Here is a 57,671-nt window from a genome sequence, read left to right as displayed (position 1 = left end):
TCGAGGCCTACATGGCCGCCAAGATGCGGCTTTTCGATACGCTGCTGCCGAAGGGATCGCCGGCGGTGATTTTTGCCGACGATCCGTGGTCGGCGCAGGCGATCAAGGCCGCGACCGATGCCGGTCACGACATTCGTACCGTCGGGCGAAAGGGTGATTACCTCTCGTTGAAGCGCGTCGAGCACTTCCGCCACAAGCAGATGGCCGAGATCCATATCGGCGGCGAGATCTTCGAGGTGGACATTCCGCTGGCCGGCGATTTTCAGGTGGCCAACGCGCTGGTCGCGGCAGGACTTGCCATGTCGACCGGCGTTGAGGCGAAGGTTGCGATGGCCGCGCTCGAGAAGCTCGTTGGCGCGTCCGGCCGTCTCGAACTCGTCGGCCATACGAAAGACGGCGCGCTTGCCTATGTCGACTACGCCCACAAACCGGATGCGCTGGAAAACGTTCTGGGCTCGGTCAGACCCTTCACCACCGGCCGCGTCATCGTCGTCTTCGGTTGCGGCGGCGACCGTGACCGCGGCAAACGGCCGATCATGGGCGAAATCGCCTGCCGACTTGCCGACGTCGTTATCGTCACCGACGATAATCCGCGTTCGGAGGAGCCGGCCTCGATCCGCGCGGAGATCATGGCGGCAGCAAGCTGCGCCGCGGAAATCGCCGATCGCGCCATGGCGATCCGCGAGGCCGTCGGCATGCTGAGATCCGGCGATACGCTGATCGTCGCCGGCAAGGGGCATGAGGAAGGGCAGACGATCGGCGGCGTCACCCTGCCGTTCTCCGATCATGCGGAGGTGCGCAAGGCCTTGGAGGAGTTGAAATCTTGAGCTGGCTCTGGACGACGGAAGACATGATCGCAGCGATGGCGGGGCGCCCTTTCGGCACGCTGCCCGAAGGCATCACCGGCATTTCCATCGACAGCCGCTCGATTGCTCCGGGCGAAGCTTTCTTCGCGATCAAGGGCGACCGCGTCGACGGTCACGACTACGCCTCGATGGCGATGGCGAACGGCGCTTCCCTTCTCGTCGTCAGCGAGGCGAGGCTTCCCGCCATGGGCCGGCTGACGGTGCCGATGATCGTCGTGGAAGATGTGCTCGCGGCACTTGGCCGGCTCGGCCTTGCCTCGCGCGAGCGCTCGCGGGCCCAGATCATCGCGGTGACGGGATCTGTGGGAAAGACGACCACCAAGGAAATGCTGCGGCATGTGCTGTCGCCCTCCGGCAAGGTGCACGCCTCCGTCGCCTCCTTCAACAATCATTGGGGTGTGCCGCTGACGCTGGCGCGCATGCCTGAGGATACGGATTACGGCGTCTTCGAAGTCGGAATGAACCATCCCGGTGAGATCCGGCCGCTGGTGACGATGATCCGTCCCGATGTCGCCGTCATCACGACGATCGCGCCGGCGCATCTCGGCAATTTCAAGAACATCAAGGAAATCGCCGCCGCCAAGGCCGAGATCTTCGAGGGGCTCGAACCCGGCGGCCATGTCGTGCTCAACCGCGACAACGACCAGTTCAATTTCCTCGACCGCACGGCGCAGTCGCTCGGCATCGAGCATATCCATTCCTTCGGCCAGCATGCCAAGGCCGAATTCCGGCTCGCAGAATTCAACGGTTCCGACGAGAATTCGACGCTGTGGCTGACGGTCGGCGGCGAGACGCTGGAGGTTGCGCTCGGCGCACCGGGCCGCCATATCGCCGAGAATGCGCTCGCAGCGCTCGGCGTCGTCAGGATCGTCGGCGCCGATATGCAGAAGGCGATCGAAACGCTTGCGACGCTGAGGCCGGAAAAGGGCAGAGGCAAGCGCCACCGGCTTGTCATCGGCGGTGGCAGCTTCACGCTGATCGACGAGAGCTACAATGCCAATCCGGCTTCGATGCGCGCGGCGATCGCGCTGCTGGCGGCCTCCGAGCCGACCGGCCGCGGACGCCGTATCGCCGTGCTCGGCGACATGCTTGAGATGGGCGACTATGCGCAAAAGGTCCATACCGACCTTGCCGTGCCGCTGCTTGCTGCCGGCATCGAACATGTGTGGCTCGCAGGAGCCGAGATGGCTGCGCTCAAGGAATCGCTGCCGGAAAGCGTCCATGTCGAATATCGCGAGAACACGGACGAATTGACGGATTATGTATTGAACTCGGTCGCGCCAGGCGACGTGTTGATGGTGAAATCGTCTCTGGGCATCGGTTTCGGCAAGATCGTCGCCGCACTCCTTGACAAGTTCCCGCCATTTGCCGACACGCAACGCGAATTTTGATCGGGTAAACAAGGGGCCCTGAATGCTGATCTGGCTTGTCGAACTGTCGGAATATTTCAAATTTCTGAACCTGTTCAGATATATTACCTTCCGCACGGGGGCCGCTCTCTTCACCTCAGCGCTGATCGTCTTCCTGTTCGGGCCGACGATCATCAATTCGTTGCGCATTCGGCAGGGCAAGGGCCAGCCGATCCGCGCCGACGGGCCGCAGACGCATTTCAAGAAGGCCGGCACGCCGACCATGGGCGGGCTGATGATCCTTGCCGGCATCGTCGGCGCGTCGCTGCTCTGGGCCGATCTTTCCAATGTCTATGTCGTCGCTACATTGCTGGTGACGCTGGGCTTCGGCGCGATCGGCTTCTACGACGATTATCTCAAGGTCACGAAGCAGAGCCACATGGGCTTTTCCGGCAAGGCGAGGCTCGGTATCGAATTCGTCATCGCCGGCATCGCCGTCTATTTCATGATGCGCACCGCCCTTGCTTCGGGGATTGCCGGCTCGACCTTCGGCTCCTCGATCGCCTTTCCCTTCTTCAAGGACTTCATGATCAATATCGGCATCATGTTCGTCGTCTTCGGCGGCTTCGTCATCGTCGGCGCCGGCAATGCCGTCAACCTGACCGACGGCCTTGACGGGCTTGCCATCGTGCCTGTGATGATCGCCGCTGCCTCCTTCGGCGTCATCGCCTATCTCGCCGGCAACGTGGTGTTTGCGAATTACCTGCAGATCAATTTCGTGCCAGGCACCGGCGAGCTCGCGGTCGTGCTCGGCGCCGTCATCGGCGCCGGCCTCGGCTTTCTCTGGTTCAACGCACCGCCGGCCGCCATCTTCATGGGCGACACGGGGTCGCTGGCACTCGGCGGCACGATCGGCACCGTCGCCGTCGCCACCAAGCACGAGATCGTCATGGCGATCATCGGAGGCCTCTTCGTCATCGAGACGCTGTCGGTCATCATCCAGGTCGGTTTCTTCAAGATGACCGGCCGGCGTGTCTTCCTGATGGCGCCGATCCATCATCACTTCGAGAAGAAGGGCTGGACGGAGAGCCAGGTGGTGATCCGCTTCTGGATCGTCGCCGTCGGCCTTGCCATGCTCGGCCTTTCGACGCTGAAGCTCCGGTGAGGCAGCGATGATCCCGGTCACGACGCTCAAGGACAGGAAGGTCGCACTCTTCGGGCTCGGCGGCTCCGGTTTCGCCACCGCCCGGGCGCTGATATCCGGCGGTGCCGAGATGACCGCCTGGGACGACAATCCCGACAGTGTCGCCAAGGCCGCTGCCGAAGGCATCAGGACGGAAGACCTGCACAACATTGACTGGAGTCAGCAGGCGCTGTTCGTGATGTCGCCCGGCGTGCCGCTCACCCATCCGAAGCCGCATTGGACTGTCGATCTTGCCCGGGCGGCCGGCGTCGATATCGTCGGTGACGTCGAACTCTTCGTGCGCGAGCGCCGTGCCCATGCGCCGGATTGCCCCTTCATCGCCATAACCGGTACCAACGGCAAGTCGACCACGACGGCGCTGATCGCCCATATCCTGAAATCCGCCGGCTACGACACGCAGCTCGGCGGCAATATCGGCACGGCGGTGCTGACGCTCGAGCCGCCGAAGGCCGAGCGTTATTACGTCGTCGAATGCTCCTCCTACCAGATCGATCTGGCGCCGACACTGGACCCGTCTGCCGGCATCCTGCTCAACCTGACGCCCGATCATCTCGACCGTCACGGCACGATGCAGCATTATGCCGATATCAAGGAAAGGCTGGTCGCCGGTAGCGATGTCGCGATCGTCGGCGTCGACGACAGCCATTCGGCGCTGATTGCCGACCGTGTCGAGCGGGCAGGCGTCAAGGTGGTGCGTATTTCGCGCCGCAACGTGCTGGCCGATGGCATCTATGCCGAAGGCACCAAACTCATCCAGGCCGCCGGCGGCGCCATGCTGCCTTTCGCCGATCTCGACGGCATCCAGACGCTGCGCGGCAGCCATAATGCGCAGAATGCTGCAGCCGCCGTCGCCGCCTGCCTTGCCGTCGGGGTTTCCGCCGACGATATTCGCACCGGTCTCGCCTCGTTTCGCGGATTGAAGCACCGCATGCAGCCGGTCGGGCAGCGTGGCCGCGTCGTTTTCGTCAACGATTCCAAGGCGACCAATGCCGATGCCGCAGCGCCGGCTCTTTCGAGCTATGATCGCATCTATTGGATCGCCGGCGGCTTGCCGAAGGCTGGCGGGATCACGACGCTTGCTCCCTATTTTCCGCGCATCGCCAAGGCCTATCTGATCGGTGAGGCGGCGGCGGAATTTGCCGCGACGCTCGGCGAGGCCGTGCCTTACGAGATCTCGGGCACGCTGGAGCGCGCCGTCGCGCATGCGGCCGCCGATGCCGAACGCGACGAAAGCGCTGCTTCGGCCGTGATGTTATCCCCGGCTTGCGCAAGCTTCGACCAGTATAAGAACTTCGAAGTCAGGGGCGAAGCCTTCGTCGGCCACGTGGCGGCGCTTGACGGTATTGCGATGCTGATCGGTCCGGCAACAGGAGAGAAATGACATGGTAAGCCGCGCGGAACGTGGGCCTCTGGCCGATTGGTTCTGGACCATCGACCGCTTCTTCCTGGCAATGTTCATCTTCCTGATGGGCATCGGCTTCATGCTGTCGTTTGCGGCATCTCCTGCGGTCGCCGAGCGCATTGGGCTCGAGCCCTTCCATTTCGTCAAACGCCATGCGGCCTTCATGATCCCTTCGATCGGCGTCATGCTCGGGCTGTCGTTCCTGACGCCGCGCCAGGTGCGGCGAACCGCAATTCTGATCCTGATCATCTCGGTCGCCATGATGATGCTGGTGCTGTTCGTCGGGCAGGAGGTCAAGGGTGGCAGGCGCTGGATCTGGATCGCCGGCCTTTCCATCCAGCCGTCGGAATTCATGAAGCCTGCCTTCGTCGTGGTCTGCGCCTGGCTGTTTGCCGAACATGCGCGCCAGCCGGAGATCCCCGGCAATCTCTTTGCCATCATTCTGTTCGGCATCGTCGCGGCCCTTCTCGTCGCGCAGCCGGACCTCGGCCAGACCATCCTGACCACGGCCGTCTGGGGCGGGATGTTCTTCATGGCCGGCATGCCATGGATCTGGATCATGCTGCTCGGCATCGGCGGCGCCGGCGGCCTGCTCAGTGCCTATTACGTCTTCCCGCACGTCGCCGGCCGAATAGACAAGTTCATGACCGGCGAGGGTGATACTTTCCAGATCGACACCGCGCGCGAGGCGATCATCCGCGGCAGCTGGTTCGGGCAGGGACCGGGCGAAGGCATCGTCAAGCGCATCATCCCGGATGCGCATACCGACTTCATCTTCTCGGTCGCGGCCGAGGAGTTCGGCATCGTCTTCTGCATGGCGCTCGTCGCGCTGTTTACCGTGCTGGTGCTGCGCGGCCTCTCGCATGCCTATCGCGAGCGGAACGACTTCAACCGCTTCGCCGTCGCCGGCCTGGTGCTGCAGATGGGCATTCAGTCTATCATCAATATTGGCGTCAATCTCGAACTGCTGCCGGCAAAGGGTATGACGCTGCCGCTGATTTCCTACGGCGGCTCGTCTATGGTGGCGATCTGCGTCACCGCCGGCTTCATTCTGGCGCTGACGCGCCATCGACCGGAAAAACGGGCGCAGGACCGGAGCCTCTTCCGCGTCCCGCACGGCATGCCGGCGGAGTAGGAGACCATGAGCAAAGGCATCGTGCTGCTTGCCGCCGGGGGAACCGGCGGCCATGTGTTCCCGGCGGAGGCGCTGGCCTTCAAGCTGAAGGAGCGCGGCTATTCGGTGCATCTCGTCACGGACAGCCGGGCCGAGCGTTATGCCGGCAAGTTCCCGGCCGAGGAAATCCATGTCGTGCCGTCGGCGACGATCGGCTCGAAGAACCCGATCGCCGTCGCCCGCTCGCTATGGACGCTTTGGAGCGGCATGCGGGCGGCGAAGAAGCTGATCCAGCGGCTGCGGCCGGTCATCGTCGTCGGTTTCGGGGGGTATCCCACCGTGCCGCCGCTGCTTGCTGCTACCCGGCTCGGCGTGGCCTCGATGATCCACGAGCAGAATGCGGTGATGGGGCGGGCCAACAAAGCCTTGGCAACCCGCGTGCAGGCCATTGCCGGCGGTTTCCTGCCGGAGGGGGGTGCTGCCTTTGCAGACAAGACGGTGACGACAGGCAATCCGGTTCGTCCGGCGATCATCGCCGCCGCCGAGGTGCCTTACACGCCGTCGCGTCCGGGTGAGGCCTTCAACCTCGTCGTCTTCGGCGGCAGCCAGGGCGCGCAATATTTCTCAAAGGCGCTGCCGACGGCGATCAGCCTGCTCGACGACGCGCTTCGCGTGCGCCTGCGCATCACCCAGCAGGTGCGTCCCGAGGATATGGAGATGGTCAGCGGCTGCGTCGCCAAGCTGGAGATGGGAGCCGATATTGCACCCTTCTTCACCGACATGGCCGAGAGGCTGGCGAGGGCGCATCTCGTCATCTGCCGTTCGGGTGCCTCGACGGTTTCGGAAATCTCCGTGATCGGCCGGCCTGCCGTGCTCGTGCCTTACCCGCACGCTCTCGATCACGACCAGGCGGCGAATGCGGCGGCACTTGCTGCGACCGGCGGAGCGAAGGTGATCGCCCAGTCCGAGCTTTCGCCGGAGAAGATCGCGGCGATCCTGACGGCTGTGATGAACGATCCGGAAAAGCTTGCGCACATGGCGGCGGCGGCGAAACTCGCCGGAAAACCCGATGCAGCGAACTTGCTTGCCGACATGGTTGAGGCTATTGCCGCCAGACGGACAATTGCGGAATTCAAGAGGACACGCGCATGAAACTGCCGAAGGCGATCGGTCTCGTCCATTTCATCGGCATCGGCGGCATCGGCATGAGCGGTATTGCCGAGGTGCTGCACAATCTCGGCCACAAGGTGCAGGGATCGGACCAGGCTGACAGCGCCAATGTCCAGCGCCTGCGCGACAAGGGCATTGAGGTGTTCGTCGGTCACCGACCTGAAAACCTGGGTGAGGCCGAAGTCGTCGTCGTCTCAACGGCGATCAAGAAGAGCAATCCGGAACTCATCGCCGCGCGCGAAAAGCTGCTGCCGGTGGTGCGCCGCGCCGAAATGCTGGCCGAGCTGATGCGCTTCCGCAATGCGATCGCCATCGGCGGCACGCATGGCAAGACGACGACCACCTCGCTGGTCGCCACGCTGCTCGAAGCCGGCGGGCTCGACCCGACCGTCATCAATGGCGGCATCATCAATGCCTATGGCACCAATGCCCGCATGGGCGAGGGCGAGTGGATGGTGGTCGAGGCCGACGAATCGGATGGCACCTTCCTGAAGCTTCCGGCCGATGTCGCTGTTATCACCAATATCGACCCGGAACATCTCGACCATTACGGCAATTTCGACGCCGTGCGCGCCGCCTTCCGGCAGTTCGTCGAGAACGTGCCGTTCTACGGCTTCGGCGTCATGTGTCTCGACCATCCCGAGGTGCAGTCGCTGGTCGGCCGCATCGAGGACCGCAAGATCATCACCTATGGCGAGAACCCGCAGGCCGACGTGCGCTTCAAGAATGTGCGCGTCGACGGCACGCGCTCGATCTTCGACGTCGAAATCCGCCGCCGCCGCACCGGCCAGGTAATCGAGCTCAAGGGGCTGGTCATGCCGATGCCCGGGCGGCATAATATCTCCAACGCGACGGCGGCGATTGCCGTCGCCAACCGGCTCGGCATATCGAGCGCCGATATCGCCAAGGGGCTTGCCTCCTTCGGCGGCGTCAAGCGCCGCTTCACGCTGACCGGCGAATGGAACGGGGTGCAGATCTTCGACGATTACGGCCATCATCCGGTCGAGATCAAGGCGGTGCTGCGCGCCGCCCGAGAGTCCTGCAAGGGGCGTGTCATCGCGGTCCACCAGCCGCACCGCTATAGCCGTCTTGCGAGCCTGTTCGAGGAATTCGCCGCCTGCTTCAACGATGCCGACAGCATCTTCCTGGCACCCGTCTATGCGGCGGGGGAGGATCCGATCGAGGGTATCGATTCCGTGTCGCTGGTCTCGCGCATAAAATCCGGCGGCCATCGCGACGCCCGCTTTCTAACTTCGGCGGAGCTTCTGCCGCAGATGGTCGCGGAGGTTGCAAAGCCGGGCGATTTCGTGGTTCTGTTGGGGGCTGGGAGCATCACGTCCTGGGCAGCGGCACTGCCCAAGCAACTGGAAGGCCTATCGGGAAAGTCCGTATGAAACAGGTGAATGGGGAAAAGCTTCTCGCGTCTCTCGGAGACGGTGTAAAGGATATCCGCGGCCGTATCACGCCGGATGCCCCGATGGACCGCGTCACCTGGTTCAGGGCTGGCGGCTTGGCTGAGCTGATGTTCCAGCCGCATGACGTCGACGATCTCATCGCTTTCCTGAAGATATTGCCGGAGGAGGTGCCGCTGACGGTGGTCGGCGTCGGCTCCAACATCCTGGTGCGCGACGGCGGCATTCCCGGCGTCGTGCTGCGCCTGTCGGCCAAGGGGTTCGGCTTCGTCGAGCTTGCCGGCGAAAACCGGATTCTCGCCGGCGCCATCTGCCCTGATAAACATGTGGCGGCGATGGCGATGGACAACGGTATCGGCGGCTTCCATTTCTTCTATGGTATTCCCGGCGGCATCGGTGGCGCGGCGCGCATGAATGCCGGCGCCAACGGTGTGGAGACGCGGGAGCGGCTGATCGAGGTCCATGCGGTCGACCGCAAGGGCGACAAGCATGTTCTTTCCAATGCCGAGATGGGCTACTCCTACCGGCATTCGACCGCATCCACAGATCTGATCTTTACCTCTGTGCTGTTCGAGGGCTATCCGGAAGAGCGCGCACAGATCCGCGCCGAGATGGACGCCGTGCGCAACCATCGCGAGACGGTGCAGCCGGTGCGCGAAAAGACCGGCGGCTCGACCTTCAAGAACCCGGCCGGTCATTCTGCCTGGAAACTGGTCGACGAGGCAGGCTGCCGCGGTCTCGTCATCGGCGGAGCACAGATGTCGTCGCTTCACTGCAACTTCATGATCAACATGGGGCAGGCAACCGGCTATGATCTCGAATATCTCGGCGAACAGGTGCGTCGCGAGGTCTTCGAGAAAGACGGCATCAAGCTCGAATGGGAAATCAAACGCCTCGGCGTCTTCATGCCCGGCCGTGAGGTGCGTCCGTTTCACGGTGTGACGAGCGAATAACGGTTTACGTCACCGCAAGCTTCAGGCCTTCGCGCGGCGTGACGAGAGGCGACCAGCCGAGCACGTCGCGGGCATGGGATATATCGACCTGCAGGGAACCACAAAGACGCTGGTAGACGGCGCTCTTTCCCGCGACTCTCGCGCCCATCTGCAACAGCGTTGGAGGGAAGGGGAGCAGCATCGGTTTGACACCCAGCCCTGCGGCAATCCCTTCGATAAGTCCGGGAGTCGAAAGATCTTCTCCATCGCCTGCGAGAAAGGTCTCGCCGGCTGCGTCGGGATGCGCCATGCAGGTGATGATCAGATCGACGAGATTTGGAAGGGCGACCAGTGTCCGGCGGTTCTTCAGCGACGCGAAGGGGAGCGGTATCTTTTTCCGGACAAGTCCGACGAGCAGGGCGAAGTTGCCCCTCGCACCGGGTCCATAAACGAGCGGCGGGCGAATGACGACGACTTCCATGCCTGTTCGAGCGGCGATTTCATGCAGCCCGATTTCAGTTTCCAGCTTTGAGATGCCATAGGGATCGATTGGCATCGGCGTATCGTCATGCCGGAAGGGCCGATCGTTCTCCTCGCCATTGACCTTGATGCTGCTGATGAAGACGAACCTTTTTACGCCCGCGCGGGCGGCCTGCTCGGCGAGGTTCAACGTGGCGGCGGTGTTGATACGGCGAAATTCCGCAAGCGGATCGGCTGCGCGGTCATTCATGATGTGAACACGAGCGGCGAGATGGACGATGACATGGATACCCTCCAGAACTGCCGCCCAATCGGTTTCGCTTGTTACCTCGATGGGGAAATGCCGCACGGATGTCGGGAAGCTGGCGGCCGCAGATCGCGTCGTTACCGCAAGCTCGCATAGCCTCTCTCCATGCAGTCTTTCGACGAGAGGCCCACCGACAAAGCCGGCCGCGCCGGTAATGAGGCATCGCATGATCTGTTCCCCGTTTTGCCGTGAGTGTTCCGGTTACCCGGAAGTGCCCACGGCATCAATAAAAAGCCGCGACGTTAGAGCGCCGTGCGTCCTTTCGGACGCACAAAGGACGCTCTAACACTTTGAATCTACGCATCGTGCTTTCCGAAAATCGATTCCGATTTTCGGAAAGCACGATGCGCTAGCAGTCGCGGCTTGTTGTTCATTCGCTGCTCGAAGCTCAGACTTCCTCGCGGCCCGACAGCCGGATGCAGACCAGCGAGATCACTGCCGAGGCGGCAAGGTAGTAGCCGACATAGTCCAGACTATAATGGGTGGCGAGCCAGGTGGCGATATAAGGGGCGAGCGAAGCGCCGAAGATGCCGCCGAGGTTGAAGGTCATCGAGGCGCCGGTATAGCGCACCGTGGTCGGAAAGGGGGCGGCCAGGGCAGCGCCGATCGGACCATAGGTGAAGCCCATCAAGGCGAGGCCGATGATCGAGCACAGGAAGGCGCCTGCGAGACCGCTGGTCAACAGCGTCGCGTAGAAGAAGCCGAAGATCGCGATGGCAATTGTCGTCAACGTCAGGATGATGCGGCGCGAGTAGAGATCGGAGAGCCAGCCGGAGAGCGGGATCGTCAGGCCGAAGAACACGACGCCGACAAGCTGGACGACCAGGAACTGCTCGCGGGAGTAACCGAGCCCACCCTTTTCCAGAGGTGTCGTACCCCAGGAGAGCGTGAAGACCGTCATCAGGTAGAACAGCACGAAGGTCGCGACGGCGATGAAGGTGCCGAGGATCAGGCTGCGCAGATGGTTACGGAAGACGACCTCGATCGGCACAGCGACGCGTTCGTGCTTTTCGACGGCTTTGCGGAATTCCGGCGTCTCGGCAATCTTCAGGCGGACATAGAGGCCGACGGCGACGAGGGCGAGGCTGGCGATGAAGGGAATGCGCCATCCGTAGTCGAGGAAATCCTCGTTGCTCATCGTTTCCGTCAGGATGAGAAAGAAGCCGGAGGAGAGGATGAAGCCGATCGGCGCGCCGAGCTGCGGGAACATGGCGTACCAGCTGCGCTTGCCGGGAGGAGCGTTTTCGGTGGCAAGCAGAACGGCGCCACCCCATTCGCCGCCGAGGCCGAGGCCCTGGCCGAAACGGCAAAGCGCCAGCAACAAGGGTGCTGCGATGCCGATCGCATCATAGCCGGGCAGCATGCCGATCAGCACGGTCGAAAGGCCCATCGTCATCAGCGCGGCGACGAGCGTCGCCTTGCGGCCGATGCGGTCGCCGAAATGACCGAAAATCACGGCGCCGATGGGGCGGGCGAAAAAGGCGATCGAGAAGGTGACCAGCGATTGCAGCGTTGCGGCGTTCGAATCGCTTGCCGGGAAGAAGAGGTGTGGGAAGACGAGGACGGCTGCCGTAGCGTAGACGTAGAAGTCGAAGAATTCGATGGTGGTGCCGACAAGGCTGGCGATAAGGACGCGAGCCGGAGAATTGACTTGCGTGCTGTTCGAGGCAGGAGTCGGCGATGCGGAGATCGCGTCAGTCATTTTCATTCCAATCAGTATTTTTATGGAGCGCCTTGGGAGGCTCGCGGGTCTTAACGCAATTTCAGATCCGAGAAAACGTCAAAACATGCAGTCGGTACAGGGGACGTGGCCCGCATGCATTACCGGCTCGCATCCCCCGGCGTCATCTCAAATCCTTGGGTTTTCCTTCCTTGCGCGAGTCTTGCCGTGGCGTTGCTCGCATGCTTGACCGGAATCGAATTGTAACAGATTCATTGCTAACCCTCTGGTTGAGGGCAGAGGAGATATCCATGCAAAAGAGTCTTGTTGCCGAATTTCTCGGCACGTTCTGGCTGGTCTTCGGCGGATGCGGCAGTGCCGTGCTGGCCGCGGCCTATCCCGAGCTTGGAATTGGTTTTGTTGGCGTGGCCTTTGCGTTCGGTCTGACCGTGCTCACCATGGCCTATGCCGTGGGCGGCATTTCGGGCGGTCATTTCAACCCCGCCGTCTCGCTTGGCCTTACGGTTGCCGGACGGTTTCCGGCGGCGCGTCTCGTTCCCTATATCGTCGTGCAGGTTGTCGGCGCCATCGCCGCGGCGGCGCTGCTTTATCTCATCGCCAGCGGCAAGGCGGGTTTCGAACTCGGCGGATTTGCCGCCAACGGATATGGCGATCATTCTCCGGGCGGTTATTCACTGCTTTCGGCGCTGCTGATCGAAGTGCTGCTGACCATGTTCTTCCTGATCATCATCTTGGGGTCGACCAGCAGTCGGGTGCCTGCGGGCTTCGCGCCGCTTGCGATCGGCCTCGGGCTGACGCTGATCCATCTCGTTTCTATCCCCGTGACGAATACCTCGGTCAATCCGGCGCGTTCCACCGGCCAGGCGCTTTTCGTCGGCGGCTGGGCGCTGCAGCATCTCTGGCTGTTCTGGATTGCGCCGCTTGCGGGTGGGGCGCTCGGCGGGCTCGTGTGGAAGTTCCTCGACGACGCCGACTGACTGCAAGAAACTAATCTATCCCATTGAGCCCGCGCGGTTTTTCCGTGCGGGTTTTTCTATTTTCGCGGATCGGCGACATCTTCGATCTGGCAATCGCGAAGAAGAGAAGGTTAAAAAATCAGGGGCGCGGCAAGACGAAGTTAACGAAAGTAAACACTTCATTAACCATAATGATGCTCTAATGCACCCAGGTCGGACAAAGGCCCGAAACGGCGCAGACAGCTTCGCGCAAGCGTCGATTTCGAAAATGGAAGTTATTTTTTGGGGGTGTTGATGAGTCGCAAGCATGTCGCTGTCCTGATGGGCGGATTTTCCTCGGAAAGGCCTGTCAGCCTTTCCTCGGGAAAGGCTTGCGCAGAAGCTCTCGAAGCGGAGGGCTTCGACGTGACGCGCATCGACGTGGCGCGCGACGTTTCCGAGAAACTCGCCGCGCTGAAGCCCGATGTCGTCTTCAATGCGCTTCACGGCCCGTTCGGCGAGGACGGCACTATTCAGGGCATCCTCGAATATCTCGAAATCCCCTATACCCATTCAGGAGTGCTTGCCTCGGCGCTGGCGATGGACAAGGCCAAGGCGAAGCGTGTCGCTGCCGCCGCCGGCATTCCGGTCGCCGAATCGCAGGTGGTCAACCGTTTCGCCTTTCCCTCGACGCATCCGATGAAGCCGCCCTATGTGGTGAAACCCGTCCGCGAGGGGTCGAGCTTCGGCGTCGTCATCGTCACGGAAGATCAGGCGCATCCGCCGCAGATCGTTAGCTCGCCGGAGTGGCGTTACGGCGAGGAAGTGATCGTCGAGCGCTATGTTTACGGTCGCGAACTGACCTGCGGCGTCATGGGTGAAACTCCGCTCGGCGTCACGGAAGTGGTGCCGCATGGACACAATTTTTATGATTACGACTCCAAGTATGCGGCGGGCGGTTCAAAACACGTCATCCCCGCGAAAATTTCACCGAATATTTACCAAAAAATACAAACATTGTCCCTAAGGGCGCATCAGGCAATCGGTTGTCGCGGCGTCAGTCGGTCCGACTTTCGTTACGACGATCGTTTCTCCGAAGACGGCGAAATCATCTGGCTGGAGGTCAATACCCAGCCAGGCATGACTCCAACCTCGCTCGTGCCCGAAATGGCCGGTCATGCCGGCTATTCATTTGGTCAGTTTCTCCGGTGGATGGTGGAGGACGCGTCTTGTTTGCGTTGACGGTCAAGAGGATTGGGCGCCCCAGCCATTATGCCGTGCTTCCGATCATGGAAGCCGAAGAGCGGTTCGTGCTGCCGCGTCCGCTGCGCCGGGTCACGCGCTTTCTGATCAGCCTCTGCAGTGGCCGCATCTACATTCCTGTTCATACGGGCACGGTCTCGGCGCTCGCTTTCTTGGGCGCGACGGGGCTTTACGGCATGTCGCTCGGCGGCCACACGGAAGCCGTGGCGCAGGCGACGACCACGGCCGCGGGTTTTGCGATCGAGGACGTCAAGGTCTCCGGCAATTCGGAGACCTCCGAAATCGAGATCCTGCAGTTGATCGGCCTTGACGGCACGACCTCGCTGGTCGCCCTCGACGTCGATGCCGCCCGCAGGAAGATCGCGCATCTTCCCTGGGTCGAAAATGTCGAGGTCCGCAAGATTTATCCGAAGACGATCGAGGTGAAGCTCAAGGAGCGCCAGGCCTATGCGATCTGGCAGCACGGGCAGGAGCTTTCCCTGATCGAGAAGAACGGCAGCGTCATTGCGCCGCTGCGCGACAACAAGTTTTCGGCGCTGCCGCTCGTCGTCGGCCGCGATGCCGAAACGGCGGCGGCTTCGCTCGACGAAGCCTTCTCGAAGTGGCCCGACGTTAAGGCCCGCGTGAAGGCCTATGTCTGGATATCCGGCCGTCGCTGGGACCTGCACATGGACAACGGCGTCGTCGTCAAGCTGCCGGAAGACGGTATCGACCAGGCACTGGCGACGCTTTCGAAGTTCGACAAGGAGCATCAGCTCCTGGAGCGGGACATTGCCGCAGTCGATCTCAGGCTGGCCGACAGAACCGCGATCCAGCTGACGCCGGAGGCGGCGATCCGCAGGCAGACGGCAGTGACGGAGCGTACGAAAGAATTGAAGAAGGCGGGGCAGAATATATGAGCTTGTTCGGTTCATCCCATTTCGGATTGCCGCGCCTGAAGCCGCTTTCGTCGAAGCGGTCACATGTCGTTTCGGTGCTCGACATCGGTTCGACCAAGGTTGTCTGCATGATCGGCCGGCTGACGCCGCGCGAGGAAAGCCAGATCCTGCCGGGCCGCACGCACAATATCGAGATCATCGGCATCGGCCACCAGCGCTCCCGCGGAATCAAGACCGGCGTCATCGCTGATCTCGACGCGCTGGAAGGCGTCATCCGCCTCGCCGTCGACGCGGCCGAGCGCATGGCGGGGCTGACCGTCGAGAGTCTGATCGTCAACCTGACGGCCGGCCGTCTCGGCAGCGATATCTACACTGCGACAATCGATCTTGGCGGCCAGGAAGTCGAGCTCAACGATCTGAAGAAGGTGCTGTCGGCCGCCTGCCAGCAGTCGCTGCGCCAGGACCGTTCGGTGCTGCATTCGCTGGCGACCGGCTTCTCGCTCGACGGCGAGCGCGGCATCCGCGATCCGCTGGCGATGTATGGCGATGCACTCGGCGTCGACATGCATGTCGTCACGGCGGAGCGCTCGGCGCTGAAGAACCTTGAGCTTAGCGTCAATCGCGCGCATCTGTCGGTCGAGGGCATCGTTGCGACGCCCTACGCATCGGGCCTTGCGGCTCTCGTCGACGACGAGGTCGAGCTCGGCTGCGCGGCGATCGACATGGGCGGCGGTACGACGACGATCTCGGTCTTTGCCGAAGGCAAGCTCGTTCATACGGATGCCGTCGGCCTCGGCGGCCATCACGTCACCACCGACCTGGCGCGCGGCCTTTCGACCCGCATCGAGGATGCGGAGCGGCTGAAGGTCGTGCATGCCTCGGCACTTTCGAATTCCTCCGACGAGCGAGAGCTGATCTCGATCCCGCCGATCGGCGAGGACGATCGCGACCAGCCGTCGCAGGTGCCGCGGGCACTGGTATCGCGCATCGTGTCGGCCCGAATTGAGGAGACGATGGAACTGATCCGCGACCGTATCCAGCGCTCCGGTTTCAGCCCGATCGTCGGCAAGCGTGTCGTGCTGACCGGCGGGGCGAGCCAGCTGACCGGCCTTGCCGACGTGGCGCGGCGCATCCTTGCCCGCAACGTCCGCATCGGCCGCCCGATGGGCGTCTCGGGGTTGCCGACGGCGGCCAAGGGCCCGGCCTTTTCGACGGCCGTCGGCCTGATGATCTATCCGCAGGTCGCGGACATGGAGACACATGCGTCACAGAGCGGTCTGCTCATGTCGCTTGGGGGAAATAACAGCCGCATAGCCCGCATGGGCCAGTGGCTGAAGGAAAGCTTCTGAAATTGCGTAATTGGCCGGCGTGGCGATGCGGCCAGAGAGAGAAGGAACAGGTACCATGACCATCAAGCTGCAAAAGCCTGACATCACAGAGCTGAAGCCGCGCATCACCGTGTTCGGCGTTGGCGGCGGTGGCGGCAATGCCGTCAACAACATGATTACCGCCGGCCTCCAGGGCGTCGACTTCGTCGTCGCCAACACGGATGCGCAGGCGCTGACGATGACGAAGGCCGAGCGCATCATTCAGCTCGGCGTCAACGTCACCGAAGGCCTCGGTGCCGGCTCGCAGCCGGAAGTCGGCCGCGCGGCCGCCGAGGAGTGCATCGACGAGATCGTCGATCACCTGAACGGCACGCATATGTGCTTCGTCACCGCCGGCATGGGCGGCGGCACCGGCACAGGTGCTGCCCCGGTTGTCGCACAGGCGGCCCGCAACAAGGGCATCCTGACGGTCGGCGTCGTCACCAAGCCGTTCCATTTCGAAGGCGGGCGCCGCATGCGCCTGGCCGAGATGGGCATCCAGGAACTGCAGAAGTCTGTCGATACGCTGATCGTCATTCCGAATCAGAACCTCTTCCGCATTGCCAACGACAAGACGACCTTCGCCGATGCCTTCGCCATGGCTGACCAGGTTCTCTATTCGGGCGTTGCCTGCATTACCGATCTGATGGTCAAGGAAGGTCTCATCAACCTCGACTTCGCCGACGTCCGCTCGGTGATGCGCGAGATGGGCCGGGCGATGATGGGTACCGGCGAAGCTTCCGGCTCCGGCCGCGCACTGCAGGCCGCGGAGGCTGCGATCGCCAACCCGCTGCTCGACGAAACCTCGATGAAGGGCGCCCAGGGCCTGCTGATCTCCATCACCGGCGGCCGCGACCTCACGCTCTTCGAAGTCGACGAAGCCGCGACCCGCATCCGCGAGGAAGTCGATCCGGACGCCAACATCATCCTCGGCGCCACCTTCGACGAATCGCTCGAAGGCATCATCCGCGTCTCGGTCGTCGCAACCGGCATCGACAGGGCGATGAACGAAGCCGCCGAGCGGAACTTCCAGCCGGCCACAAGGCCTGCTATCCGTTCCTCCGCGGCTGTTGCTCCGGCAGCGGCCGCAGTTCAGCCTGCCCCCGTGATGCAGGCACCGAAGGCCATGGACCCGATCGCGCAAACCATCCGCGAAGCCGAGATGGAACGCGAGCTCGAAATTCCGGCCCCGCGTGCTGCCGCACCGCTGCAGCAGCCGGCGGCACAGCAGGAAACCTTCCGTCCGCAGAGCAAGATCTTCGCGCCTGCACCGGAAGCTCCGGCAATGCGTCCTGCACCGGTTCAGCAGCAGGCTCCGGCGCCCGCCATCAGCCAGCCGGTCATCAGCCAGCCGGTGCAACAGCAGCCCGTCCGGCAGGAGCCGATCATCCGTCAGGCGCCCGAACCGATGCGCATGCCGAAGGTCGAGGATTTCCCGCCCGTCGTTCAGGCCGAACTCGATCACCGTGCGCAGCCGGCTTCCGCGCATGCGGCGGAAGAGCGCGGTCCGATGGGTCTGCTCAAGCGAATCACCAATTCGCTTGGCCGCCGTGACGACGACGCCGTTGCCGCCGATATGACCGCAGCACCGCCGGCCGCTTCGCAGCAGCGCCGTCCGCTGTCGCCGGAGGCAAGCCTCTACGCACCGCGCCGCGGCAACCTCGACGACCAGGGCCGCGCAGTTCCGCAGGCCCGGATGATGCAGGAAGACGACCAGCTGGAAATCCCGGCATTCCTGCGTCGCCAGTCGAATTGAGGCCGTGCTTCGGCACCTCTCATGCCCGGGATCGAGGTCCCGGGCATTGCTGTTTTTTCGCCCGTGATTCGCAAGTGATTTCAATCGTGTGGCTTCGTAACAAAGCGAAAGAAACAGTGATTTGGATTGGAGCGCCGGCGCACGTAAGTATGGTGCAACGAAACTGCCCCAGGAGACCTTTCTACAGGCTCCGGCTGCAGAATAAACGATGACCGCGCCGATCGGACAGACCGCCGGTGCGGAAGAATAAAGGCAGAATTTATGGCAATTGGCTTGCTGGGTTTTCAAACGACGGTATCGCGTCCCGTAACGCTTTCGGGCATCGGGGTCCATTCGGGCGCCGACGTTTCGATCACCCTGAACCCGGCCGAATCGGGCACCGGCATCGTATTCCACCGCCTGCATGACAATGGCGACATTACCGAACTCAAGGCCGTTTCCTCGCAGGTCGGCAATACCGACCTCTGCACAGTGCTCGGCTTCTCGCCTGCCCATTCGGTCGCGACGATCGAGCACGTCATGGCCGCCGTCTATGCACTCGGTCTCGACAATGTGGTGATCGAGGTGCAGGGCTCCGAAATGCCGATCATGGACGGCAGCTCGCTGCCCTTCGTCGAGGCGATCGAGCAGGTCGGTCTCGTCTCGCTCGGCGTCAAGCGCCGCTATATCCGTATCACCAAGCCGGTGCGAATCGAGCATGGCGGCTCCTGGAGCGAATTCCGCCCCTATGACGGCACGCGCTTCGAAGTCGAGATCGATTTCGACTGCCCGCTGATCGGCCGGCAGAAGTGGGCCGGCGACATGACCGCCGCCGTCTTCAAGGCCGAGCTTTCCCGCGCGCGCACCTTCGGCTTCATGCGCGATGTCGAGCGTCTCTGGGCGTCGGGCCACGCGCTCGGCTCCTCACTCGAAAATTCCGTCGTCATCTCGGACGACAACACCGTCATCAACGTCGAAGGACTGCGTTACGCCAAGGACGAATTCGTCCGCCACAAGACGCTCGATGCCGTCGGCGATCTCTCGCTTGCCGGCGCCCAGTTCATCGGCTGCTACCGCTCCTATCGCGGCGGTCACAAGATGAATGCCAACGCGCTGAAGGCGCTGCTCGCCGATCCCTCCGCCTACGAGGTTGTGGAGACGTCGACGCCGCGCCAGCGCGTCGCTGCCCGCGAACTGATCGCCGTCAGTGCTTCGGAATTCGCTCCCTGGTCGGCATGACCTCCAGCATACTCTCAAGACCAGGCCGCCTCTTTCCCGGAGGCGGTTTTTTTATGTCCGACCGCGTCTGCGGCGATAGACCGATGCTTGGCCGCCACAGGTCGGGAAGAAGTTGAAAAGGCGGTCATTTCTGCGGCCGCTGCCACAAAAATGCGTTAATGCCTTATCATTGCGTTGCTCTTGATGCACATTTGTGGCTAGAAACGCCAGCGAGGCGTGGCTGCCGTGGAGAGAGCGGCAGCAGTGGGGTTCTTTCGAATGGGTTATGCAGGATCTGAAGGTATGATGAAGACAGCGCGCGCTTTGTTCGCATCGCTTCTGGTGCTCAGCGCAGGCGCCTTGATCTCCGGTTGCCAGTCGGACCCCGATATCGACATCACCAAGCTCGGCCTCGAAACCGATCCGCCCGACGTGCTTTACACCCAGGGCCTTGCCAATATGAAGGCCGGCAACATGGCGGAAGCGGCGCGCAAGTTTGACGCGATCGACCGCGAGAACCCGTTCTCCGAATGGGCACGCAAGGCGCTTGTGATGAGCACCTTCGTCAAATACCGCCAAGGCCGCCTGGACGATGCGCTTGCTTCCGGCAACCGCTACATGTCGCAATATCCGAAGTCCCAGGATGCCGCCTATGTGCAGTATCTCATCGGTCTCACCTATTCCAAGCAGATCGTCGACGTGACGCAGGACCAGCGCGCCTCGGCCAAGACGATCGAGGCGATGCAGGCTGTCATCGACAACTATCCGAACTCCGAATATGTCGATGACGCGCAGGCGAAGATCCGCTTCGCGCGCGACCAGCTCGCCGGCAAGGAAATGCAGATCGGCCGCTACTACATGGAGCGGAAGGAATATCTCGCCGCGATCTCGCGCTTCCGCATCGTCGTCGAGAAATATCCGAACACGAACCAGATCGAAGAGGCCTTAGCGCGTCTCGTCGAAGCTTATTACGCGATGGGCATCGTCGACGAGGCGCAGACAGCCGCTGCCGTGCTCGGTCACAATTATCCCGACAGCCAGTGGTATGCTGATTCCTACAAGCTGCTGCAGAGCGGCGGTGCCGAGCCGCGTGAAAACAAGGGCTCGTGGATCGCCGCAGCGGGCAAGAAACTTCTTCTCGGTTCCTGAGGCCAATGCTGATCCAGCTTTCGATCCGCGATATCGTCCTGATCGAGCGGCTGGATCTTGCCTTCGAGACCGGCCTCTCCGTGCTGACGGGCGAGACCGGGGCGGGCAAATCCATTCTGCTCGACAGCCTGTCGCTGGCGCTCGGTGGGCGCGGCGACGGCGACCTGGTGCGTCATGGCGAGGACAAGGGCCAGGTGACGGCGGTGTTCGACGTCGGCATGGAACATGGCGCCCGCACCCTCCTGCGTGAAAACGGCATCGACGACGAGGGCGACCTGATCTTCCGCCGCCAGCAATCGGCGGATGGGCGCACCAAGGCCTATGTCAACGACCAGCCGGTCAGCGTGCAGCTGATGCGCCAGGCCGGTCAGATGCTGGTCGAAATCCACGGACAGCACGACGATCGCGCCCTTGTCGACACCAATGCCCACCGCACGCTGCTCGATGCCTTCGCCGGCCTCACCGACGAGGTTTCGGAGGTCTCCCGGCTCTATCGCCTGTGGCGCGACAGCGAGCGGATGCTGAAGAAGCACCGCGAGAAGGTGGAAAGTGCGGCGCGCGAAGCCGATTACCTGCGCTCTTCCGTCGAGGAGCTCGAGAAGCTCTCGCCGCAGGATGGCGAGGAGGAAGAGCTCGCCGATCGCCGGCAGAAGATGATGAAAGCCGAGCGAATCGCCGGCGATATCGCCGAGGCGTCCGAATTCCTGAACGGCAATGCCTCGCCGGTGCCCCATATCGCATCGCTGGTGCGCCGGCTGGAGCGCAAGAGCCATGAGGCGCCGGGATTGCTCGAAGACACCGTGACGCTGCTCGATGCCGCGCTGGACCAGCTTTCCAACGCGCAGATGGAAGTCGAGGCGGCACTGCGCAAGACCGAATACGATCCAAGGGAGCTGGAGCGGGCGGAAGAGCGGCTTTTTGCGCTCAGGGCCGCCTCGCGCAAATATTCCGTGCCCGTCACCGAGCTGCCGGCGCTTGCCGTCCGTATGATCGCCGATCTCGCCGATCTCGACGCGGGCGAGGAGCGGCTTGCGCGGCTTGATGCCGAGGTCGGCCTGGCGCGGGAAAATTACGATGCGGCGGCGCGCTCGCTGTCAGACAAGCGCCATCATGCCGGAACCGCACTGGCTGGGGCCGTCATGGCCGAGCTGCCGGCGCTGAAACTCGAGCGCGCCCGTTTCATGGTCGAGATCACCACGGATGCGGGGGAGGCGCTCGCCGAAGGCATCGACGTCGTCGAGTTCCATGTCCAGACCAATCCCGGCACGCGACCGGGCTCGATCATGAAGGTCGCCTCGGGCGGCGAGCTGTCGCGTTTCCTGCTGGCGCTGAAAGTGGCGCTCGCCGATCGAGGGTCGGCCCCGACGCTCGTCTTCGACGAAATCGATACCGGCGTCGGCGGCGCGGTGGCCGATGCGATCGGCCAGCGGCTGAAGCGGCTGTCGGAGCGGGTGCAGGTGCTGTCGGTCACGCATGCGCCGCAGGTCGCGGCGCGGGCGGCGACGCATCTCTTGATTTCCAAGGGACCGTCGGCCGACGGTTCGGAAAAGATCGCCACGCGCGTCGCGACGATGGCGCAGAAGGACCGCACCGAGGAGATCGCCCGTATGCTGGCCGGGGCTTCGGTCACAGAAGAGGCGAGGGCGGCGGCAAAGCGGCTGCTGGCCGGCAACGGCTGATTTCCGGCACCGCCGGCGGTGACGAAGATTCAGCTTCGCGTTATACGCATCATTCTCCATCAGCGGCGATCCGTTGCCATGCGACTTTTCCATTTCAGTGATGATACAGACATCGCAGTATTCGAACCCCGCCCGGTCCGCGTGCCCTCGGTGCGCCCGGCTGGCTGGGAATGGCTGAACGGTCCGCTCGTCTGGGCGATCGATGCCGATCATGATTTCATGTATCTCTTTCCGCGCGATTGCCCCCGCATCCTGCTCTGGGCGACAGCCGATACGCCCGAGGCCGAACGGCGGCGCTGGCTCGGCGACTGGCGGGCCGTCGCCTGCGTCGAGCGCCATTGGCTGGAAAGGCTCGAAGCGGAGACGATCCACCGTTACGAGATGCCGGCCGAGAGCTTCGAGGATCTGGATGATGCTGGCATGTGGGTGGCCCGCAGACGCGTCATTCCCCTGGAGAGGACCGCCATCTCGCGGCTCGACCAGGAGTTTGCGCCGCGTAGGGTGGAGCTTCGGGTGGTCGATAGCCTGCGGCCGTTGAAGAACCTCTGGAACACCAACCTGCATGTCAGCGGCATCCGGCTGCGCAATGCCAGGGATTGGGAATAGGCCGGGTAGACCGATCTACCGCGGCCTCTCTTTTCATCCGGCAATTTTGCTCTAAAAACAATCCAGATTTTCTGGCCAGATTCTCTGGAGTGATGTTCCATGTCCACCGAAGGTTTCACCGTCGACACGTTGACGATCGAAGAGGCTGCCGTCGAGCTTGAACGGCTGGCAAAGGAGATCGCGCATCACGATGCGCTCTATCACGGTAAGGACCGGCCGGAGATTTCGGATGCCGATTACGACGCGCTGAAGCGCCGCAACGATGCGCTGGAAGTGCGGTTTCCCGAGCTGATCCGTGAGGACAGCCCCTCGAGGCATGTCGGTGCAGTGCCCTCCGTCACTTTTTCGCCCGTCGTTCATGCGCGGCCGATGCTGTCGCTCGACAACACTTTCTCGCAGGAGGACGTGCAGGATTTCGTCGCCGGCGTCTATCGTTTCCTCGGCCGTCTGCCGGACCAGTCGATCGCCTTTACTGCGGAACCGAAGATCGACGGCCTGTCGATGTCGATCCGTTACGAGAACGGCAGGCTGGTGACGGCAGCGACGCGCGGCGACGGCACGACGGGCGAGAATGTCACCGCCAACATCCGCACCATCGCCGAGATCCCCAACGAGCTGCCGAAGGGTGTTCCCGCGGTCGTGGAGATCCGCGGCGAGGTCTACATGGCCAAGAGCGACTTCCTGGCATTGAACCGGCAGATGGAGGCGGAGGGCAAGCAGACCTATGTCAATCCGCGCAATACCGCCGCCGGGTCGCTGCGCCAGCTCGACGCCAAAGTGACGGCGAGCCGCAAGCTGAAATTCTTCGCTTATGCCTGGGGCGAGATGTCGGATATGCCCGCCGATACGCAATTTGCGATGGTGCAGACTTTCAAGGACTGGGGTTTTCCCGTCAATCCGCTGATGAAGCGATTGAACTCGGTCGCCGACATCCTGTCGCATTATGACGAGATCGGCATCGAGCGCCCGGATCTCGACTACGACATCGACGGTGTCGTCTATAAGGTCGACAGCCTCGAGCTGCAGGCCCGCCTCGGCTTCCGCTCGCGCTCGCCGCGCTGGGCGACGGCGCACAAGTTTCCTGCCGAGCAGGCTTTCACGATCGTCGAGAATATCGACATTCAGGTCGGCCGCACCGGCGCCCTGACACCCGTCGCGCGATTGACGCCGATCACCGTCGGCGGCGTGGTCGTCACCAATGCGACGCTGCACAACGCGGATTACATCAGTGGCATCGGCAATAGCGGCGAGCGCATCCGCGACGACGAGCACGATATCCGCATCGGCGATACCGTCATCGTGCAGCGCGCAGGTGATGTGATCCCGCAGGTGCTCGACGTCGTCATGGAGAAGCGGCCGGCCGAGGCCAGGCCCTATGAATTTCCGAAGACCTGCCCGGTCTGCGGTTCGCATGCCGTGCGTGAAAGACATGAGAAGACCGGCAAGCTCGATTCGGTCACCCGCTGCACCGGCGGCTTCATCTGCAGGGCGCAGGCGACGGAGCATCTGAAGCATTTCGTTTCGCGCAACGCTTTCGATATCGAAGGGCTCGGTTCGAAGCAGATCGATTTCTTCTTCGAAAACGAGGACGCGTCGCTGCAGATCCGCACCGCGCCGGATATCTTCACGCTGGAGAAGCGTCAGCAGCAATCGCTGACCAAGCTGGAGAATATCGACGGCTTCGGCAAGGTCAGCGTCAGCAAGCTCTATGCGGCGATCACCGAACGGCGCAGCATTGCGCTCCACCGCTTCATCTACGCGCTCGGCATCCGTCATGTCGGCGAGACCACGGCGAAGCTCTTGGCGCGCTCCTACGGCACCTACGCGGCCTTTGAAACCGCAATGCGCGAGGCCGAGGCGCTTTCCGGCGACGCCTGGAATGATCTCAACGCCATCGAGGGCATCGGCGAGGTCGTGGCGCGGGCTATCGTCGAATTCTACAAGGAGCCGCGCAATGTCGAGGTGATCACCCGGCTGCTTGAGGACGTGACGCCCGAGGAGGCCGAACAACCGAAGACGGCAGGCAGCCCGGTCGCCGGCAAGACTGTGGTTTTCACCGGCTCGCTGGAAAAGTTTACCCGCGACGAGGCAAAGGCGAGGGCGGAAAGCCTCGGCGCCAAGGTGGCGGGATCGGTCTCGAAGAAGACCGACATCGTCGTCGCTGGCCCCGGCGCCGGCTCCAAGCTCGACAAGGCGCGCGAACTCGGTGTGCAGACGATGGACGAGGACGAATGGCTGGCACTGATCAGCGGGTGAGGCCGCTGATTGACGCGTTCCCAATTTGGGAATAGATTGACCCATGCAGATCATTGCGAAATCGACGCTTCGAGCATTCTGGGAGCGCCACCCACAGGCAAGGACCTCGCTTAGCGTCTGGTATTCGACCGTCAGCAGGGCGGAATGGACCGGTCCGTCGGATATCAAGACGATGTTCGGAGCAAATGTGGATTTCGTAGGCGACAACAGGATTATTTTCGATATCGGCGGCAACAAATACCGGCTGATCGTGCATGTCGCCTATCGATACCGGCGGGTCCTCATCAAGTTTGTCGGTACACATGCGGAATATGACAGGATCGATCCGGAGACAGTGGGATGAACAATATAAGACCGATCAAGACGGCCGCGGACCTTGAATGGGCCATCGGCGAGATCACGCCTTATTTCGACAATCCGCCGGAGCAAGGAACGGCGGAGGCCGATCGTTTCGATGTGCTTGCGGATTTGATCGAGGCCTATGAGAACCGGCATTTTACGGCGGAGGAACTGACGCCGATCGATTTTCTCAGTGGTTTCATGGAGATGACAGGCCGCAAACAGAGCGACCTTGCCGAAGTGCTAGGCTCTCGTTCGCGCGCTTCGGAAATTCTCAATCGCAAACGTGCGCTGACCGTTGAAATGATCTTCAAGCTGCAGGAAGCCTGGGGTGTTCCGCCAGAGTGCCTTGTGAGACCCTATACGCTCGCCGTCGCCTGATTGTGGCTCGGGAGGCTGGCGGCGAGCCGCCAGCCTCCCGCTCGCTCATAACCTGAGCCGCGCCATCGTATAGGCGTCGACATATTCCCCTGATCGAAAGCCGAAGGCCTTCAGCAGGCCTTCCTGCCCGAAGCCGAATTTCCGGTAGAGGCCGATGGCGACATCGTTATCGGTGTAGACAGTCAGTTCCAGCCGTTTGATATCGAGCCAGTCGTCGGCAGCATCGACCATCGCCCCGAGCAGGATCCGTCCGAAGCCGCGGCCGGTGAAATCGTCATGCACGCCCATGCCGATGCTGGCGACGTGCTGCCTACGGCCGGAGAGGCGGTTAAGGCCGCCATTGCCGACGATCCTGCCATCCAGGGTGACGACGAGGTTGAGCGCGCCTGGCGACGGATTCTCCATGTACTTGCGAACCTCCTCGACCCGCTGGTAGGGCGGCCGCAAGGTGCCGGCCCGGTAGCCGGGCAGATTTATGAGATCGGTGATCTCCTCCGCATCGGACAGGCGAACGGCGCGCACGAGGACGCCATCCGGCAGGCGCGCTCGGCCACGAGGTTCATTCTCTTCGTTTTCAGACATTCATGCTCTCCGTTTGTTTCAGGAGGAGAGCCGGCTTTACGAAAACCCTGCTCGCCTCGGCAGGGTTTTCGGGATGATCGGATCGCTGCTAACGCGCCATCGCTCCCGCATACCCTGCAAGGGTCGTGGTGTGATGGATAAGCGCTGCCATGGTTACGGAACCGATCATGGCAGCAAGTTTCGATATGGGGGTTAAAAAGTCAACCGGGCATCGTGTCGAATTTGCGCGGCCGGAAGCGGGGCGGTATTCCTGTTCCCGACGAAACGATTCGGACTGCGGCATTGAAAACCATCGCGATTGACTTCGAGACGGCGAACGAACAGCGCGGCAGCGCCTGTTCCGTCGGGCTTGCCTGGATCGAGGACGGCAGGGTGACGCGCGTCGAGGAGCGGCTGATCCGGCCGCGGGACATGCGCTTTTCCGGGATGAATATTGCCATCCACGGCATCCGGCCGGAGCATGTCGAGGACGCTCCCGAGTTTCCCGAGGTAATGGACGAGTTCGAGGAGGATTTTCGCGGCGCGACGATGATCGCCCATAATGCCGCCTTCGATTTCAGCGTCTGGCGGGCGAGCCTCGATCTCTACCGGCAATCCTATCCGGAGCTTACCTATCTCTGCAGCCTGAAGATGGCGCAGCGGATCTGGCCGCATTTCCTCTCGCACCGGCTGAACCTGATCGCCGAGCATCTCGGCCTGCGTTTCGTGCACCACAACGCCGCCGAAGATGCCGCCGTCTGCGCAGCGGCCGCAATTGAGATGGCAAGGGCGGTCCAGGCCCATGCCGTCCACGCTATACCGGCGTTGATCGGCATGAAGCCAGGTCGGCTGACGGCGCGGGCCTACGAGCCCTGCACCTGCCGAAAGGGCTGAGAGTTCTCTCGTAACCGCATTTCTTGCAAAGCATGGGTCCATGCTTATCTAGAATGTGGATTATTCAGGGAGCCGCCATGTCCAGACTGCGCACTTTTCTCCTCGCCGCCTTTTCTTTGGCCGCCCTTTCCGCAGGTGCCGCGTCGGCCGAAGTCGTCGGCAAGGTCGGGGTCGACTGGATCGGCAACGATATCATCGTCGATGCGGTCTCCGACCCTGACGTCAAGGGCGTTACCTGCCACGTCACCTATTTCGACCGCAGCCTGATCGACCGGTTCAAGAACGGCAACTGGTTCGAGGATCCATCCAACAATTCCATTGCCTGCCGGCAGACGGGGCCGATCGAGATCGGCAATATCGACCTGTCCAAGGATGGCAGCGAGGTGTTCCGGCAAGGCATGTCGCTGATCTGGAAGACGTTGGTCGTCAACCGTATCTACGACAGGACCAACGACACGCTGATCTATCTCGCCCATTCGCGCGAACTGACCGACGGTTCGGCGAAGATGTCGATCTCGACCATTCCGCTCTATGGGCAGAGCGTTGTCTGGAAGAATGGGAAGCCATGAAGGCCGGGAGGTTCCGGGATCTCTCGCTATCGAGATTAAAGATCCCGCCCCAAACCCCTCCCCACAAGGGGGAGGGGCTTAACTTGCCGCACCAGCTTTCCTAATTTTCGATGTTTCGGCAGGAGCGGGGCGGGCCTTCGGGTTAGTCCCTCCCCCTTGTGGGGAGGGGTTGTACCCCAAGTCCGAAATCATGCCCGTTTTGCTCGCCACACCAAACAAAAAGGCCCGGACGAGCCGGACCTTCGAATTCCAGATATGAGTATTCCTCAGGCGGCCTGTGTCAGCTCGTCGGCAATGACCGTGTCGAGGTTCAAGAAGCAGACCATGGTCTTTTCGAGCGCGACGATGCCGCGGCAGAAGGCGCGCTGGGCCTCCGGGATGATTTCCGGCGGCGGCTGCAGGTCTTCGCTCTTGATGGTCATCATGTCGGAAACCTGCTCGACCAGCAGGCCGACCAGCTTGCCGGCGATGTCGGTGACGATGATCGCCGAGCGCTCGGAGGGCTCGGTCATCTTCATGCCGAGGCGGCAGGCCATGTCGATGACGGGGATCACCGCACCGCGCAGGTTGATGAGACCCAAGACGTAGGGCGGGGTGTGCGGCATCGGCGTCACCGGCGCCCAGCCGCGGATTTCGCGGATGGCCATGATGTCGATGCAGAATTCCTGATCGCCCAGGTGGAACGAAACGATTTCGAGATAAGCGCCCGACTGCTTGATGGCGTTATTATTGTTCATGGTCAGAATTCTTCCCAGTTGTCCCCAGCGGGAGAGGCGATGTAGAACCGCCGTTAAATATAGATGTGACGGCTTAAGTCTTTCCTAACGATATGTATTTTCGGAATGGCCGTCGCTCTAGAGGTAAGCTTTTCAAACACATGCATTTTTGATCCGTGCAGATTCGTGAGGGCGGATTTCGTTGCCGTGGCAGTTTCTACCGGTGAGACAATTCAACACGGGTTCGAAAACATATTCTTGAATTGCGCGCCTCCGCTCGAGGCTATAATCACGCCGGCAGGGGCGGGCCGCGCGTCTCCGCCCGGATCGAGGATCATGCCAATGAAGACATTCCGCATCGCCGTCTGGGTCGGTGTCCTGATACTTGCCGGGTTTCTCGGAGCGGTTACGCTCAACCTGACGAAGTCGAAGGATGTGGTGGCGGAACCTCCCTTCGGCGTACCCTTCACCCTGGTCTCCCAGAACGGACAGCCGATCACCGAGGAGGCGCTGCGCGGCAAGCCGACGGCGCTGTTCTTCGGCTTCACCCATTGCCCGGAAGTCTGCCCGACGACGCTTTTCGAGCTGAACGGCTGGATGGAGAAGGTCGATCCGAAGGGCGATAAGCTGCAGGCCTATTTCGTGACCGTCGATCCGGAGCGCGACACGCCCGAGATCATGAACGAATACGTCTCCAATGTTTCCAAGCGCATCACCGGCATTTCAGGCGCGCCTGACAAGATCGCCGAGATGGTCAAGGGGTTCCGCGTCTACGCCAAGAAAGTGCCGGTCGACGAGAAGGATCCGAATGGCGACTATACGATGGATCACACCGCCTCGGTCTTCCTGCTCGATTCGGCCGGGCGGTTTTCCGGAACGATCGCCTATGGCGAAAACCCGGACACGGCGGTAAAGAAGCTGGAGAATCTCGTCAGCAAGGGGTGACAGCTTCAGCGTGATCGGGCGTTGGCTCGACCGGCGGCGGGCAACTGAAACGGGAAAGACCGCCTATCGTGAGTGAAATCCGCCTTTACGTGACGACGACCGAAGCCAAGGCCGAAGAGATCCTCGACCTTCTGAGCGCGGTCTTCGGTGAAGAAGACTTTGCCATCGGCACCACCGAGATCGATGAGAAGAAGGATATCTGGGAAGCCTCGATCTACATGATGGCCGAGGACGAGGCCGAGGTGCAATCCCGCGTCGAGGACGCATTGAAGGCCTCTTTCCCCGATGTCCGGCTGGAGCGGGAAGTCATCCCCGAGATCGACTGGGTGGTGAAATCGCTGGAGGGGCTGAAGCCTGTCCGGGCAGGGCGTTTCCTGGTGCATGGCTCGCATGACCGCGATAAAGTCCGTTCCGGCGACATCGCCATCGAGATCGATGCCGGCCAGGCCTTCGGCACCGGCCATCACGGCACGACGGCTGGCTGCCTCGAGGTGATCGATAGCGTGGTGCGCTCGCGCCCGGTCCGCAACGCGCTCGATCTCGGCACCGGCAGCGGCGTGCTGGCGATTGCGGTGCGCAAGCTCAGGAACATACCGGTGCTGGCGACCGACATCGATCCGATCGCGACGAAGGTGGCGGCCGAGAACGTGCGCCGCAACGGCATCGCCTCTGGCATCGTCACCAGGACCGCGCCGGGCTTTCATTCGACGGCCTTTTCCGAGCACGGTCCCTTCGATCTTATCATAGCCAACATTCTCGCCCGGCCGCTGATCCGCATGGCGCCGAAGCTTGCGACGCATCTTGCACCTGGCGGATCGGTCATTCTCTCCGGCATCCTTGCCGGGCAACGCTGGAAGGTGATCGCCGCCTATAGCGGCGCGAGGCTTCGCCATGTCAGAACCATCTGGCGCAATGGCTGGGTGACCATCCATCTCGATCGGCCTTAAGTTTTCAAGGCTGTGAGCAGGTGATTTCTCCTGCGACGCATGCGTCTCTTGAGGCAACGCGCCTCCTCCCACCCTCTTCCCTGTGCTTGTCACAGGGATCCAGCCACCGCGCGTCGGGCGCGGTGAATGAATCCATACGAGCTTGACGAGAGTTTCTCGCGCCCAAGGACTTGGGCGCACTGGATCCCTGTGACAAGCACAGGGCGGTGGCTGGTGCCGCACCGCGTTATCGGAACGGAGCCGCTCCGTGAGCCTTGTTGAAGACAACAAAAAAGGCGGTGCCGATGGCACCGCCTTCGACCGGTCTATCCGGTCAATGCCCGCGAGCTCAAGGGGAGGAGCGCTCAAGCGGGCTCTACTGCATTCCAATAGGCCGGTCCGGGAGGGAGGAGACGGACTGGCTTTCAGGCTTAGAACGCGTAGCTGGGGGCGCCCTTGTGGCGCGTGGCACGCTGGCCTGCGCCGAGCAGCTTGAGGCTGTCCTCGTTCTGCGGGCGGCGGGCGCCGATCACGTGACGCACGGTCTGGCGTTCGCCAGCCTGCACCGGGCTGCTATACGCGAAGCGCGAGAGAGAGGCGGTCATTTCAAGAATTCCTTTATTTACAGGTTCATCGCGAACCGTTCGATGACGCCTATATAGCTATTCTGAAATGCGGAGGCAGAGGGTTTTGCTCATGGGAGCCATGCGGCCAATGCATAAAGCGTGCCAAATTACCTTTTGGCGTCACGGTTCTGTCAAAATGTTGAGCGGTCCCAGTCGTTTCGACTCGTATTGTCGCTTTTTCTCCCCATCGATTGAAATTTCGCTAACATGGCCGGCATCCCATTAACCGGATTCGTCTCAATCATTCGGGTTTCCAGCATGTTCCAGTCTTTCGAGGTTACCTCCACGCCGCAATTCGGCAGGGATCGTGTATCAGCGCTGCGCGCCAGTTTCGATTCGCTCGGCATCGACGCCTTCCTCGTGCCGCGCGCCGATGAATTCAACGGCGAATATGTCCCCGCATGTTCGGAGCGCTTGGCATGGCTGACGGGCTTTACCGGCTCGGCCGGCATTGCGCTCATCCTGCGCACGCAGGCGATCGTCTTCGTCGACGGACGTTATGTGACGCAGCTTGCCGAACAGGTCGACGGTTCGGTCTTTTCGGGTGGCGATCTCGTCAACGAGCCGCCGCATGTCTGGCTTGCCGCAAACGGAGCCAAGGGCCTGCGGCTCGGCATCGACCCATGGCTGCATGCAGGCGCCGAGGTGCGCCGTTTGGAAAGGGCGCTGTCGGAGATCGGCGGCACGCTGGTCTTCCTGCCGCACAATCCGCTCGACAGGCTTTGGGCCGACCGGCCGGCCGAGCCGCTCGGCGCGGTCAGCATCCAGAACGTCGCGCAGGCCGGCGTGCTGGCCAGAGAGAAGATCGCGACGATCGCCACGGATCTTTCAAAGAAGAACCTTGCGGCGGTGCTGATCGCCGATCCCTCTTCGGTCGCCTGGACCTTCAATATCCGTGGCGCCGATGTGCCGCACACGCCGCATCCGCTGGCGCGCGCCGTCATCCATGCCGACGGCCGGGCCGAAATCTTTCTCGACAAGCGCAAGACCGGCATCGAGCCCGAGGCCTATCTCGCGCAGATCTGCACGCAGCTGCCGCCCTCGGCGCTGGAAGAAAAGCTCGCCGCCGTTTCCCGGGATGGCGGCCGCGTGCTGATCGACCCTGACATTGCCGCCTATGCGCTGGCCGAGATCATCCGCAAGGCGGGCGGCGAAGTGGTGGAGGGCGCCGATCCCGCCAAGTTGCCGCGCGCAGTGAAGAACGACGTCGAGATCAACGGCTCGGCCGCCGCGCATCTGCAGGACGGAGCGGCGATGGTGGAATTCCTTTATTGGCTGTCGCAGACGAAGCCCGGCACGGTGAGCGAAATCGCTGCTGCCGAGCATCTCGAAGCGGCGCGCGCCCGCGTCGGCCAGAGCATGCAGAACCCGCTGAAGGACATTTCCTTCGACACGATTTCGGGCGCCGGCGAACATGCGGCGATCATGCATTACCGCGTGACGACCGAGACCAACCGGATGATCGAAGCCGGCGAACTCTTCCTGATCGATTCCGGCGCGCAATATATCAACGGGACGACCGACATCACCCGCACCGTCGGCATCGGCGCAGTCTCGGAGGAGCATCGGCGCTTCTTCACGCTGGTGCTGAAGGGGATGATCGGGATCAGCACGGCGCGTTTCCCGAAGGGCACGCGCGGCTGCGACCTCGATCCGCTGGCGCGTATCGCGCTGTGGCGGGCAGGGGCCGATTTCGCCCATGGCACAGGCCACGGCGTCGGCTCCTATCTCTCGGTGCATGAGGGGCCGCAGCGCATCTCCAGGCTGTCGACGCAGGAACTGCTGCCCGGCATGATCCTTTCGAACGAGCCTGGCTATTACCGGCCCGGCAGCTTCGGCATCCGCATCGAGAACCTGATCTATGTGCGCGCTGCCGAAGAGATCGAGGGCGGCGATGCGCCAATGCTCGGATTCGAGACGCTGACTTTCTGCCCGATCGACCGCAGCCTCGTTATTCCCGAGCTTCTGACCCATGACGAGCTGCACTGGTTCAATGACTATCATCGCCGCACATGTGAGGCGCTGATGCCGCTCATCCACGATCACGATGTCAGGGCGTGGCTCGAAAACGCGACGCTGCCGCTGGAATATTGAGAAAGCGGCATTACAGCCTTGGCGACGCGTAACACCTTGAATTCTACGCCGGCTTTCGGGCCGGTGCTCAGGCGCCGATCGTGTGGCGCCAGGTCATCACAACGATCCACGCGGCGACCAGCATCCATGTATGGGTGAAGCGCAGGCCGATGAAGAGGGCGACGATCAGCGCCAGCTTCGATTCCCAACCGCCGATGAAGAAGGCGGGTGCGACCAGCGTCGTTAGCACGGCGGCCGGCACGGCATTCAGCGCCGCCTCCATGCGCGGTGGAATGCTCTTCATTCGGGTGATGAGGATATAGCCGCCGATGCGAGTGGCGAAGGTGGCGGCGGCTGCGGCGAGGATGACGAGCGCCATGTGAAGATCAAATTCCATGGCTTAGACCTCGTGCACTTCGGATTGAATGGCGTCGGCTTCGAGATCAGCCTCTTGCGGCGGCAAAGGCAGCACGGCGGCGAGCAGGATGCCGACGGCAGCACCGAGGCTGACATGCCAGGGCGAGCCGACATAGCGGTAGGCGAGCACGGAAGCCACAGCGCTGACGAGCGCCACGGGCAGGAAATTGTCTCGCTTGCGGAAGCCGAGGACGATGCCGAGAAAATAGGCCGGTAGCAGGATGTCGAGGCCGACGGCCTTGGGATCGCCGATGAAGCCGCCGAGCATGCCGCCGGCGATGCTGATCAGCACCCAGGGAATGTAGATAATGATGCCGAATCCGAGATACCAGGCAAAGGTGAGTTGCCGGCCGGACTCGCCGCGCTTCACCGCTTCAGCAAATTGCGGATCGACGAGCAGGAAGAAGGTGAAGAATTTCTGCACCGGCGTAAAATGGCCGATGTAGCGGGCCAGCGCCGCCGAATAGAGCACGTGGCGGAAATTGACGGCGAGGATCGACAGCACGATCAGCCATGCGTGGACATTGTGACCGAAGAGTTCGATGCCGACCATCTGGCTGGCGCCGGCATAGACGGTGGCGCTCATGAAGGCGGCTTCGGAGAGCGACATGCCGTTTTCGACCGCAAGCGCTCCGAACAGGGCACCAAAGGGTGCCGATGCCAGCGCAACGGCGGAGCCACCCCGCAAACCTTCAACAAAGTCGGCGCGATTCATGTGATCTTTCCTTTTGGAATTCAGGTTTTCCCTTATGGTCTACGGCCTGCGACGGCAATTGAATTTCATTGATTGACCAATCGATTTCGCTGAACCATCAAACTCCCGATCACATTCGATAAAGAGGCAACCATGAAGAAGATCGAATTTTCGAAGGAGGCGAAGGCGATGATCGTTGCCAGTATTCGCCGCTATTTCGAGGCGGAGCTCGACCAGCCGATCGGCGTGCTGCCGGCGGAATTCCTGCTCGATTTCTTCGCGGATGAGATCGGAGCCCATTATTACAATCAGGGCCTTCGCGATGCGCATGCGGCGCTTCTGAGGAAGATGGAGGACCTGGCCGAGGACATCTATCTGCTGGAGCGAGACGACAAGAACAAGGATACTGTCCCTTAAATCGGAATCGATTTGAGGATAAAATTGTGCAGTAATTCAAGTTCTATAGCGTCCTTTGCGCGTCTGAACGCGGCGCTGTAGTTCATAAACGGGACGCGGTGGCGTCGCGGCCCGCAATCGCAGAACGCAGAGGCATTCAGCCCTCGCGCTTCATCCGCTCCCGGCGGGCGATTTCTGCCTCCGAGGGCTGCGCCAGCTCGAACGTGCCTGTCTTGATTGCGCCGGCGCGCTCGTAGACGCTCATGACGACGCCGGTCGTCGATACCGAGTTGGCCGTGAGCTTCAGCGCTTCCGGCCTGGCGCCCTTGCCGAACAAGCGCTTGCCGGGGCCAAGGATGAGCGGGAAGGTCAGGAGCCGGAGTTCATCGATCAGGTCGTGCGCCAACAAGGTTTGCAGCAGACCACTGCTGCCCTGCGTCAGGAGGTCGGGACCGTCCTCCTGCTTCAAGCGGGCGATTTCCGCGGCGGCATCGCCGCGCAACGCAACGGAATTTTCCCAGGTGAGCGGCTCGGCGGAAGTGGTCGCGACATATTTGGTCGCGGCATTGAAGGCTTTTCCGATGGGATCGTCTTTGCCGACGAAGGGCCAGTGCGCGGCAAAGATCTCGTAGGTCTTGCGGCCGAGCACCAGCGCGAAGGGGTCGGTAAAATTCCCGTCCATGAAACTGCCCATCGACTCGTCCCAGTAATTGACGGTCCAGCCGCCAAGGGTGAAGCCGCCGGTCGAATCTTCCTGCGGCGCGCCCGGCGCTTGCATGACGCCATCCAAGCTCACGAAGGCTGCGGTAACAAGCTTTCTCATCTCTCAACTCCCATGATTGGTGTGTTCAGAGCCAAGGACGAATGGACCTGTGCCGATCCGACATCCGCCACATTGCCTTTTGTCGCTGATCTCAATCAGCCGGCCACGACCTTGGCGCTGTCGATGATCGCGATGCCATGCGCCCGCATTTCCTCTATGGCGGCGGCGACGCCTTCGGGAGTGATGCCGCGGCTTGCATCCTCGATGAAGCGCACGCGAACACCGGGCATCATTTCCAGTGCGTCGAGCGCGGAGAACTTGACGCAATAGTCGGTCGCCAGCCCGCAAACGTCGAGGTCGGTGACGCCCTGATCCTCGAGGAAGTCGGAAAGGCCGGTCGTGGCATCGCGGTCATTGTCGCGGAAGGCCGAATAACTGTCGATATCAGGATCCTCGCCCTTCTGCTGGATCAGGTCGATCTCTTCGGATTTGAGCTCGGGGTGCAGTTCGGCATCGAGCGTACCCTGAATGCAGTGATCAGGCCACATCATCTGCGGCTTGCCCGAAAGTTCTCCCATCTCGAAGGGGGAGGCACCGGGATGGGCGGAGGCGAAGCTGCCGTGGCCCAGCGGATGCCAGTCCTGCGAGGCGACGATCAGATCGTATTTGCCGCTGTCGATCAGTCTGTTTGCGACGGGAACAACCTTGTCGCCCTCCGGCACCGGTAGATTGCCGCCCGGACAGAAGCCGTTTTGAATGTCGACGAGCAGCAGCGCTTTCATCAAGGCCAATCCCTTCGCTTTATTGCAGTGTAAGACGCCAAGCACACCGAATGGATCAACTAGTGGATTTCCAGGCGCGGACGCGCAAGTGTTAATTCTGGCACTAGCGGTACTAAGTCACCAAAACAGAGCACTCTAATACGATCATTGCGAGAGTTGACGGGGCGATCGGTGTCTGAGCGCGATTAAATCCATGCCGGTGTTGACCCGAAATTGCCGTAACGCAGTGCGGACGAGCTATGGGCGGAGTGCCCGGGTTTGCGCGGCTGCGGCATTTCGTCTGCTTTCTGCGAGAGGTGACGTCAGGCCGACCTTGCTCCGGGTCATGATTTCTGCCTTTCTTACCCCTGGAAACAAGCCGGAAGCAAAGCCATGTCAGAGCCGAATCCCGACGAAAAGATCGATGCGACGTTTCGCAACGGATCGCTGACGGCGGCCGGGATCATCCTTGGCTTCTCGCTCAATTTCATCAGTGTCTGGGTTTCCAATCCCAATGACTGGAGCCGCATCGATATCCTGCCGATGCTGTTCCTGACCGTGGGCATCGCCATCCAGGTGAAGGTCTTTGCCGATTTGCTGGCGCGGGATTCCCTGTTTGCCACCAAATATGACCGATCTCGCCGGCTCTTTCTGATCGGATTGGGAATCGTCGCCGCGGGCATGGGCATCGCGCTCGTCAACGATATTCTCGGGCTCGGAAGAATGCGGATGCTCGGGTAAGCCTTTTCGCGTCATGCTGACGCGAGGTCACACGCGCTCGACAAATCCGTCCAGCACCCGTTTCTGTCCGGCCCGATCGAACTCGATCGTCAGCTTGTTGCCTTCGATGCCCGTGATGTTGCCGTTGCCGAACTTCAGGTGGAATACGCGATCGCCGAGGGTGAATCTCGACGGTTCCGACGAGGTCGATTTCGCCACCAGTTCGCCTTCGATCGTGCGCCCCTTCGGGCCGCTTTCGCCATAGCCGATGCGTTCGACGGCGTGGCCGGAGCGGGTGCCCCAATTGTCGCGCGTAGCGTCGGTCTTGTTGGCCTGGGCGCGTTTCCAGCCGGGAGTGGAATAGGAGTTGGCGAAGGGTTCGGCCTTGTCGAAGCGGGACTGGCCGTAGCCGCCGCGGCCATACCCGCCGTAGCTCTGCTCCATTGCGGCGACCTCGACATGGGTTTCCGGCAGTTCGTCGAGGAAACGCGAGGGCAGGGTCGATTGCCAGAGGCCATGGATGCGGCGGTTGGAGACGAACCAGATGTGGCAGCGGTGCTTGGCGCGGGTGATGCCGACATAGGCGAGGCGGCGTTCCTCCTCCAGGCCGGCGCGGCCGCTCTCATCCAGCGAGCGCTGGTGCGGGAAGAGGCCTTCCTCCCAGCCCGGCAGGAAGACGGTGTCGAATTCCAGGCCCTTGGCCGAGTGCAGCGTCATGATCGAGACGGCGTCGAGGTTCTCGTTGGTCTCGGCATCCATCACCAGGGAGACGTGTTCGAGGAAGCCGCGCATCGACTCGAAGCTTTCCATCGAGCGGATCAGTTCCTTGAGGTTTTCGAGGCGGCCGGGGGCTTCAGCGCTCTTGTCGTTCTTCCACATGTCGGTATAGCCGGACTCTTCGAGGATCTGCTCGGCAAGTTCGGTATGCGGCGTGTTTTCAAGCAGTTCCTGCCATCGGCGGAAAGATTGAATCACGTCGAAGAGCGCTTTTCGCGCCTTCGGCTTCAGCTCGTCCGTCTCGATGATGTCGGCGGCTGCCGCAAGCATCGGGATATCCCGGGCACGGGCATAGTCGTGCAGCGCCCGCACGGTCGTATCGCCGAGGCCGCGCTTCGGGGTGTTGATGATGCGTTCGAAAGCGAGGTCGTCAGAGGCTTGAGCAACCAGGCGGAAATAGGCCATGGCATCGCGGATCTCGAGGCGCTCGTAGAAGCGCGGGCCGCCGATGACGCGATAGTTGAGGCCGAGAGTGACGAAGCGGTCTTCGAATTCGCGCATCTGGAAGGAGGCGCGCACGAGGATCGCCATGTCGTTCAACAGATGCTTGCCGCGCTGGAGCTGCTCGATCTCCTCGCCGATGGCGCGGGCCTCCTCTTCCGAATCCCAGGAGGCGTGGACCTGCACCTTGACATCGTCCGGATCGGAGCGGTCGGTGAACAGCGTCTTGCCGAGGCGACCCTCATTATGGGCGATCAGATGGGCGGCGGCCCCGAGGATATGTTCGGTCGAACGGTAATTGCGCTCGAGCTTGATGACCTTGGCGCCGGGGAAATCCTTCTCGAAGCGCAGGATATTGTCGACCTCCGCACCGCGCCAGCCATAGATCGACTGATCGTCGTCGCCGACGCAGCAGACGTTCTGCGGCTCGCCCTTGGAGCGCTGGGCGAGAAGCCTGAGCCACATGTACTGGGCGGTGTTGGTGTCCTGGTACTCGTCGACGAGGATATAGCGGAAGCGGCCGTGATATTCCTTCAAGAGATCCGGGTTCTTGCGGAAGATCGTGATCGGATGCATCAGCAGATCGCCGAAATCGCAGGCGTTCAGCGTCGTCAGGCGCGCCTGATAGGCGAAATAGAGATCGCGGCCGCGGCCATTGGCAAAGGCGCGGGCGTCGCCCTCGGGAATATCGGCGGGGCCGAGACCCTTGTTCTTCCAGGTGTCGATCATGCCGGCGAACTGCTTGGCCGGCCAGCGCTTGTCGTCGAGGCCTTCGGCCTGGATGATCTGCTTGATCAGGCGGACGACGTCGTCGGTATCGAGAATAGTGAAATCGGAACGCAGGCCGACGAGTTCGCCGTGGCGGCGCAGAAGTTTGACGCCGATCGAATGGAAGGTTCCGAGCCAGGGCATGCCTTCGACGGCGCCGCCGACGAGCAACGCGATACGCTCCTTCATCTCGCGGGCAGCCTTGTTGGTGAAGGTGACGGCGAGGATCTGCGAGGGAAAAGCGCGGCCGGTATTGAGGATATGGGCAATGCGGGTCGTCAGTACGCGGGTCTTGCCGGTGCCGGCGCCGGCGAGCACGAGGACCGGGCCTTCCAGCGTTTCGACGGCTTCGGTCTGTTCGGGGTTCAGCCCTGCGAGATAATCCGGCCGCTTGCCGCCGTCGCGAGCCGCCATGGCGCGCGCCGCGATGCCGCCACCGGAGACGGGCGCCCTTTCGGCGGGGGCGGCAGGCGGCTGCGGCTTGCGCGCCATCTCGCCCGGCTCTTCGTCGAAGAAGGGCATATCGTCGAAACTATTGCTCATGGCGCGTAATGTAGTGATTCGGGAAGGAAAGACCAGAAAAGATGTTCTGCTTTCATTCCCGAGCCGGCGCTATTCCCAGCGGTATGTTGCGGGCGGCAATGCCGCCGCCGAGCCAGGCTGTGGTCGCCATGCGGGCGGGCGGAGCTAAAATTTCGATCGCGGCGTGTCGGAACTGGTGCCGGCGGGGCGTCCTTGGGTCATCGGACAGCAGTCCGGACCAACACCCGTCAACAAGGAGGCCGTTTCATGCCGAAGGTCGTTTCAAATCTCTGGTTCGCCGAGGAGGCGCGCGAAGCCGTCGAATTCTACGTGTCTGTTATCCCGGATTCCAGAATCGGCCGCACCACCATATTGCCGGCGGAAACGCCGAGCGGACCTCCCGGCAGCGTCGAGCTGATCGAATTCACGCTTGCCGACCAGGCCTTCCTGGCCATGAAGGCCGGCCCGCTCGATAGTTTCAACCATTCCTTCTCGATTGCGATTCTCGTGGAAAGCCAAGCCGAGATCGATCGGATATGGGAGGCATTCCTCGCCAATGGCGGCACGCCGGAGGCGTGCGGCTGGCTGAAGGACCGCTGGGGCCTTTCCTGGCAGATCGTGCCGCGCGTGCTTTCCGAGATGATCGCCGACAGCGATCGCGAGCGGGCCAGGCGCGTAACCGAAGTGATGCTCGGCATGGTCAAAATCGATGTCGCTGCGCTCCAGGATGCGTTCAACGGCTGAGAGGCCTGCGGACACATGATCGCAATAACCGGCGCATGATCGTCATGCGCCCATTTCTCTAAGAATATTCCGTTTCTAAGAATATCCCGAATTTTCGAGCGTCATATGGCCCGTCACACATCGATATTCACCGATCGAAGCGGGCTCGCCGCCTGTCGATCGCTGATTTTCGAGATCTCGAATCACGGGCGGTATTGCACACCTTTTTCATCTTTCTGTCACGTCGTGAAATGTGCTGATACCGCGATGGCGTCTTTCTGAACTATACTGACCAACAGTTTCGTACAGTAATTAAAGAACCGGTGGATGCACAATTTCGTGCATTGCTAGAAACGGCCGGTGAGCGTGGAATAACCGACGAAACTATTGATTCTCAGGAACGTCATGGCCATCTCGATGGTTATAGGGACACCTGAAGCCTGTGGCATTAACCTTGAATGGAGGGCCCATGCTGAGCGAATCCGTATTTGATGCGTTCACCCGCAGTTATGATGCGCGTCGCGAGACCGATATGTCGATCTCGGAGTATCTCGATCTTTGCAAAAAGGAACCGCTTGCCTATGCCAATGCGACCGAGCGCCTGCTCGCCGCGATAGGCGAGCCGCAAATGGTCGACACCGCCAGGGACACGCGCCTCGGCCGGATCTTCATGAACCGGACCATCCGGATCTATCCGGCTTTTGCCGGCTTCCACGGCATGGAAGAGACAATCGAACGCATCGTTTCCTTCTTCCGGCACGCGGCGCAGGGGCTCGAGGAGCGCAAGCAGATCCTCTATCTGCTCGGCCCGGTCGGCGGCGGCAAGTCATCGCTGGCGGAGCGGCTGAAGCTGCTGATGGAGGTTCATCCGATCTACGTGCTGAAGGCCGGTGACGAGATCAGCCCCGTTTTCGAAAGTCCGCTCAACCTCTTCGACCCGGACACGATGGGATCGCTCCTGCAGGAGCAATACGGCATTCCCCTGCGGCGCCTGAGCGGGCTGATGAGCCCGTGGTGCCTGAAGCGGCTCGATGATTTCGGAGGCGATATTTCCCGCTTCCGCGTCGTCAGAGTACAGCCTTCGCGGTTGCGCCAAATCGCCATCGCCAAGACCGAGCCTGGAGACGAGAACAATCAGGATATCTCGTCGTTGGTCGGCAAGGTCGATATCCGAAAGCTGGAGACCTACTCCCAGAACGATCCCGATGCCTATAGCTATTCGGGCGGCCTCAACCGCGCCAATCAGGGCGTGCTCGAGTTCGTCGAGATGTTCAAGGCGCCGATCAAGATGCTGCATCCGCTGCTGACGGCGACGCAGGAGGGGAACTATATCGGCTCCGAGAATATCGGCGCCATACCCTTCTCCGGCATCGTCCTTGCGCATTCGAACGAGGCGGAATGGCAGACCTTCAAGGCCAACAAGAACAACGAGGCCTTCATCGACCGTATTTGCGTGATCAAGGTGCCCTATTGCCTGCGCGTGACGGAAGAGCAGAAGATCTACGAAAAGCTGATCGAGGGATCGGAACTCGCCGATGCGCCATGCGCTCCGGCAACGCTCGAGATGCTGGCCCGCTTCTCCGTGCTTTCACGCCTGCGCAAGCATGAGAATTCGACATATTTCTCGAAGATGCGCACCTATGACGGCGAAAGCCTGAAGGAGACGGATCCGCGTGCCCGCAGCGTTCAGGAATACCGGGATGCCGCCGGCATCGACGAAGGCATGGACGGAATATCGACCCGCTTCGCCTTCAAGGTGCTCGCCTCCACTTTCAATCACGACACCACGGATATCGGCGCCGATCCGGTTCATCTGATGTATGTGCTGGAGCAGTCGATCCGCCGCGAGCAGTTTTCCGACGATGTCGAGAAGCGATATTTGGAGTTCATCAAGGCCGATCTTGCGCCGCGTTACGCAGAGTTCATTGGAAATGAAATCCAGAAGGCCTATCTTGAATCCTATGCGGATTACGGACAGAATCTGTTCGACCGCTACGTGGACTATGCCGATGCCTGGATCGAAGACGTGGACTTCAAGGACCCCGATACCGGCCAGCTTCTCGACCGCGAGCTCCTTAACCAGGAACTGACGAAAATCGAAAAGCCGGCGGGGATCGCCAATCCGAAGGATTTCCGCAACGAAATCGTCAAGTTCTGCTTGAGATCGCGGGCAGCCAACGGCGGAAAGAATCCGTCATGGACGAGCTACGAAAAGATCCGGGAAGTCATCGAGAAGCGAATGTTCTCGCAGGTCGAGGATCTTTTGCCGGTTATTTCCTTCGGATCGAAGAAGGATTCGGAAACAGAAAAGAAGCACAGCGAGTTTGTCTCGCGCATGGCTGCGCGGGGCTACACGGAGAGGCAGGTTCGGCGCCTCGTCGAATGGTACATGCGCGTCAAACAGGCAAGTTAATGTGGAGCCACTATGCACATTGTCGACCGGCGGCTAAATCCGCGCGGTAAAAGTCTGGAAAATCGGCAGCGGTTCCTTCGACGCATGAAGGGCGCCGTGCAGCAGGCGGTAAAACGTTCTCTGCAAAACCGCAACATTCGCGATGTGCTCGACGGCGGAGAAATCAGCCTGCCGATCGACGGAATGGCCGAACCGAACTTGAGAAGGGGCGACGGCGGCATTCGCGATCATATCCTGCCTGGAAACAGGGCCTTCGTCGAAGGCGATATTCTTCCGCGCCCGCCCGGCGGCAAGGGCGGGAAGCCAAAAGATGCGGGTGAGGGTGACGGCGAAGACGGCTTCCGTTTTGTGCTGACGCGCGAGGAATTCCTCGATGTGTTCCTGGACGATCTGGAACTGCCCGACCTTGCCAAGCGGCGTCTGGCCGAAACCGAGGAGGAAACTCCGTTCCGTGCCGGTTATTCCGTGTCGGGATCGCCGTCCAACATCGCCGTCGGTCGCACGACCAGGCTCGCGATGATGCGCCGTGTCGCGCTTCACCGTCCGCGCCGCGAAGAAATCGAAGCCCTGCAGCGGCAGATCGAGGAATGCGAGGACGACGAGAGCCGGCTGGCGCTTGAGGCAAAACTCAAATCCTTGACGGAAAAAAGCCGGCGGATTCCCTACATCGATCCGCTCGACGTGCGGTATCGCCGCTTCGAAAACGAACCGAAGCCTGTGGCGAAGGCGGTGATGTTCTGCTTGATGGACGTCTCCGGTTCCATGTCGGAACACATGAAGGATCTGGCGAAGCGGTTCTATCTGCTGCTCTACCTTTTCCTGTCGAAGCGCTACAAGAAAGTGGAGATCGTCTTCATCCGCCATACCGACAAGGCCGAGGAAGTCGACGAGGAAACCTTTTTCTATGGCCCGGCAACGGGCGGCACGCTGGTTTCCAGTGCGCTAGCGGCAATGCGGGCGATCATCGCGGCGCGTTTCGATCCGGCGGAATGGAATATCTATGGCGCCCAGGCTTCGGACGGCGACAACGCCCATTCGGACGGGAACCTGAGCGGACAGCTGCTGCGCGAGATTTTGCCGCTGTGCCAGTATTTCGCGTATATCGAAGTCGGCGAAGAAGGCGGTGACTCCTCGGTATCCCGCTCGCCGCTTTGGATGCTCTATGACGGGATCCGTTCTGAACTGCAGCCGCTTTCGATGCGCAAGGTCTGCCGGCGAAACGAAATATTCCCTGTTTTCCACGATCTCTTCCAGAAACGTGACGCACAGTCGAAGGTGACGCCATGACCATGACGATGAGGCCACCAGAGCGGCTGTTGTTCGAGGGGGCCGACTGGGACTTTTCAACGCTCCAGCGCATTCACGACGCCTGCGAGGAGATCGCGCTCGGGGAACTCGGCCTCGACGTCTATCCGAACCAGATCGAAGTCATCACCTCGGAACAGATGCTCGATGCCTATTCCTCGACCGGCATGCCGCTCTTCTACCGCCATTGGTCCTTCGGCAAACACTTCGCGCATCACGAAACCTTCTACCGTCGCGGGATGCGCGACCTCGCCTATGAGATCGTCATCAACAGCTCTCCCTGCATTTCCTACCTGATGGAGGAAAACACGGCGACGATGCAGACGCTCGTCACCGCGCATGCGGCCTTCGGCCACAACCACTTCTTCAAGAACAACTATCTCTTCAAGCTCTGGACCGATGCGGAGGGCATCCTCGATTACCTCGATTTCGCCAAGGGTTATATCACCCGCTGCGAGGAACGTTACGGCGAGGCGGTCGTCGAGCGCACGCTCGACGCAGCCCATGCGCTGATGTCGCACGGGGTGCATCGATACGCGGGCAAGACCACGATTGACCTTCGCCAGGAGGAGAAGCGGCAGCAGGAGCGCCGCGCCCACGAGGAGCAGATATTTAACGACCTGTGGCGCACGGTTCCCGTCGGCAAGGCGCGGAAGGCGGGCGACAGCGGCCTGGAAAAGCGCCGCGCCGCCCTCGGGCTCCCTCAGGACAACATCCTATACTTTCTGGAAAAGTCGGCGCCACGGCTGCAGCCGTGGCAGCGCGAGATCCTTCGCATTGTCCGCCATGTCGCGCAATATTTTCATCCCCAGCGGCAGACCAAGGTGATGAACGAGGGAACCGCCACCTTCGTCCACTATCAGATCATGAACCGGCTTCACGAGCGGGGGCAGATCAGTGACGGAAACTTCCTCGAATTCCTGAAGTCGCACGCCAACGTCGTGTTCCAGCCGAGCTATGACGACCGGCGGTTCTCGGGCTTCAATCCCTATGCGCTTGGCTTTGCGATGATGCAGGACATCGAGAGGATCGTTACGACGCCGACGGAAGAGGACCGCGCATGGTTTCCCGATATCGCCGGACGAGGCGATGCGATGGCGGTCCTGCGCGACATCTGGGCCAATTACCGGGACGAGAGCTTCATCAGCCAGTTCCTCAGCCCGAACCTGATCCGGCAGTTGCGGCTGTTCCATCTCTACGACGATCCGGAGCAGACCGAGGGGGTACTGGTTTCGGCGATCCACAACGAGCGCGGATATTTGCGCATCCGCCGCCAGCTCTCCCGCGAATACGACATCGGCTGGACCGATCCGGCGATCGATATCGTCGACGTCGACCTCGCCGGCGACCGCCGCCTGCTTCTGCAGCACATCGTCATGAATGGCTGCTATCTCCAGGAAGCCGACATGAAACTCGTCCTGCAGCATCTTGCCGATCTCTGGGGCTACGACGTCCTGCTTCAGGAAATCGATGATTCCAACATCGTGGCGAGAGAACACACGGCGAGCCCGCGCAAGATCATTCAGTGACCTGCGTTTTTCTTGAAGTGCTGAATAGATGGATCTGGAGCCGTAGGCGGCTCGGGTGAAGCTCTTGCTCGCTGTTGATTGGCGGTATATATCATGATAGCTATCACTATGCGAGGCGCTATCATGGCAAAGAGAACAGCCAAGATTTTTACGACCGGCCGCAGCCAGGCAGTGAGGCTCCCTGCGGAGTTCCGCTTCGAGGAGAGCGAGGTGTTCGTCCGTCGTGATCCGAAGTCCGGCGATGTCATTCTGTCACGCAAGCCGAATTCGTGGGATGGTCTCTTTGAGCTTTATGGCAAGGATCGGGTTCCGGAAGATTTCCTGGGGCCAGACGACCGCCGCCAGCCTTCGCATGATCGTGATCCATTCGAGGGCTGGAAGGAATGACGGCCTGGATGCTCGATACCAACATGGTGAGCCATGTCATCAAGGGCGATCGGCCGGAGATCATCGAAAGGTTGGCCGCGCTTCCGATCGAGGAGATCGTCATCTCATCGATCACCGAAGGGGAGTTGTTCTACGGTCTTGCCAAGCGAGGCTATCCGAAGGCGCTGTCGGAACGGATCCGCCAATTCCTGCTCCGGGTCGACGTTCTCCCTTGGGATCACGATGTCACGCGAACTTATGGCGACCTGCGCGCTGCCTGTGACGCCAAAGGGGTGACTCTGGCGCCCCTCGATATGATGATTGCCGCTCATGCCGTTGCAACTGCCGCAACCCTCGTCACGCGCGACAAGGCTTTTGCTCGCGTTTCGGAGCCTTTGAAGGTCGATGATTGGGCGAATGAAGGAAGCTGAATCGTCCACGCCGCCTCTCATGCCCGGAAAACGCGGGTCGACGATCAGCAATTATCGGTGGTAACGAACACAAAGGCTTAGTAACTTACCGCCGCTGCAATAGCCCATGATCTCCAATCGACCAGTTTCAGCCTTTGCAGCGACCTTTCCCGGGGCGGATAGCGCGGAGACGAGAGACCATGAGTGAAACGCGGCGCAAGCTGACGACGATCTTCTGTGCTGACGTGCAGGACTATACGCGGCTGATGGGGGCCGACGAGGAGGGGACGCTTGCGAGCCTGAAGCGCTGCCGGGAGTCGATGGGGCGCCTGATCGAAAGCCATGGCGGCCGCGTCGTCAATACCTGGGGCGACGGGCTGATCGCCGATTTCCCGAGCGTGGTCGAGGCTGTGCGCGCGGCCGTCGACACCCAGAACGAACTCGCGGGTTTCAACGCCCGCCGCCCGGCCGACGGTCGCATGCTCTTCCGCATCGGCATCAATCTCGGCGACGTGATCGTCGAGGGCGACGACATCTATGGCGACGGCGTCAATATTGCGGCGCGGCTGCAGACGTCGGCTGCGGCCGGCGGCATCGTAATATCGAGCACCGTCTACGACCAGGTCCGCAACAAGGTGGCTGTCGGTTTCGAGTTTCTCGGACCGCTTATGGTGAAGAACGTCGATGAAGGCGTGCCGAGCTACGCGGTAAAGATCGGCGATACCAGGGACGAGACGCCCTCTGCAGAACGATCCGGCTCCGCGCGGCCGCAGCCGGTTATGGCGGCCGCTAAGGCCGAGACAACCCCAGCACCGGGCGGACGCAGGCTGTATGGCGTGCTCGGCGTCATCGCCGCCGTCCTGATCGGTATCAATCTCCTGTCGTGGCAGGGCGTTTTCTGGGCGCGCTTTCCGGTGCTTGCGCTGGCTGTCGTCGCGGCGCTCGCCTGGAACCGCGACCAGACCCGGTTCAATCGCAATATCACCTTGTTGGCGATCCTGGCGCTCGGCCTTGCCGGCATCAACCTATTCACCTGGACGGGGCAGTTCTGGGCGGTGTGGCCGATACTGGGGATCGCGGCCGTCATGGGCGTGCGATGGTCTATGCGCCGATAGACAGGCATCGTTAGACGCGTCACGTCGCTTAAAGATCAGCGGCGAGAAGACGTATTCGCGTGCTTCTCAAGCAAAAGTGAGCGGTCGGGTTATTTCCATTCTTCGCTGAAATTACAAATCGGTAATGCCGGCTGCTTATGCTTGCCGGTAAGCTGTAAACGCGCGATATTGTCGCATCAGACGGGAATCTCGATCCCGCAGCGCCTCTTTCGACCGACCCTGGTCCAACCTCGAGTCCCTCCGGAGACGTGAATGGCCTTCTGGAAGCAGTTTGTACTTTCGCTCATCGTCATTATTGCCGGCTTTGCCGCGTGGGTTTTCTTCGTGCCCGGTGCCGGCGATACGATGCGCGATGCAGGTATTCCAGACAGCATCGTTTCCAAGATCGCGCCGAAGGCCGAGGAGACGGCCGATGCCGACGCTCCGGCCCGGGCGCAAGGGCAGCAGCGGGGTGAGGGGCAGGGACAGGGGAACCGCCGCAATGGCGGCGGGCGCAACAGCGCCATTCTGGTCGCGACGCAGGCGGTCGTCCAGGGTATCGTCAACGACCGGCTGAACGCCATCGGCACGGGTGATGCGATCCGTTCGGTCGCGGTCACGCCGCAGGCATCGGGCACGATCGGCGAAATCCTCATCAAGTCGGGCGACAGGGTGAAGGCCGGCCAGGTGCTCGCCAAGCTCGACAGCGAGGAGCAGGTGATCGCCCGCGGCCAGGCTGATGTGGCGGTCAAGGCCGCCGTCGAGAAGTCCAATCTCTATCACAACATCAAGTCCAGCGTGTCGCGCATGGACGTCTTCGATTCCGAGATCGCCGAGCAGGGCGCGCGGCTGCAACTACAGGCCGCCGAGCTCAATCTCGCACGACGCAATATCACCGCGCCGATCGACGGCATCGTCGGCATTGTGCCGGTCAATATCGGCGACAACGTCACGACGAGCATCCCGATCGTCACGCTCGACGACCGTTCGGAAATCCTCGTCGATTATTGGGTGCCGGAGCGCTTCGCCAATACGGTGTCGGTCGGCCAGCCGGTCGAGGCGATGTCGGTGGCACGGCCGGGACAGGTGTTTTCCGGTGTGGTCGAAGCCGTCGACAACCGCATCGACGCGGCAAGCCGCACGCTTCGCCTGCGCGCCAGGATCGACAACAGTTCCGACGAGTTGCGCGCCGGCATGTCCTTCAGCGTCAGCATGAAATTCCCCGGCGATAAATATCCGGCTGTCGACCCGGTCGCTGTGCAGTGGGATTCGCAGGGCTCCTTCGTCTGGCAGGTCAACGACGACAAGTCGCATAAGGTGCGGGTCAGCATCGTGCAGCGGAACCCGGATTTCGTGCTGGTCAAAGCCGATCTCAAGGATGGCGACGTGATCGTCACACAGGGACTGCAGCGCGTGCGTGAGGGGGGGCGGTGCGTGTGAGCGCCGATGTCGCCGCGACTGCGGAGGTCGCCACGCAATGAACGTGACCGAGATTCATCAGGACAGGGCGTCGGGCAAGCAGAGCTTCACTGCACTTTTCGTTCGCCGGCCGATCCTGGCGCTGGTCTTCAACACGCTGATGGTCGTTGCCGGCCTTGCCGCCTATGTCGGCGTTGAGGTGCGCGAACTGCCCGATGTCGACCGTCCCGTCGTCACCGTGCGCACCACCTTCGACGGTGCATCGCCGCAGACGATTGACCAGGAACTAACCAAGGTGATCGAGGGGGCGGTCGCGCGCGTCAGCGGCCTGAAATCGATTTCGTCGACCTCGTCCTTCGGTCAGAGTCGGGTGACGCTGGAATTCTCGGATGCGATCGATCTCTCGGTCGCCGCCAACGACGTGCGCGACGCGATTGGCCGCATCACCCAGAACCTGCCCGACGAAGCGGATGCGCCGCAGATCGTCAAGGCGGATTCGGATTCCTCGGCGATCATGCGCCTTGCCGTCACCTCCACCAATCTCAACATGGACGATCTGACCCAGCTCGTCGAAAACGAGGTGATCGATCGCCTCGCATCCGTCGACGGGGTTGCCGACGTCGAGGAATATGGCGACCAGGAGAAGGTCTTCCGCGTCGATGTCGACCAGGGGGCTCTTGCCAGCCGCGGGCTGACCATCGGTGACCTGACGAAGGCACTCGACAATGCCGCACTCGACGTGCCGGCCGGCTCGCTGAAGAGCAATACGCAGGACATCGTGGTGCGCGCCACCGCCAACCTGCAGACCCCGGCGGATTTTTCCAACGTCATCTTGCAGGACCGCGTCAGGCTCGGCGACGTCGCGACCGTGATGCTTGGACCACGCGACGGCGAAACGGCGCTGCGCTCCAACGGCAAGCCGGGCATCGGTCTCGGCATCATCCGCCAGGCGCAATCGAATACGCTGAACATATCGACCGGCATCAAGGCCGCCGTCGACCAGCTGTCGAAGACGCTGCCCGAGGGCACGACGATCGCCATCACCAGCGACGACGCCGTCTTCATCCAGGGTGCGATCCACGAGGTGGTGCTGGCGCTGGTGCTCGCCGCCGTCATCGTCACCGCCGTCATCTACCTCTTCCTGCGCGACTGGCGGGCGACACTGATCCCGGCGGTCAGCATGCCGGTGGCGCTGATCGGCACGCTGGCGGCGATCTACATGGTCGGCTTCTCGATCAACATCCTGACGCTCCTCGCGATCGTGCTGGCGACCGGCCTCGTCGTCGACGATGCGATCGTGGTGCTCGAAAATATCGTACGCCGGCGCTCCGAAGGCATGGGGCCGCGCGCTGCCGCCGTGCTCGGAACGCGCGAGGTGTTCTTCGCCGTCATCGCCACGACGGCGACGCTGGCGGCGGTGTTCATTCCGCTCTCATTCTTGCCGGGACAGGTCGGTGGCCTCTTCCGCGAATTCGGCTTCGTGCTCGCCTTCTCGGTCGGGCTGTCGTCGATCGTGGCGCTGACGCTGTGTCCGATGCTCGCCTCGCGCATGCTGACCAAGCCGATGCTCGAAGATCACGGCGCGCTCGGCCGCTTCGGCGGGGCGCTCGCCGATCTCTACAAATGGGCGCTGCACGGCTGCCTCAATGCGCCCTTCGTCGTCATCCTGTTCTCGGTGATCTTTGCCGGCGCGGCGCTCGTCGCTTTCTCGACGGTGAAGAGCGAGCTGACGCCCGAAGAGGACCGGTCTCTGGTGATGATGCGGCTGACGACGCCGCAGGGATCGAGCCTCGAATATACCCGCGACAAGATGCAACTCGTCGAGGAATATCTGCAGCCGCTGGTCGACAGCGGCGACATCCGCAATATCTTCTCGATCTCCGGCCAGGGCGGTTCGCTGAACAGCGGCTTCATGGTGCTGACGCTCGCCCCCTGGGGAGAGCGTGACAGGACGCAGACGGAGATCGTCGGCGATATCAACCAGGCAGCCTCCAGGGTGCCGGCCCTGCGCGGCAATGCTATTTCCTCGAACAGCCTTCGCATCCGCGGCGCCGGCAGTGGTCTGCAGATGGCGCTGATCGGCAATGATCACGAGGCGCTGACGGCGGCGGCCGCCAAGCTGGTTCAGTCGCTCGAGGCCACCGGCCAGTATGATACGCCGCGCCTGACCAACGAGCCCAGCCAGGCGCAGGTATCGGTGGCGATCGATCGCGAGCGCGCCTCGGATCTCGGCATCGACATAACCGGGCTTTCGACGGCAATCCAATCGCTGCTCGAAGGGCGCTCGGTGGTCGACGTCTTCGTCGACGGCGAATCCTATCCCGTGCTTCTGACCTCGACGACGCGGCCGATCGACGATCCGACCGACCTCGAGAACGTGTTCCTGAAAACCGGCGACGGCAAGATCGTGCCGATGTCGGTCATCGCCACGATGAAGGAAGGTTCGGTCGCGCCGCAGCTCAACCGTGAGCAGCAGCTCGCCTCCGTCGCGATCACCGCCGGTCTCAGGAACGGCATGTCGCTCGGCGATGCCGTCAGCCAAGTGACTGCGCTCGCAGAGCCGCTGCTGCCGCCAGGCTCCCGCCTGCTGCCACTGGCCGAGGCGGCGACGCTCGAAGAGAATTCGAGCGGCATGGCGCTGACCTTCGGCTTCGCCATCGTCATCATCTTCCTGGTGCTGGCCGCGCAGTTCGAAAGCGTACTGTCCTCGCTGATCATCATGTCGACGGTGCCGCTTGGTCTTGCCTGCGCCGTCTTCGCACTTGTTATCACCGGCTCCAGCCTCAACATCTACAGCCAGATCGGCCTGGTGCTGCTCGTCGGCGTCATGGCGAAGAACGGTATCCTGATCGTCGAATTCGCCAATCAGCTGCGTGACCGGGGCGAGGATGTGCGGTCCTCTATCGAGAAGGCCTGCGCGCTGCGCCTTCGTCCCGTGATGATGACGATGATCGCCACCATCCTCGGCGGCGTGCCGCTGGTCTTTGCCCATGGGGCTGGCGCCGAAGCACGTATTGCGCTCGGCTGGGTGATCGTCGGCGGTCTCGGTTTCGCGACGCTGGTGACGCTGTTCATCACGCCGGTCGCCTATCTGCTGCTTGCCCGCTTCGCCAAGCCGCACGCCCACGAGGAAGCGCGCCTGCACGAAGAGATGTCGGTCGCCACACGGCCACGCGCCGCACCCGATGACGAGCAGCTGCAGGCCGCCGAATGAGGTTTTATCCGACTGCGAAACGCTGCCGGCCAACCTCGTCCGGCTGCGTTTCTTATGGTGTCTGAAACCTTGCAAAATTAGCTAAATTACTTCTGAAGTTTAGTCGTTTGTTAAGCATAAACGGCAATGATTGTGACCAGTAACCGACTGGTCTTCTTCGTTTCTTGAAGGTTGCGATGCGCTGGAGTTTCAGCGACCCCGGACATGAATGTCCGTGCGGCACGGTTCATTTTTAGTTCAGTTTGCGTCTGTTGTGTTTTGGAGTTTAGTCCCGTGAGTATTTATCAGCGCGTCTCCGTGGATGCGGCGCTTTATGTGCTGCGCGATATCAATCGGAATATGACGGTCACGCAAAACCACATCACGACGGGTATGCGTGTCGCAAAAGCCAGCGACAACGCCGTCTACTGGTCGATCGCCACCACCGCGCGGACCGACAATAAAGCGGTTTCGGCAATCCAGGATGCGCTCGGCATGGCCGCGGCGACGATGGGAACGGCCTATACCGGCGTTCAGAGCGTCATCGACGTCGTCTCCGAAATCAAGGCAAAGCTGGTTGCCGCAACCGAGGACGGCATCGACAAGAACAAGATCAACGAAGAGATCAAACAGCTGCAGGAGCAACTGCGCAGCGTTTCGGAATCGGCGACCTTCAACAGCGACAATTGGGTGGTCCTCACCAATGATGCGACGCCGACGCAGCCGCGCCAGATCCCGGCCTCGTTCATCCGCAACGCCGACGGCACGATCTCGATCGGCATGCTGAGCTACCATATCGACAACACGCCCGTCGGGGCGACGACCTCCAAGGACGCGCGCTACCTGATCGACGACCGTGCCACCGGTTCCGGCGAATACGGGGTGCTGACATCGGCCTATTTCGCCACCGAACTCGGTGCTGCGCAAAATTACGTGCTGATGACGAGCAAGAACGGCACCACCACCGGGCAGGTGGTGATCTCGGTGACATCAAGCACGACGCAGGGCCAGATCGGCCAGATGATCAGCGTCGTCGATGCCGCGCTGACGCAGCTGACGACGGTCGGTTCGGCCTTCGGCGCGCTGGAAAAGCGCATCAACCTGCAGAACGACTTCGCCACGAAACTGCACGACAACATCACCGCCGGCATCGGCCGGCTTGTCGATGCCGACATGGAGGAGGAGTCGAGCAGGCTGCGGGCGTTACAGACGCAACAGCAGCTCGGCCTGCAGTCGCTGAACATCGCCAACGCGACTTATGACACGATGCGGCAGCTCTTCCAGAACTTCTAAGAGGGCGACCCCACTTTCTCTCATTCCTGTGCTCGTCACAGGATTCCAGTGCGCCCAAGTCCTTGGGCGCGATAGACTCTTTCAATCGCCGCATTGAGTCATTCACCGCGCGGACGCGCGGTGGCTGGATTCCTGTGACGAGCACAGGAATGAGGGAGGAGAAGTGGGCGCTCCAACACGCGCTATGGAGACGTCAGTCGATGACGGCAATCGTAATGAACGGCACCATCGGCCTGAAAACCGCAACGGCAGGCACGCCTTATACCTATGGGGCGCGCACGGAGCGGTCATCCGCTAAAACTGGTGATATCAGCGCATTCCCGCAACATGGCTGTGTTTCGACGTCCGAATTTGCCCTATCAGGAGAACATCTTCATTTTCTTGCCGCAATCCTTGCCATTTGCTCGCATCAGTCGAACGGAGACCGTCCTGTCCATGATCAAAAAATTCATACTTCTCGCTATTGCCGCAAGCTATCTCAGCGCCTGCACGACGACCGATCCCTATACCGGTGAACAGAAGGTTTCCAACACAGCCGGCGGCGCGGCGCTTGGCGCCCTCGGCGGCGCTCTCGTCGGCGTGGCTGTCGGCGGCGGCGGCCACGGTAAGCGCAATGCGGCGCTGATCGGCGCAGGCGTCGGCGCCCTCGCCGGCGGTGCGATCGGCAATTACATGGACCAGCAAGAATCCGAGCTTCGCGCCCAGCTCGAAGGTACCGGCATTTCGGTGACCCGCAACGGCGACAACATCATCCTCAACATGCCGTCGAACATCACCTTCGACGTCGATCAAGACGCGGTGAAGCCGGGCTTCTATCCGACGCTGAATTCGGTGGCGATCGTGTTGCGCAAGTTCAACCGCACGCTGATCGACGTCAACGGCCATACGGATTCGACCGGCAGCCTGCAGCACAATCAGGACCTGTCGCAGCGCCGCGCACTTTCGGTTGCCGATTATCTCGGCGGCCAGGGCATCGACCAGCGCCGCGTCTCCGCCGTCGGCTTCGGCCCGTCGCAGCCCGTTGCCTCCAACGCGAGCGAGGCCGGCCGCGCGCAGAACCGCCGCGTCGAGATCCAGATCGCGCCGATCACGCAGGGCTGAACCGTATTTACTGCCTTTGAAATCGGCCGGGCTCAGCCCGGCCGTTTCTGTTAGTGCTGCATCGTTGCGCCCTTGGTGATCTTGTCGACGATCTTCTTTTCGGCGCGTAGCGCGATGCCGACCACCTTGGCGTCTTCGGGCGCAAATTCTGCGAAGACGGCGCGGTTGGCCGCGTCATGGCCGGTCGCAAACATCTCCTCGATAAACAGCGAGCTGGTGATATCGCGCTCCAGCGCGCGGCGGTGAACGGCTGATATCGTCGCCTCGTCGGCGGAGAGCACGATGATCGGCTGGATCGATAGGGGATTGTAGAGATTGCCGGCGCGGTCCCTGTAGGCTTCGCCGATGATCTCGGGATGCCGGCCGGCGATGCCCGTCATCAGGAAGGCGGTGACGTTCAGCTTCTGCCAGCCGCCAAGATTGTTTCGCAGGACGACGGCAATTTTGGTATCAAACATCGGACGGTCTTTCACCTATCTACGGATTATGGAGTATCGGGCGCGTTGAACCAGGACTTACATCCGCAGGTCTTCGAAGGTCTTGAACGTTTGTGCGCGGGACCATCCGGCAACGCCATCCTCGCTGCGCCGGCCTTTCCCGGCATCGAGCGCATCGAGGCGCAGTTCTCAGGCGATGCTTTCGAGCCGCACCGGCACGACACCTATGCACTCGGCGTGACTTTGAAGGGGGGTCAGACCTTCCGCTATCGCGGCGAGCGGCGCTTCAGCCTGCCGGGACAGGTGATCGTGCTGCACCCCGATGAGGAGCACGATGGCGGGGCGGGAACGGAGGATGGGCTTCAATACCGCATGCTCTATCTGGAGCCATCACTGCTTCTTGAATGCCTGAAGGCGGATGGCGTCGGCCTGCCTTTTGTCGATGAACCCGTTATCGGCGATCCGGCGCTAGCAGGCGTGCTGCTGGCAGCACTTAGCGAACTCGACCGCGAACTGGATGAGCTTTTCGTCGACGATTTCGTATCGCGGGTGACGGGCGGGCTGTCACGGCATGCGCGCATGCCGCGCCGGCCGCTCGGCCTCGTCGCCTGGCGGCAGGCGCGGACGGCACGGGACTATCTCGAGGCACATGCGACCCGGGCAGTGAATTCCGGCGAGCTTGAGGCGGTGACGGGTCTCGATCGTTTCGCGCTGGCGCGGCATTTCCGGGCAGCCTTCGCCACCAGCCCGCATCGTTACCTCCTGATGCGGCGGCTGCAGCGGGCCCGGGCGATGATCGGCGCGGGCGAGGGAATTTCCGATGTGGCGGCGGCGACCGGCTTTGCCGACCAGAGCCATCTCAACCGCCATTTCAAGAAGGCCTACGGCATGACGCCCGGCCAATGGGCAGCACTCGCGCACAACCCCAAGCAGGGCACTAGACGGGGTTTTCCGCAAGGCCGGAACGGCGTGCGATGAAGCGGGCGAGCATCGGGCCGATCATCAGGATCACGAGGAAACGGCCGGTCTGCATCGCCATCACGAAGGGCACGTCGACATCGCTGGAGGCGGCGATGATGGCGACGGAATCGGCGCCGCCGGGGCTGGTGGCAAGATAGGCGGTCAGCGGATCGATGCCCGCGAAGACGTGAAGCGCCACCGCCATGCAGCCGCAGAGTGCCATCAGCAGCACGATACAGGCCGATACTCTCGGCAGGGCGCGCGCCACGTGCTTGAGAATCGAGCGGGTGAAACGAAGGCCGATGCTCCAGCCGACCAGCGCATAGGCGAGGGCGAGCAGCCACATCGGTAATTCAATTTTCAGGAGGCCTATGCCCTGCAGCAAAGCGCCGAGAAAGAGCGGCACGATTATCGTGCCGCCCTGGAGGCGCAGGCGCCGGACGCCATAGGCACAAAAGGCGGCAAAAGCCATCGTCGTCGCAAAGGCCGGCCAGTCGATCTCGGGAAAGAGGACGAGCGGCGGCGGCTCGGCGCCGTCGGCTGCCACCCACAGGCGCGAGATCACAGAGGCGCCGACGGCGACGAAGACGACGCGCAGATACTGCATGAAGGCGACGAGACGGGCATCGGCGCCATAGGCTTCCGACATGATGACCATGGCGGAGGCGCCGCCCGGCGAGGAACCCCAGACCGCGGTCGTTCCCGGCAGCACCTGCCAGCGTGTCAAAATCCAGCCGAGGCCGGTGGCGATGGCGATGACCGAGAAGATGAACAGCAGGAAGAGCGGCGCGTCCTTCGCCATGGTACCGAGAATGTCCGGGGTGATGGTGCGCGCCATCATCAGGCCGACCAGGACCTGGCCGAACTGCAGCGGCCAGAAGGGCACGCGAAGCTTTCCCTTGCCTACGGTCAACGCCAGTGCGATTGCCGCGACCATCGGCCCGATCAGCAGCGAGGCCGGCAGAGCGAAGAGTTCGAGGAAGACGACGAGAGCGGTCGAAAGTGCCAGCAGCAGCGTCCATTTCGGCAGGCCGGCATCCCGCAGCAGGCGGCTCGCGTCGCTGAATGACATGATCCCCGTATCTTTCCTAGAACAGGATGATTTTAGGCCGGGTCGGCTAAAATCTAATCCTGCTCTAAATTAAATAGTTAGAGCATGACCGGCGCGAGCCCTTAAGGGCTGAAGATGGGAAGAGGCTCCGGCATGACGAAGAGAGGCCGGCTGCAAGGACCGACTGACGCGGGTTCGGTATAGGCGGGCGCGAGGCGGGCGGTCAATTGCGAAATCTGGCTTCTCGGCGCCCTGGAATGCGAAACTGATTCATGCGACCGCTCAAGTCGTTGTTTTTATGCATGTCATCATTCCAAAAGCGCTGAACTTTCGGGCTGGGTGCCTCAGAAACGTACATGGTTGACGAGAAAATCGAGCAGTGCGCGTACACGCGCCGGCAGCGGGCCGCCCTGGCCCATATAGACGGCGTAGAACTCCTCGAGATCGCTAGGATTGGCCTCTTCGAGCACCGGCACCAGGCGCCCGGCATCGATATCGCCGCGCACGGTGAAGGCGGCGAGCCGGGCAAGGCCGGCGCCTGACAAAGCGAGGTGACGCATGGTTTCGCCGTTTCCCACCTGCAGGCCCGGGGTGATTGGGATCGTTACCGTTTCGCCACCTTCGCGCAGCGGCCAGCCCTCGATGGCGCGGGCGTAGGAAAAGCCGATGCGGCAATGGCGGCGGAGATCGGCGATCGCGCGTGGTTTGCCATGACGCGAGAGATAATCCGGCGATGCGACGATGATCTTGCCGGTGGTGCCGAGCTTGCGGGCGATCAGGCTGGAACTCTTCAAGGGGCCGGCGCGGATTGCGACATCGGCGCGCTCCTCCATCAGGTCGACTATCCTGTCGGTATGAGAAATATCCAGCGTCACGGCCGGATGAAGCGCCATGAAGGCAGGCACGAGCGGCGCCAGCACATGATTGCCGAAAGAGCCGCTGGTATTGATGCGGATGCGGCCTGAGGCCTGTTCACCTGTCGAGGCTTGACGTTCGGCCTCGGCGATATCGGCAAGGATGGTAATGCAGCGCTCATAGAAGGCACAGCCTTCCGGCGTCAATTGCAGCCTGCGGGTGGAGCGGTT

The 57,671-nt window shown here is 61.8% G+C and carries 52 protein-coding genes and 1 pseudogene (2 of these 53 cut by a window edge); 40 read left to right on the top strand and 13 right to left on the bottom strand.

The window, feature by feature from the left end; genetic code table 11:
• The 8 genes in view from BA011_RS12385 to murB are tightly spaced (at most 22 nt apart) and all read left to right on the top strand, a layout consistent with a single transcriptional unit that may run on beyond the window.
• Positions 1–827, top strand: the 3' portion of a protein-coding gene (locus tag BA011_RS12385) for a UDP-N-acetylmuramoyl-L-alanyl-D-glutamate--2,6-diaminopimelate ligase (RefSeq protein WP_186806549.1). The gene continues 694 nt to the left of window position 1, outside the view; only the last 827 of its 1,521 coding nucleotides appear in the window; the start codon falls outside the window, past its left edge; its stop codon occupies positions 825–827.
• Positions 824–2,257 (top strand): UDP-N-acetylmuramoylalanyl-D-glutamyl-2,6-diaminopimelate--D-alanyl-D-alanine ligase, encoded by a 1,434-nt coding sequence (locus tag BA011_RS12380; protein WP_065280688.1) that lies wholly within the window; start codon positions 824–826, stop codon positions 2,255–2,257. Before BA011_RS12385 ends, BA011_RS12380 begins: the two co-directional genes overlap by 4 nt.
• 22 nt (positions 2,258–2,279) lie before the next feature.
• A complete protein-coding gene (gene mraY, locus BA011_RS12375) occupies positions 2,280–3,380 on the top strand; it encodes a phospho-N-acetylmuramoyl-pentapeptide-transferase (protein ID WP_003541415.1) in 1,101 nt (366 codons plus the stop codon).
• Between the two features lie 7 nt (positions 3,381–3,387).
• The gene (gene murD, locus BA011_RS12370; protein WP_065280687.1) at positions 3,388–4,800 is read left to right on the top strand and encodes a UDP-N-acetylmuramoyl-L-alanine--D-glutamate ligase; all 1,413 of its coding nucleotides are present in this window, start codon (positions 3,388–3,390) and stop codon (positions 4,798–4,800) included.
• Position 4,801: 1 nt separating this feature from the next.
• Positions 4,802–5,956, top strand: coding sequence for a putative lipid II flippase FtsW (ftsW, locus tag BA011_RS12365; protein ID WP_065280686.1), 1,155 nt, complete (start codon positions 4,802–4,804; stop codon positions 5,954–5,956).
• A 6-nt stretch (positions 5,957–5,962) separates the two neighbouring features.
• Complete coding sequence (gene murG, locus BA011_RS12360; RefSeq protein ID WP_065280685.1) at positions 5,963–7,087, top strand: undecaprenyldiphospho-muramoylpentapeptide beta-N-acetylglucosaminyltransferase; 1,125 nt, start codon at positions 5,963–5,965, stop codon at positions 7,085–7,087.
• Positions 7,084–8,499 carry a UDP-N-acetylmuramate--L-alanine ligase gene (gene murC / locus BA011_RS12355; protein ID WP_065280684.1) on the top strand — a complete coding sequence of 472 codons (1,416 nt, stop codon included), beginning with the start codon at positions 7,084–7,086 and terminating at the stop codon, positions 8,497–8,499. Before murG ends, murC begins: the two co-directional genes overlap by 4 nt.
• Entirely contained in the window at positions 8,496–9,470 is a 975-nt protein-coding gene (murB, locus tag BA011_RS12350) for a UDP-N-acetylmuramate dehydrogenase (RefSeq protein WP_029873420.1), read from the top strand. Before murC ends, murB begins: the two co-directional genes overlap by 4 nt.
• A gap of 4 nt (positions 9,471–9,474) precedes the next feature.
• Here murB and BA011_RS12345 read toward each other — a convergent pair whose 3' ends face one another.
• Together BA011_RS12345 and BA011_RS12340 are read right to left on the bottom strand one after the other, a co-directional pair.
• The gene (locus tag BA011_RS12345) at positions 9,475–10,404 is read right to left on the bottom strand and encodes a UDP-glucose 4-epimerase family protein (protein WP_065280683.1); all 930 of its coding nucleotides are present in this window, start codon (positions 10,402–10,404) and stop codon (positions 9,475–9,477) included.
• Positions 10,405–10,624: 220 nt separating this feature from the next.
• Positions 10,625–11,938: an MFS transporter gene (locus BA011_RS12340; protein ID WP_065280682.1), complete on the bottom strand. Its 1,314-nt coding sequence runs from the start codon at positions 11,936–11,938 to the stop codon at positions 10,625–10,627.
• Between the two features lie 269 nt (positions 11,939–12,207).
• Between BA011_RS12340 and aqpZ the strand changes: the two genes are divergently transcribed.
• The 12 genes from aqpZ (at position 12,208) to BA011_RS12280 (ending at position 25,723) form a co-directional block, all read left to right on the top strand.
• Positions 12,208–12,894 carry an aquaporin Z gene (gene aqpZ, locus BA011_RS12335; RefSeq protein WP_065280681.1) on the top strand — a complete coding sequence of 229 codons (687 nt, stop codon included), beginning with the start codon at positions 12,208–12,210 and terminating at the stop codon, positions 12,892–12,894.
• Between the two features lie 273 nt (positions 12,895–13,167).
• Positions 13,168–14,094, top strand: coding sequence for a D-alanine--D-alanine ligase (locus BA011_RS12330; protein WP_065280680.1), 927 nt, complete (start codon positions 13,168–13,170; stop codon positions 14,092–14,094).
• Positions 14,082–15,014: a cell division protein FtsQ/DivIB gene (locus tag BA011_RS12325; protein WP_065280679.1), complete on the top strand. Its 933-nt coding sequence runs from the start codon at positions 14,082–14,084 to the stop codon at positions 15,012–15,014. Before BA011_RS12330 ends, BA011_RS12325 begins: the two co-directional genes overlap by 13 nt.
• Positions 15,011–16,342, top strand: coding sequence for a cell division protein FtsA (gene ftsA / locus BA011_RS12320; RefSeq protein ID WP_003561012.1), 1,332 nt, complete (start codon positions 15,011–15,013; stop codon positions 16,340–16,342). The genes BA011_RS12325 and ftsA overlap by 4 nt, the downstream gene beginning before the upstream one ends.
• Positions 16,343–16,397: 55 nt before the next feature.
• Positions 16,398–18,116 carry a cell division protein FtsZ gene (gene ftsZ / locus BA011_RS12315; protein ID WP_065280678.1) on the top strand — a complete coding sequence of 573 codons (1,719 nt, stop codon included), beginning with the start codon at positions 16,398–16,400 and terminating at the stop codon, positions 18,114–18,116.
• Positions 18,117–18,377: 261 nt separating this feature from the next.
• Positions 18,378–19,334: a UDP-3-O-acyl-N-acetylglucosamine deacetylase gene (lpxC, locus tag BA011_RS12310; RefSeq protein ID WP_065280677.1), complete on the top strand. Its 957-nt coding sequence runs from the start codon at positions 18,378–18,380 to the stop codon at positions 19,332–19,334.
• Between the two features lie 258 nt (positions 19,335–19,592).
• Entirely contained in the window at positions 19,593–20,462 is an 870-nt protein-coding gene (locus BA011_RS12305; protein ID WP_171377584.1) for an outer membrane protein assembly factor BamD, read from the top strand.
• 5 nt (positions 20,463–20,467) lie between these two features.
• Positions 20,468–22,141, top strand: coding sequence for a DNA repair protein RecN (gene recN / locus BA011_RS12300; protein WP_065280676.1), 1,674 nt, complete (start codon positions 20,468–20,470; stop codon positions 22,139–22,141).
• Between the two features lie 78 nt (positions 22,142–22,219).
• Positions 22,220–22,747 carry a DUF6886 family protein gene (locus tag BA011_RS12295; protein WP_065280675.1) on the top strand — a complete coding sequence of 176 codons (528 nt, stop codon included), beginning with the start codon at positions 22,220–22,222 and terminating at the stop codon, positions 22,745–22,747.
• Between the two features lie 99 nt (positions 22,748–22,846).
• Positions 22,847–25,003 (top strand): NAD-dependent DNA ligase LigA, encoded by a 2,157-nt coding sequence (gene ligA / locus BA011_RS12290; protein ID WP_065280674.1) that lies wholly within the window; start codon positions 22,847–22,849, stop codon positions 25,001–25,003.
• Positions 25,004–25,046: 43 nt separating this feature from the next.
• Positions 25,047–25,346, top strand: a complete 300-nt coding sequence (locus tag BA011_RS12285; RefSeq protein WP_027664269.1) for a type II toxin-antitoxin system HigB family toxin — start codon at positions 25,047–25,049, stop codon at positions 25,344–25,346.
• The gene (locus tag BA011_RS12280) at positions 25,343–25,723 is read left to right on the top strand and encodes a helix-turn-helix domain-containing protein (protein WP_065280673.1); all 381 of its coding nucleotides are present in this window, start codon (positions 25,343–25,345) and stop codon (positions 25,721–25,723) included. Before BA011_RS12285 ends, BA011_RS12280 begins: the two co-directional genes overlap by 4 nt.
• A gap of 45 nt (positions 25,724–25,768) precedes the next feature.
• On the opposite strand, the gene BA011_RS12275 is transcribed toward BA011_RS12280, so the two are convergent.
• On the bottom strand, positions 25,769–26,305 hold the full coding sequence (locus BA011_RS12275) for a GNAT family N-acetyltransferase (protein ID WP_065280672.1): 537 nt from the start codon (positions 26,303–26,305) through the stop codon (positions 25,769–25,771).
• Between the two features lie 282 nt (positions 26,306–26,587).
• Between BA011_RS12275 and BA011_RS12270 the strand changes: the two genes are divergently transcribed.
• Both BA011_RS12270 and BA011_RS12265 read left to right on the top strand, forming a co-directional pair.
• A complete protein-coding gene (locus tag BA011_RS12270) occupies positions 26,588–27,178 on the top strand; it encodes a 3'-5' exonuclease (RefSeq protein WP_065280671.1) in 591 nt (196 codons plus the stop codon).
• A gap of 77 nt (positions 27,179–27,255) precedes the next feature.
• Entirely contained in the window at positions 27,256–27,747 is a 492-nt protein-coding gene (locus BA011_RS12265; RefSeq protein ID WP_065280670.1) for a CreA family protein, read from the top strand.
• A gap of 266 nt (positions 27,748–28,013) precedes the next feature.
• Here the strand turns inward: BA011_RS12265 and BA011_RS12260 are convergent, their stop codons facing one another.
• On the bottom strand, positions 28,014–28,484 hold the full coding sequence (locus BA011_RS12260) for a chemotaxis protein CheW (protein ID WP_003541378.1): 471 nt from the start codon (positions 28,482–28,484) through the stop codon (positions 28,014–28,016).
• A gap of 321 nt (positions 28,485–28,805) precedes the next feature.
• On the opposite strand from BA011_RS12260, the gene BA011_RS12255 reads away from it, so the two are divergent.
• Together BA011_RS12255 and BA011_RS12250 are read left to right on the top strand one after the other, a co-directional pair.
• Complete coding sequence (locus BA011_RS12255; RefSeq protein WP_065280669.1) at positions 28,806–29,408, top strand: SCO family protein; 603 nt, start codon at positions 28,806–28,808, stop codon at positions 29,406–29,408.
• Between the two features lie 68 nt (positions 29,409–29,476).
• On the top strand, positions 29,477–30,355 hold the full coding sequence (locus BA011_RS12250) for a 50S ribosomal protein L11 methyltransferase (protein WP_065280668.1): 879 nt from the start codon (positions 29,477–29,479) through the stop codon (positions 30,353–30,355).
• 410 nt (positions 30,356–30,765) lie between these two features.
• Here the strand turns inward: BA011_RS12250 and BA011_RS44270 are convergent, their stop codons facing one another.
• Positions 30,766–30,939, bottom strand: coding sequence for a hypothetical protein (locus BA011_RS44270; protein WP_003541368.1), 174 nt, complete (start codon positions 30,937–30,939; stop codon positions 30,766–30,768).
• A 279-nt stretch (positions 30,940–31,218) separates the two neighbouring features.
• On the opposite strand from BA011_RS44270, the gene BA011_RS12245 reads away from it, so the two are divergent.
• Complete coding sequence (locus BA011_RS12245; RefSeq protein ID WP_065282513.1) at positions 31,219–33,054, top strand: aminopeptidase P family protein; 1,836 nt, start codon at positions 31,219–31,221, stop codon at positions 33,052–33,054.
• A gap of 67 nt (positions 33,055–33,121) precedes the next feature.
• Here the strand turns inward: BA011_RS12245 and BA011_RS12240 are convergent, their stop codons facing one another.
• Positions 33,122–33,430: an AzlD family protein gene (locus tag BA011_RS12240; RefSeq protein WP_018074162.1), complete on the bottom strand. Its 309-nt coding sequence runs from the start codon at positions 33,428–33,430 to the stop codon at positions 33,122–33,124.
• Between the two features lie 3 nt (positions 33,431–33,433).
• On the bottom strand, positions 33,434–34,165 hold the full coding sequence (locus BA011_RS12235) for an AzlC family ABC transporter permease (protein WP_065280667.1): 732 nt from the start codon (positions 34,163–34,165) through the stop codon (positions 33,434–33,436).
• A gap of 132 nt (positions 34,166–34,297) precedes the next feature.
• On the opposite strand from BA011_RS12235, the gene BA011_RS12230 reads away from it, so the two are divergent.
• Positions 34,298–34,561 (top strand): DUF2164 domain-containing protein, encoded by a 264-nt coding sequence (locus BA011_RS12230; protein ID WP_065280666.1) that lies wholly within the window; start codon positions 34,298–34,300, stop codon positions 34,559–34,561.
• A gap of 136 nt (positions 34,562–34,697) precedes the next feature.
• Here BA011_RS12230 and BA011_RS12225 read toward each other — a convergent pair whose 3' ends face one another.
• Together BA011_RS12225 and pncA are read right to left on the bottom strand one after the other, a co-directional pair.
• Positions 34,698–35,363, bottom strand: coding sequence for a dihydrofolate reductase family protein (locus BA011_RS12225; RefSeq protein ID WP_065280665.1), 666 nt, complete (start codon positions 35,361–35,363; stop codon positions 34,698–34,700).
• Positions 35,364–35,458: 95 nt separating this feature from the next.
• The gene (gene pncA / locus BA011_RS12220) at positions 35,459–36,085 is read right to left on the bottom strand and encodes a bifunctional nicotinamidase/pyrazinamidase (RefSeq protein WP_065280664.1); all 627 of its coding nucleotides are present in this window, start codon (positions 36,083–36,085) and stop codon (positions 35,459–35,461) included.
• 372 nt (positions 36,086–36,457) lie between these two features.
• On the opposite strand from pncA, the gene BA011_RS12215 reads away from it, so the two are divergent.
• Entirely contained in the window at positions 36,458–36,805 is a 348-nt protein-coding gene (locus tag BA011_RS12215; RefSeq protein WP_065280663.1) for a hypothetical protein, read from the top strand.
• 27 nt (positions 36,806–36,832) lie between these two features.
• Here the strand turns inward: BA011_RS12215 and BA011_RS12210 are convergent, their stop codons facing one another.
• Positions 36,833–39,313: an ATP-dependent helicase gene (locus BA011_RS12210; protein ID WP_065280662.1), complete on the bottom strand. Its 2,481-nt coding sequence runs from the start codon at positions 39,311–39,313 to the stop codon at positions 36,833–36,835.
• Positions 39,314–39,559: 246 nt separating this feature from the next.
• On the opposite strand from BA011_RS12210, the gene BA011_RS12205 reads away from it, so the two are divergent.
• The 12 genes and pseudogenes from BA011_RS12205 (at position 39,560) to BA011_RS12155 (ending at position 54,138) form a co-directional block, all read left to right on the top strand.
• Positions 39,560–40,036: a VOC family protein gene (locus BA011_RS12205; RefSeq protein WP_065280661.1), complete on the top strand. Its 477-nt coding sequence runs from the start codon at positions 39,560–39,562 to the stop codon at positions 40,034–40,036.
• Between the two features lie 448 nt (positions 40,037–40,484).
• Positions 40,485–42,428, top strand: a complete 1,944-nt coding sequence (locus BA011_RS12200; protein ID WP_027664285.1) for a PrkA family serine protein kinase — start codon at positions 40,485–40,487, stop codon at positions 42,426–42,428.
• A 12-nt stretch (positions 42,429–42,440) separates the two neighbouring features.
• Positions 42,441–43,715 carry a YeaH/YhbH family protein gene (locus BA011_RS12195; RefSeq protein WP_065280660.1) on the top strand — a complete coding sequence of 425 codons (1,275 nt, stop codon included), beginning with the start codon at positions 42,441–42,443 and terminating at the stop codon, positions 43,713–43,715.
• Positions 43,712–45,262 carry a SpoVR family protein gene (locus BA011_RS12190; protein ID WP_065280659.1) on the top strand — a complete coding sequence of 517 codons (1,551 nt, stop codon included), beginning with the start codon at positions 43,712–43,714 and terminating at the stop codon, positions 45,260–45,262. Before BA011_RS12195 ends, BA011_RS12190 begins: the two co-directional genes overlap by 4 nt.
• Before the next feature lie 123 nt (positions 45,263–45,385).
• Positions 45,386–45,649 carry an antitoxin gene (locus tag BA011_RS12185; RefSeq protein WP_065280658.1) on the top strand — a complete coding sequence of 88 codons (264 nt, stop codon included), beginning with the start codon at positions 45,386–45,388 and terminating at the stop codon, positions 45,647–45,649.
• The gene (locus BA011_RS12180; protein ID WP_065280657.1) at positions 45,646–46,059 is read left to right on the top strand and encodes a type II toxin-antitoxin system VapC family toxin; all 414 of its coding nucleotides are present in this window, start codon (positions 45,646–45,648) and stop codon (positions 46,057–46,059) included. The genes BA011_RS12185 and BA011_RS12180 overlap by 4 nt, the downstream gene beginning before the upstream one ends.
• Before the next feature lie 179 nt (positions 46,060–46,238).
• Positions 46,239–47,153, top strand: a complete 915-nt coding sequence (locus tag BA011_RS12175; RefSeq protein WP_065280656.1) for an adenylate/guanylate cyclase domain-containing protein — start codon at positions 46,239–46,241, stop codon at positions 47,151–47,153.
• Between the two features lie 252 nt (positions 47,154–47,405).
• A pseudogene (locus BA011_RS12170) lies at positions 47,406–48,613 on the top strand (efflux RND transporter periplasmic adaptor subunit).
• A complete protein-coding gene (locus BA011_RS12165; protein ID WP_065280655.1) occupies positions 48,610–51,765 on the top strand; it encodes an efflux RND transporter permease subunit in 3,156 nt (1,051 codons plus the stop codon). Before BA011_RS12170 ends, BA011_RS12165 begins: the two are co-directional and overlap by 4 nt.
• 273 nt (positions 51,766–52,038) lie before the next feature.
• On the top strand, positions 52,039–53,037 hold the full coding sequence (locus BA011_RS12160) for a flagellin (protein WP_026265346.1): 999 nt from the start codon (positions 52,039–52,041) through the stop codon (positions 53,035–53,037).
• Between the two features lie 200 nt (positions 53,038–53,237).
• A complete protein-coding gene (locus BA011_RS44265) occupies positions 53,238–53,552 on the top strand; it encodes a hypothetical protein (RefSeq protein WP_186806548.1) in 315 nt (104 codons plus the stop codon).
• Positions 53,473–54,138, top strand: a complete 666-nt coding sequence (locus tag BA011_RS12155) for an OmpA family lipoprotein (protein WP_003541337.1) — start codon at positions 53,473–53,475, stop codon at positions 54,136–54,138. Before BA011_RS44265 ends, BA011_RS12155 begins: the two co-directional genes overlap by 80 nt.
• Before the next feature lie 50 nt (positions 54,139–54,188).
• Here BA011_RS12155 and BA011_RS12150 read toward each other — a convergent pair whose 3' ends face one another.
• Positions 54,189–54,596: a DUF2000 family protein gene (locus tag BA011_RS12150; protein ID WP_065280654.1), complete on the bottom strand. Its 408-nt coding sequence runs from the start codon at positions 54,594–54,596 to the stop codon at positions 54,189–54,191.
• Positions 54,597–54,641: 45 nt separating this feature from the next.
• Between BA011_RS12150 and BA011_RS12145 the strand changes: the two genes are divergently transcribed.
• Positions 54,642–55,553 (top strand): AraC family transcriptional regulator, encoded by a 912-nt coding sequence (locus BA011_RS12145; protein ID WP_065280653.1) that lies wholly within the window; start codon positions 54,642–54,644, stop codon positions 55,551–55,553.
• On the opposite strand, the gene BA011_RS12140 is transcribed toward BA011_RS12145, so the two are convergent.
• Entirely contained in the window at positions 55,513–56,607 is a 1,095-nt protein-coding gene (locus BA011_RS12140; RefSeq protein ID WP_065280652.1) for an AbrB family transcriptional regulator, read from the bottom strand. The genes BA011_RS12145 and BA011_RS12140 overlap by 41 nt on opposite strands.
• Before the next feature lie 323 nt (positions 56,608–56,930).
• On the bottom strand, positions 56,931–57,671 hold the 3' portion of the coding sequence (locus tag BA011_RS12135; RefSeq protein WP_065280651.1) for a LysR family transcriptional regulator. The gene runs 162 nt beyond the window's last position; the window shows 741 of its 903 coding nt (coding positions 163–903); the start codon falls outside the window, past its right edge; it ends in the stop codon at positions 56,931–56,933.

Origin of the sequence: Rhizobium leguminosarum (assembly GCF_001679785.1) — a bacterium.
GTDB lineage: Bacteria > Pseudomonadota > Alphaproteobacteria > Rhizobiales > Rhizobiaceae > Rhizobium > Rhizobium leguminosarum_R.
Note: the sequence above shows the minus strand (reverse complement) of the source record. Positions and strands in the feature narration are given on the sequence as shown.

Coding starts and splice junctions, on each gene's coding strand:
- mraY (WP_003541415.1), top strand. CDS start 2,280: ATGCTGATCTGGCTTGTCGAACTGTCGGAATATTTCAAATTTCTGAAC.
- murD (WP_065280687.1), top strand. CDS start 3,388: ATGATCCCGGTCACGACGCTCAAGGACAGGAAGGTCGCACTCTTCGGG.
- ftsW (WP_065280686.1), top strand. CDS start 4,802: ATGGTAAGCCGCGCGGAACGTGGGCCTCTGGCCGATTGGTTCTGGACC.
- murG (WP_065280685.1), top strand. CDS start 5,963: ATGAGCAAAGGCATCGTGCTGCTTGCCGCCGGGGGAACCGGCGGCCAT.
- murC (WP_065280684.1), top strand. CDS start 7,084: ATGAAACTGCCGAAGGCGATCGGTCTCGTCCATTTCATCGGCATCGGC.
- murB (WP_029873420.1), top strand. CDS start 8,496: ATGAAACAGGTGAATGGGGAAAAGCTTCTCGCGTCTCTCGGAGACGGT.
- BA011_RS12345 (WP_065280683.1), bottom strand. CDS start 10,404: ATGCGATGCCTCATTACCGGCGCGGCCGGCTTTGTCGGTGGGCCTCTC.
- BA011_RS12340 (WP_065280682.1), bottom strand. CDS start 11,938: ATGACTGACGCGATCTCCGCATCGCCGACTCCTGCCTCGAACAGCACG.
- aqpZ (WP_065280681.1), top strand. CDS start 12,208: ATGCAAAAGAGTCTTGTTGCCGAATTTCTCGGCACGTTCTGGCTGGTC.
- BA011_RS12330 (WP_065280680.1), top strand. CDS start 13,168: ATGAGTCGCAAGCATGTCGCTGTCCTGATGGGCGGATTTTCCTCGGAA.
- ftsA (WP_003561012.1), top strand. CDS start 15,011: ATGAGCTTGTTCGGTTCATCCCATTTCGGATTGCCGCGCCTGAAGCCG.
- ftsZ (WP_065280678.1), top strand. CDS start 16,398: ATGACCATCAAGCTGCAAAAGCCTGACATCACAGAGCTGAAGCCGCGC.
- lpxC (WP_065280677.1), top strand. CDS start 18,378: ATGGCAATTGGCTTGCTGGGTTTTCAAACGACGGTATCGCGTCCCGTA.
- BA011_RS12305 (WP_171377584.1), top strand. CDS start 19,593: ATGGGTTATGCAGGATCTGAAGGTATGATGAAGACAGCGCGCGCTTTG.
- recN (WP_065280676.1), top strand. CDS start 20,468: ATGCTGATCCAGCTTTCGATCCGCGATATCGTCCTGATCGAGCGGCTG.
- BA011_RS12295 (WP_065280675.1), top strand. CDS start 22,220: ATGCGACTTTTCCATTTCAGTGATGATACAGACATCGCAGTATTCGAA.
- ligA (WP_065280674.1), top strand. CDS start 22,847: ATGTCCACCGAAGGTTTCACCGTCGACACGTTGACGATCGAAGAGGCT.
- BA011_RS12285 (WP_027664269.1), top strand. CDS start 25,047: ATGCAGATCATTGCGAAATCGACGCTTCGAGCATTCTGGGAGCGCCAC.
- BA011_RS12280 (WP_065280673.1), top strand. CDS start 25,343: ATGAACAATATAAGACCGATCAAGACGGCCGCGGACCTTGAATGGGCC.
- BA011_RS12275 (WP_065280672.1), bottom strand. CDS start 26,305: ATGTCTGAAAACGAAGAGAATGAACCTCGTGGCCGAGCGCGCCTGCCG.
- BA011_RS12265 (WP_065280670.1), top strand. CDS start 27,256: ATGTCCAGACTGCGCACTTTTCTCCTCGCCGCCTTTTCTTTGGCCGCC.
- BA011_RS12260 (WP_003541378.1), bottom strand. CDS start 28,484: ATGAACAATAATAACGCCATCAAGCAGTCGGGCGCTTATCTCGAAATC.
- BA011_RS12255 (WP_065280669.1), top strand. CDS start 28,806: ATGAAGACATTCCGCATCGCCGTCTGGGTCGGTGTCCTGATACTTGCC.
- BA011_RS44270 (WP_003541368.1), bottom strand. CDS start 30,939: ATGACCGCCTCTCTCTCGCGCTTCGCGTATAGCAGCCCGGTGCAGGCT.
- BA011_RS12245 (WP_065282513.1), top strand. CDS start 31,219: ATGTTCCAGTCTTTCGAGGTTACCTCCACGCCGCAATTCGGCAGGGAT.
- BA011_RS12240 (WP_018074162.1), bottom strand. CDS start 33,430: ATGGAATTTGATCTTCACATGGCGCTCGTCATCCTCGCCGCAGCCGCC.
- BA011_RS12235 (WP_065280667.1), bottom strand. CDS start 34,165: ATGAATCGCGCCGACTTTGTTGAAGGTTTGCGGGGTGGCTCCGCCGTT.
- BA011_RS12230 (WP_065280666.1), top strand. CDS start 34,298: ATGAAGAAGATCGAATTTTCGAAGGAGGCGAAGGCGATGATCGTTGCC.
- BA011_RS12225 (WP_065280665.1), bottom strand. CDS start 35,363: ATGAGAAAGCTTGTTACCGCAGCCTTCGTGAGCTTGGATGGCGTCATG.
- pncA (WP_065280664.1), bottom strand. CDS start 36,085: ATGAAAGCGCTGCTGCTCGTCGACATTCAAAACGGCTTCTGTCCGGGC.
- BA011_RS12215 (WP_065280663.1), top strand. CDS start 36,458: ATGTCAGAGCCGAATCCCGACGAAAAGATCGATGCGACGTTTCGCAAC.
- BA011_RS12210 (WP_065280662.1), bottom strand. CDS start 39,313: ATGAGCAATAGTTTCGACGATATGCCCTTCTTCGACGAAGAGCCGGGC.
- BA011_RS12205 (WP_065280661.1), top strand. CDS start 39,560: ATGCCGAAGGTCGTTTCAAATCTCTGGTTCGCCGAGGAGGCGCGCGAA.
- BA011_RS12200 (WP_027664285.1), top strand. CDS start 40,485: ATGCTGAGCGAATCCGTATTTGATGCGTTCACCCGCAGTTATGATGCG.
- BA011_RS12195 (WP_065280660.1), top strand. CDS start 42,441: ATGCACATTGTCGACCGGCGGCTAAATCCGCGCGGTAAAAGTCTGGAA.
- BA011_RS12190 (WP_065280659.1), top strand. CDS start 43,712: ATGACCATGACGATGAGGCCACCAGAGCGGCTGTTGTTCGAGGGGGCC.
- BA011_RS12185 (WP_065280658.1), top strand. CDS start 45,386: ATGGCAAAGAGAACAGCCAAGATTTTTACGACCGGCCGCAGCCAGGCA.
- BA011_RS12180 (WP_065280657.1), top strand. CDS start 45,646: ATGACGGCCTGGATGCTCGATACCAACATGGTGAGCCATGTCATCAAG.
- BA011_RS12175 (WP_065280656.1), top strand. CDS start 46,239: ATGAGTGAAACGCGGCGCAAGCTGACGACGATCTTCTGTGCTGACGTG.
- BA011_RS12165 (WP_065280655.1), top strand. CDS start 48,610: ATGAACGTGACCGAGATTCATCAGGACAGGGCGTCGGGCAAGCAGAGC.
- BA011_RS44265 (WP_186806548.1), top strand. CDS start 53,238: ATGACGGCAATCGTAATGAACGGCACCATCGGCCTGAAAACCGCAACG.
- BA011_RS12155 (WP_003541337.1), top strand. CDS start 53,473: ATGATCAAAAAATTCATACTTCTCGCTATTGCCGCAAGCTATCTCAGC.
- BA011_RS12150 (WP_065280654.1), bottom strand. CDS start 54,596: ATGTTTGATACCAAAATTGCCGTCGTCCTGCGAAACAATCTTGGCGGC.
- BA011_RS12140 (WP_065280652.1), bottom strand. CDS start 56,607: ATGTCATTCAGCGACGCGAGCCGCCTGCTGCGGGATGCCGGCCTGCCG.